Source organism: Glycomyces salinus (assembly GCF_016428645.1).
Classification (GTDB): domain Bacteria; phylum Actinomycetota; class Actinomycetes; order Mycobacteriales; family Micromonosporaceae; genus Glycomyces; species Glycomyces salinus.
Genome location: NZ_JAELXW010000048.1, coordinates 1 through 46,592, shown reverse-complemented (window position 1 = coordinate 46,592; position 46,592 = coordinate 1). Strand labels below are relative to the sequence as shown.

General features: G+C 63.2%; 48 protein-coding genes and 1 pseudogene. 23 read left to right on the top strand and 26 right to left on the bottom strand.

The window, feature by feature from the left end; translation table 11 throughout:
* Window positions 1-22 precede the first annotated feature (22 nt).
* Window positions 23-973, bottom strand: coding sequence for a recombinase family protein (locus tag JFB92_RS14530; protein WP_199040089.1), 951 nt, complete (start codon window positions 971-973; stop codon window positions 23-25).
* Between the two features lie 298 nt (window positions 974-1,271).
* Between JFB92_RS14530 and JFB92_RS14525 the strand changes: the two genes are divergently transcribed.
* A complete protein-coding gene (locus JFB92_RS14525; RefSeq protein WP_199040086.1) occupies window positions 1,272-1,673 on the top strand; it encodes a DUF4234 domain-containing protein in 402 nt (133 codons plus the stop codon).
* Between the two features lie 105 nt (window positions 1,674-1,778).
* On the opposite strand, the gene JFB92_RS14520 is transcribed toward JFB92_RS14525, so the two are convergent.
* The 9 genes from JFB92_RS14520 to JFB92_RS14480 form a co-directional block, all read right to left on the bottom strand.
* On the bottom strand, window positions 1,779-2,090 hold the full coding sequence (locus JFB92_RS14520; protein ID WP_199040083.1) for a hypothetical protein: 312 nt from the start codon (window positions 2,088-2,090) through the stop codon (window positions 1,779-1,781).
* Between the two features lie 88 nt (window positions 2,091-2,178).
* Window positions 2,179-3,228, bottom strand: a complete 1,050-nt coding sequence (locus JFB92_RS14515) for a DNA-methyltransferase (protein WP_199040080.1) — start codon at window positions 3,226-3,228, stop codon at window positions 2,179-2,181.
* Window positions 3,225-4,001, bottom strand: a complete 777-nt coding sequence (locus JFB92_RS14510; protein WP_372451649.1) for a replication-relaxation family protein — start codon at window positions 3,999-4,001, stop codon at window positions 3,225-3,227. Before JFB92_RS14510 ends, JFB92_RS14515 begins: the two co-directional genes overlap by 4 nt.
* Window positions 4,002-4,171: 170 nt before the next feature.
* A complete protein-coding gene (locus tag JFB92_RS14505; protein WP_199040075.1) occupies window positions 4,172-6,358 on the bottom strand; it encodes a type IV secretory system conjugative DNA transfer family protein in 2,187 nt (728 codons plus the stop codon).
* 489 nt (window positions 6,359-6,847) lie between these two features.
* Entirely contained in the window at window positions 6,848-7,030 is a 183-nt protein-coding gene (locus JFB92_RS14500; protein ID WP_199040072.1) for a hypothetical protein, read from the bottom strand.
* Between the two features lie 99 nt (window positions 7,031-7,129).
* Complete coding sequence (locus JFB92_RS14495; RefSeq protein ID WP_199040069.1) at window positions 7,130-7,303, bottom strand: hypothetical protein; 174 nt, start codon at window positions 7,301-7,303, stop codon at window positions 7,130-7,132.
* An 82-nt stretch (window positions 7,304-7,385) separates the two neighbouring features.
* Complete coding sequence (locus JFB92_RS14490) at window positions 7,386-7,634, bottom strand: hypothetical protein (RefSeq protein WP_199040066.1); 249 nt, start codon at window positions 7,632-7,634, stop codon at window positions 7,386-7,388.
* Complete coding sequence (locus JFB92_RS14485) at window positions 7,631-7,930, bottom strand: hypothetical protein (protein WP_199040063.1); 300 nt, start codon at window positions 7,928-7,930, stop codon at window positions 7,631-7,633. Before JFB92_RS14485 ends, JFB92_RS14490 begins: the two co-directional genes overlap by 4 nt.
* 82 nt (window positions 7,931-8,012) lie before the next feature.
* Window positions 8,013-8,312 carry a hypothetical protein gene (locus JFB92_RS14480; protein ID WP_199040060.1) on the bottom strand — a complete coding sequence of 100 codons (300 nt, stop codon included), beginning with the start codon at window positions 8,310-8,312 and terminating at the stop codon, window positions 8,013-8,015.
* A 68-nt stretch (window positions 8,313-8,380) separates the two neighbouring features.
* Here JFB92_RS14480 and JFB92_RS14475 point away from each other — a divergent pair, with 68 nt between their 5' ends.
* The 3 genes from JFB92_RS14475 (at window position 8,381) to JFB92_RS14465 (ending at window position 12,952) form a co-directional block, all read left to right on the top strand.
* Complete coding sequence (locus tag JFB92_RS14475; RefSeq protein ID WP_199040057.1) at window positions 8,381-8,941, top strand: hypothetical protein; 561 nt, start codon at window positions 8,381-8,383, stop codon at window positions 8,939-8,941.
* A 48-nt stretch (window positions 8,942-8,989) separates the two neighbouring features.
* A complete protein-coding gene (locus JFB92_RS14470; RefSeq protein ID WP_199040054.1) occupies window positions 8,990-12,025 on the top strand; it encodes an NACHT domain-containing protein in 3,036 nt (1,011 codons plus the stop codon).
* 372 nt (window positions 12,026-12,397) lie between these two features.
* A complete protein-coding gene (locus tag JFB92_RS14465; RefSeq protein ID WP_199040051.1) occupies window positions 12,398-12,952 on the top strand; it encodes an NUDIX hydrolase in 555 nt (184 codons plus the stop codon).
* On the opposite strand, the gene JFB92_RS14460 is transcribed toward JFB92_RS14465, so the two are convergent.
* Window positions 12,887-14,131, bottom strand: a complete 1,245-nt coding sequence (locus JFB92_RS14460; protein ID WP_199040048.1) for a helix-turn-helix domain-containing protein — start codon at window positions 14,129-14,131, stop codon at window positions 12,887-12,889. The two genes, JFB92_RS14465 and JFB92_RS14460, sit on opposite strands and share 66 nt — an antisense overlap.
* Window positions 14,132-14,473: 342 nt before the next feature.
* Here JFB92_RS14460 and JFB92_RS14455 point away from each other — a divergent pair, with 342 nt between their 5' ends.
* The 3 genes from JFB92_RS14455 to JFB92_RS14445 all read left to right on the top strand — a co-directional run bounded on the left by JFB92_RS14455 (window position 14,474) and on the right by JFB92_RS14445 (window position 16,815).
* Window positions 14,474-14,797: a hypothetical protein gene (locus tag JFB92_RS14455; protein ID WP_199040045.1), complete on the top strand. Its 324-nt coding sequence runs from the start codon at window positions 14,474-14,476 to the stop codon at window positions 14,795-14,797.
* Window positions 14,794-15,087 (top strand): hypothetical protein, encoded by a 294-nt coding sequence (locus JFB92_RS14450; protein ID WP_199040042.1) that lies wholly within the window; start codon window positions 14,794-14,796, stop codon window positions 15,085-15,087. The genes JFB92_RS14455 and JFB92_RS14450 overlap by 4 nt, the downstream gene beginning before the upstream one ends.
* Window positions 15,088-15,861: 774 nt before the next feature.
* Window positions 15,862-16,815, top strand: a complete 954-nt coding sequence (locus JFB92_RS14445; RefSeq protein ID WP_199040039.1) for a hypothetical protein — start codon at window positions 15,862-15,864, stop codon at window positions 16,813-16,815.
* A gap of 322 nt (window positions 16,816-17,137) precedes the next feature.
* Here JFB92_RS14445 and JFB92_RS14440 read toward each other — a convergent pair whose 3' ends face one another.
* The 4 genes from JFB92_RS14440 to JFB92_RS14425 form a co-directional block, all read right to left on the bottom strand.
* Window positions 17,138-17,527 carry a hypothetical protein gene (locus tag JFB92_RS14440; RefSeq protein WP_199040036.1) on the bottom strand — a complete coding sequence of 130 codons (390 nt, stop codon included), beginning with the start codon at window positions 17,525-17,527 and terminating at the stop codon, window positions 17,138-17,140.
* Between the two features lie 3 nt (window positions 17,528-17,530).
* Window positions 17,531-18,109 carry a hypothetical protein gene (locus tag JFB92_RS14435; protein ID WP_199040033.1) on the bottom strand — a complete coding sequence of 193 codons (579 nt, stop codon included), beginning with the start codon at window positions 18,107-18,109 and terminating at the stop codon, window positions 17,531-17,533.
* Window positions 18,110-18,196: 87 nt separating this feature from the next.
* The gene (locus tag JFB92_RS14430; RefSeq protein WP_199040030.1) at window positions 18,197-19,684 is read right to left on the bottom strand and encodes a serine/threonine-protein kinase; all 1,488 of its coding nucleotides are present in this window, start codon (window positions 19,682-19,684) and stop codon (window positions 18,197-18,199) included.
* A gap of 284 nt (window positions 19,685-19,968) precedes the next feature.
* On the bottom strand, window positions 19,969-21,477 hold the full coding sequence (locus JFB92_RS14425; RefSeq protein WP_199040027.1) for a recombinase family protein: 1,509 nt from the start codon (window positions 21,475-21,477) through the stop codon (window positions 19,969-19,971).
* Between JFB92_RS14425 and JFB92_RS14420 the strand changes: the two genes are divergently transcribed.
* Entirely contained in the window at window positions 21,471-21,737 is a 267-nt protein-coding gene (locus JFB92_RS14420; RefSeq protein WP_199040024.1) for a hypothetical protein, read from the top strand. The two genes, JFB92_RS14425 and JFB92_RS14420, sit on opposite strands and share 7 nt — an antisense overlap.
* Window positions 21,738-22,755: 1,018 nt before the next feature.
* Here JFB92_RS14420 and JFB92_RS14415 read toward each other — a convergent pair.
* The 3 genes from JFB92_RS14415 to JFB92_RS14405 all read right to left on the bottom strand — a co-directional run bounded on the left by JFB92_RS14415 (window position 22,756) and on the right by JFB92_RS14405 (window position 24,911).
* Window positions 22,756-23,547: a protein kinase family protein gene (locus JFB92_RS14415; RefSeq protein WP_199040021.1), complete on the bottom strand. Its 792-nt coding sequence runs from the start codon at window positions 23,545-23,547 to the stop codon at window positions 22,756-22,758.
* Window positions 23,548-23,660: 113 nt separating this feature from the next.
* Window positions 23,661-24,122 carry a glycine-rich domain-containing protein gene (locus JFB92_RS14410; RefSeq protein ID WP_199040007.1) on the bottom strand — a complete coding sequence of 154 codons (462 nt, stop codon included), beginning with the start codon at window positions 24,120-24,122 and terminating at the stop codon, window positions 23,661-23,663.
* A gap of 198 nt (window positions 24,123-24,320) precedes the next feature.
* Complete coding sequence (locus JFB92_RS14405) at window positions 24,321-24,911, bottom strand: hypothetical protein (RefSeq protein ID WP_199040003.1); 591 nt, start codon at window positions 24,909-24,911, stop codon at window positions 24,321-24,323.
* Between the two features lie 167 nt (window positions 24,912-25,078).
* On the opposite strand from JFB92_RS14405, the gene JFB92_RS14400 reads away from it, so the two are divergent.
* The 3 genes from JFB92_RS14400 (at window position 25,079) to JFB92_RS14390 (ending at window position 29,427) form a co-directional block, all read left to right on the top strand.
* Window positions 25,079-25,918: a helix-turn-helix domain-containing protein gene (locus tag JFB92_RS14400; protein WP_199040000.1), complete on the top strand. Its 840-nt coding sequence runs from the start codon at window positions 25,079-25,081 to the stop codon at window positions 25,916-25,918.
* 13 nt (window positions 25,919-25,931) lie between these two features.
* Complete coding sequence (locus JFB92_RS14395) at window positions 25,932-26,495, top strand: class IV adenylate cyclase (RefSeq protein ID WP_199039997.1); 564 nt, start codon at window positions 25,932-25,934, stop codon at window positions 26,493-26,495.
* Between the two features lie 115 nt (window positions 26,496-26,610).
* Window positions 26,611-29,427: an NACHT domain-containing protein gene (locus JFB92_RS14390; RefSeq protein ID WP_199039984.1), complete on the top strand. Its 2,817-nt coding sequence runs from the start codon at window positions 26,611-26,613 to the stop codon at window positions 29,425-29,427.
* A gap of 106 nt (window positions 29,428-29,533) precedes the next feature.
* On the opposite strand, the gene JFB92_RS14385 is transcribed toward JFB92_RS14390, so the two are convergent.
* Both JFB92_RS14385 and JFB92_RS14380 read right to left on the bottom strand, forming a co-directional pair.
* Window positions 29,534-30,031, bottom strand: a complete 498-nt coding sequence (locus tag JFB92_RS14385; RefSeq protein WP_199039981.1) for an HAD domain-containing protein — start codon at window positions 30,029-30,031, stop codon at window positions 29,534-29,536.
* Window positions 30,032-30,257: 226 nt separating this feature from the next.
* Window positions 30,258-30,782, bottom strand: coding sequence for a hypothetical protein (locus JFB92_RS14380; RefSeq protein ID WP_199039977.1), 525 nt, complete (start codon window positions 30,780-30,782; stop codon window positions 30,258-30,260).
* A gap of 235 nt (window positions 30,783-31,017) precedes the next feature.
* On the opposite strand from JFB92_RS14380, the gene JFB92_RS14375 reads away from it, so the two are divergent.
* From JFB92_RS14375 to JFB92_RS14365, 3 genes are all read left to right on the top strand, one after another.
* Complete coding sequence (locus JFB92_RS14375) at window positions 31,018-32,406, top strand: ATP-binding protein (protein WP_199039974.1); 1,389 nt, start codon at window positions 31,018-31,020, stop codon at window positions 32,404-32,406.
* 426 nt (window positions 32,407-32,832) lie between these two features.
* A complete protein-coding gene (locus tag JFB92_RS14370) occupies window positions 32,833-33,534 on the top strand; it encodes a hypothetical protein (RefSeq protein ID WP_199039971.1) in 702 nt (233 codons plus the stop codon).
* 4 nt (window positions 33,535-33,538) lie between these two features.
* The gene (locus tag JFB92_RS14365) at window positions 33,539-34,003 is read left to right on the top strand and encodes a helix-turn-helix domain-containing protein (RefSeq protein WP_199039968.1); all 465 of its coding nucleotides are present in this window, start codon (window positions 33,539-33,541) and stop codon (window positions 34,001-34,003) included.
* A gap of 159 nt (window positions 34,004-34,162) precedes the next feature.
* Here JFB92_RS14365 and JFB92_RS14360 read toward each other — a convergent pair whose 3' ends face one another.
* Both JFB92_RS14360 and JFB92_RS14355 read right to left on the bottom strand, forming a co-directional pair.
* Window positions 34,163-34,957 carry a GNAT family N-acetyltransferase gene (locus JFB92_RS14360; protein WP_199039966.1) on the bottom strand — a complete coding sequence of 265 codons (795 nt, stop codon included), beginning with the start codon at window positions 34,955-34,957 and terminating at the stop codon, window positions 34,163-34,165.
* A gap of 280 nt (window positions 34,958-35,237) precedes the next feature.
* A complete protein-coding gene (locus tag JFB92_RS14355) occupies window positions 35,238-35,822 on the bottom strand; it encodes a TetR/AcrR family transcriptional regulator (protein ID WP_199039963.1) in 585 nt (194 codons plus the stop codon).
* Window positions 35,823-35,936: 114 nt separating this feature from the next.
* Between JFB92_RS14355 and JFB92_RS14350 the strand changes: the two genes are divergently transcribed.
* Both JFB92_RS14350 and JFB92_RS14345 read left to right on the top strand, forming a co-directional pair.
* Window positions 35,937-36,323: a DUF1304 domain-containing protein gene (locus JFB92_RS14350; protein ID WP_199039960.1), complete on the top strand. Its 387-nt coding sequence runs from the start codon at window positions 35,937-35,939 to the stop codon at window positions 36,321-36,323.
* Between the two features lie 64 nt (window positions 36,324-36,387).
* Window positions 36,388-37,401, top strand: a complete 1,014-nt coding sequence (locus JFB92_RS14345) for an NADP-dependent oxidoreductase (protein ID WP_199039957.1) — start codon at window positions 36,388-36,390, stop codon at window positions 37,399-37,401.
* Window positions 37,402-37,479: 78 nt separating this feature from the next.
* Here the strand turns inward: JFB92_RS14345 and JFB92_RS14340 are convergent, their stop codons facing one another.
* Complete coding sequence (locus JFB92_RS14340; RefSeq protein ID WP_199039954.1) at window positions 37,480-38,091, bottom strand: DUF6928 family protein; 612 nt, start codon at window positions 38,089-38,091, stop codon at window positions 37,480-37,482.
* A 241-nt stretch (window positions 38,092-38,332) separates the two neighbouring features.
* Here JFB92_RS14340 and JFB92_RS14335 point away from each other — a divergent pair.
* Window positions 38,333-38,647: pseudogene (locus tag JFB92_RS14335) on the top strand (winged helix-turn-helix domain-containing protein); the annotation flags it as partial.
* 36 nt (window positions 38,648-38,683) lie between these two features.
* Here JFB92_RS14335 and bcp read toward each other — a convergent pair.
* Window positions 38,684-39,157, bottom strand: a complete 474-nt coding sequence (bcp, locus tag JFB92_RS14330; RefSeq protein ID WP_199039948.1) for a thioredoxin-dependent thiol peroxidase — start codon at window positions 39,155-39,157, stop codon at window positions 38,684-38,686.
* A gap of 178 nt (window positions 39,158-39,335) precedes the next feature.
* Here bcp and JFB92_RS14325 point away from each other — a divergent pair, with 178 nt between their 5' ends.
* The 4 genes from JFB92_RS14325 to JFB92_RS14310 are packed head-to-tail and all read left to right on the top strand — an operon-like array spanning window position 39,336 to window position 41,907.
* Window positions 39,336-40,043, top strand: a complete 708-nt coding sequence (locus tag JFB92_RS14325; RefSeq protein WP_199039945.1) for an energy-coupling factor ABC transporter permease — start codon at window positions 39,336-39,338, stop codon at window positions 40,041-40,043.
* Entirely contained in the window at window positions 40,044-40,403 is a 360-nt protein-coding gene (locus JFB92_RS14320) for a PDGLE domain-containing protein (RefSeq protein WP_199039942.1), read from the top strand. It begins immediately after the preceding gene.
* Window positions 40,400-41,161, top strand: a complete 762-nt coding sequence (cbiQ, locus tag JFB92_RS14315; RefSeq protein WP_199039939.1) for a cobalt ECF transporter T component CbiQ — start codon at window positions 40,400-40,402, stop codon at window positions 41,159-41,161. The genes JFB92_RS14320 and cbiQ overlap by 4 nt, the downstream gene beginning before the upstream one ends.
* A complete protein-coding gene (locus tag JFB92_RS14310; RefSeq protein WP_199039936.1) occupies window positions 41,140-41,907 on the top strand; it encodes an energy-coupling factor ABC transporter ATP-binding protein in 768 nt (255 codons plus the stop codon). The genes cbiQ and JFB92_RS14310 overlap by 22 nt, the downstream gene beginning before the upstream one ends.
* Here JFB92_RS14310 and JFB92_RS14305 read toward each other — a convergent pair.
* Window positions 41,904-42,629 (bottom strand): DsbA family protein, encoded by a 726-nt coding sequence (locus JFB92_RS14305; RefSeq protein WP_199039933.1) that lies wholly within the window; start codon window positions 42,627-42,629, stop codon window positions 41,904-41,906. The two genes, JFB92_RS14310 and JFB92_RS14305, sit on opposite strands and share 4 nt — an antisense overlap.
* Window positions 42,630-42,693: 64 nt before the next feature.
* On the opposite strand from JFB92_RS14305, the gene JFB92_RS14300 reads away from it, so the two are divergent.
* On the top strand, window positions 42,694-44,349 hold the full coding sequence (locus JFB92_RS14300; RefSeq protein WP_199039931.1) for a copper resistance CopC/CopD family protein: 1,656 nt from the start codon (window positions 42,694-42,696) through the stop codon (window positions 44,347-44,349).
* On the opposite strand, the gene JFB92_RS14295 is transcribed toward JFB92_RS14300, so the two are convergent.
* The gene (locus JFB92_RS14295; RefSeq protein WP_199039928.1) at window positions 44,346-45,209 is read right to left on the bottom strand and encodes a TatD family hydrolase; all 864 of its coding nucleotides are present in this window, start codon (window positions 45,207-45,209) and stop codon (window positions 44,346-44,348) included. The two genes, JFB92_RS14300 and JFB92_RS14295, sit on opposite strands and share 4 nt — an antisense overlap.
* A 130-nt stretch (window positions 45,210-45,339) precedes the next feature.
* Here JFB92_RS14295 and JFB92_RS14290 point away from each other — a divergent pair, with 130 nt between their 5' ends.
* Window positions 45,340-46,455 (top strand): hypothetical protein, encoded by a 1,116-nt coding sequence (locus JFB92_RS14290; RefSeq protein WP_199039925.1) that lies wholly within the window; start codon window positions 45,340-45,342, stop codon window positions 46,453-46,455.
* The last annotated feature ends 137 nt before the right edge of the window (window positions 46,456-46,592 follow it).

The window sequence follows — 46,592 nt, the reverse complement described above, 5'->3', positions numbered from 1 at the left end:
TCACCACGTAATCAACCCTCTATCACAGCCGGGGCGATTCATTGCGCAGCATCTTGTGGACGCCGTTGATGCTCATCGGCTTGGCCGTCCACTTCCGCGTCGCGCGGGTCTGCAGCCCTCGGGCGTTGAGCGCGTCGACCAGTTGGCGGATTGCCCAGTCGCCGAGGGCGTACTGCTCGAACGCCCACTTCACCAGCGATGCGCGTTCGGGGTCGATGATGACCGTGCGGATGTCCGCGCCGTCCTTGAGCTCGCGGTGGTTGAGGTAGCCGATCGGTGCCCGGTACGGCGTGCCACCAGCTTTCGCCTTGGTGGTCATGCCCTTGAGGACTTCGACGGCCAGGTTGTCCGAGTGGTATTGGGCCACGTCAGCCATCATGTTGTAGAGCAGGCGCCCGGCGGGTGTCTCGTCGACCGGTTCGGAGACCGAGATGAGCTTGGCGCCCGCCCGGGCGATGGCGGCGTTGATCTCGACGTCATCAGCTCGGTTGCGCGCGAGCCGGTCGATCTTGTGCACGACCACGTAGTCGATCTTGCGAGATTTCAACTCGCGCAGCATCTTTTGCAGCTCAGGGCGGTTGGCGGACTTGGCTGATTCGCCCGCGTCCACGTACTCCTCGACCAGGATGCCGCCGAGCTGGCGCACCTTGATGAGGCAGGCTTCGCGCTGGGCCGGGATCGAGTAGCCTTCCAACTCGCCCCCGACACGGGCTTGCTCTTCGGTGCTTACCCGCAGATAGATCACGACACGTCGCAGGCGGTCACTCGTCTCCTGTTCCTTGCCCTGCAACTCGCGGAGCATCGAGCCCAGCCCGCTTGAGGGGTCGTTGAGGCGCCCGATCAGCTGCTCGCGCTTGCCCTCGTAGCGAGCGGTCCTGGCGTACCGAATGCTGGTGCTCTCTGCGGGTTTAGTGAGATCAAGATCCATTCCTTGATCCTCGGCCGTGTATTCCGTTGAATCGTCTTTCCGCATGCCGTTCCTCCTTTCGTCCGTGCGGACGCGCCCACGCGCGTCTCAGCGCAGGCAGGGTACACCTGGGAAAACGTCCCCGCCAATCCGATCACGTCTTATATAAATGCATTCCCATATATTTATTATTTCAGCTTTTTCAACCTCTGGGAGCTGCGGAATTTTCAGCATTTGGCGAGCCTGTTAGAGTTACTGAGTTTGGGATGAATCGAGCGGGCATTCTACATGGAGATCTGCTCTCCGCAAGTCGGATTGCTGAGAATCAGTTCGTCTCGCTCATCGGACAGGTTTGATGCCATGTATGACGGGTTCTGCAGGCAAGAGACGCAACGTCGTGCTGATCTGGCTGGTGTGGCCGCTGATTACGCTCGGCATCTACTCCTTCGTCTTCTGGTACAAAATCAACCGTGAGGCGCGCGATTTCGACAAACGCATCGAAGTCGATCCGGTCGTCTCGCTCATGGCGGTCCTGTTCGGGCCGCTCATCATCGTCCCGCCGTTTGTCTCCATCTACAACACAGGCAAACGCATTGCCCGAATGCAAGATGCGGCAGGACTCAACTCGAGCTGTAACCCTTGGATCGGGTTCATCCTGATCTTCTTGTTCGGACTTCACACTCTCTACTATCAGATGGAACTCAATCGGATCTGGGACCACTATGACAACCCGACCGAAGGTAGCCTCGTCACCCTCGCCAGGTGACAGCTTCGAGACGGGCCAGAACGGTCAAATGGGAATGAGGGTGAAGAGCGGCAGTAAAGCCTGCTCTTCACCCCGTGAGGCAACCGAGCCAGTCGTCTTCGACGTTCAGCTCTGGTTGCTCTTGCGACGAGGCGTCGCCTTCGCCGTCTTAGCGTCCGCTTGAGCGTCGCTGCCGAACAGCGCTTGGATGGCGTCGCGTCGAGCCGCCGCTTCGCGCTCGATCTCTTCGAGTGCGGCAGCGGCACGGTTGGCGAAGTCGCCCTCCTCGCGCTTGCGGGCCACGTACTCCTCGACCGCCCTCCTGAGCGCATCGGCCAGGGACAGGCCGTCCAACTGCGCCACCAGGGTGAACTGCGCGTGCAGCTCGTCCGGCAACTTGATACCTAGCGTCTTTACGCCCGAATTCTTGGGCTCCATAACGCCCCTCCTCGGTGTGGTGCGGCTGGCCATCTCCGTATGAGATGACGATCGTCAGCCGCAGTCCACCGGCGAGCCCGGCCGTAGTTCATGGGCTCCGGCTCTCCCTCGCGCTCGATGGGCGGTGCTCCGCTCGCCACTCGGCCAGGCGGCTTCGAGCCAGCGCCACATACACCGGGTTCAACTCGCAGCCGATCCAGTCCCGCCCGTGCATCTCAGCTGCCAGTGCTACCGTGCCCGAGCTCATAAACGGATCGAGGACAACGCCCGGCACCGTCCCGGCGTCGCAGGTGCAGGCTGGGCGCAGCTGGCCGAGTCGCGGCGGGTGCTGGCTGCGGTCTACCTTTTCCCGTACCCACGGTGTGCCGCATTCCGCGCACGCCTTCTCGGGGCAGGTGGCGAGTAGCGGTGTCTCGACCAGCCCCAGTGGGAAGGTGGCGAAATGTTCACCCCGATAAGCCGCAGTAGACAGCTGCCAGACGTCGGTCGGGTTCTTCCCTAGGGGGTGTGCCACCTTGCCCGAGCCCTTCATGCGGTTGAGCCCGCGGTTGTCGTCGACGCCGCCACCTTCCGGCAAAGCGTCGTCTGGCAGGTAGCGATACCCCTCTACGTCGGTTCTCCGGCCGGCCATGGAGCGTGGTGGGACTCGGACGGCGTCAAGGTCGAAGAAGTAGCGCCGTGAGCGTACTAGGAGGAACAGCACCTCGTGGCCGCAGCTGAAGCGGTCGGCCACGCTCGAAGGTATGGGGTTGGTCTTGGCCCAGATGATCTGGTTGCGCATGATCCACCCGTCCTCATTCAAGGCCAGCGCTAGCCGCTGCGGCCCGAGTAGGAGCCCTTTCGGCGGTACGCCTTGCCTGATGTGGTTGCTGTAGCCGTCACCGACGTTCAACCACAGGGCGCCACCCGGCTTGAGAACGCGGGCGAGCTGGCGGCAGATGCCCACGAGTGCGCGCACCCAACCGTCCACGTCGCTCTCCAGGCCGAGCTGCCCGGGATGGCCGTAGTCGCGCAGGGCGAAGTACGGCGGGCTGGTGATGACGCAGTCCACACTTGAGTCCGGCAGCTCAGACAGACGCTCGCGGGCGTCGCCTTGGAGAATCTGCCCGAGCGGCAAGCGATCGCGTCGGGTGCTCATCGCTCGCCCTCCTCGGTAGAGAGGAGTTGTATAGCGTCGCCGAGCAGCGCCACCCGAAACAGCGCTTGAGCATCGTGCGGCAGGTGACGAATCACGTCCGCGAGCTGTTCGGCACGACGCGTGGCCTCGACCAACCACAGCACCGCTGGAAAGACGTCGTGCGCCTGCTGCTCGATGCCGCTGCGCCAGTATGAAATGTAGGTGTGGCATTTCTTGGCGATGGTCGGCGCGCTCTCGGTGCCCATGTCCACCTCGACGAACGCCACCAGTTCGACGGCGCGCACGCCAAGGCGGATATACGCATCGGGTTTGAGTGTGACTGTCTGCCCGCTGATACCAGCGAACCGACGCCAGCAGGCCGGTTCGGCATCGAAGGCGAGTAGTTCAACGTCACCACCTCGACTCGCCTCGACCACCTGCACGTATAGCTCGGCCACCGCCAGGACATGCCGCTGGTGCGGCGGGCTGGTCTCCCACACCCGCCGTCGTCGCTTGCCAGTCGGGCCGTCGACCTCGAGGACGGCTTGCCCGTAGCCGGAGAGCCCGTAGACGAATCCGGCTGAGCCAGCCCGTACGCCGCCGACTCTTCGGCCGAGACGCACCACGACCTTCAGCTCACTCAGGCGCTGAAGCAACGCCCGTGCCCGTCGCGCTCTGGTAGCGGTCGAACCGTCCGCGACGTGAAGCCGAGCGAGTTGGACACCGGTCAGGAGGCGCAGCTTATGGAGGGAGCGCAGAACCGCGAAGTCCCGCTCGCTGAGTTTCTGTCGCAGTCGTTCTACACGGCCGCGCGCGGGGCGAGTCGTCGGTGAGTGCTCACCAGACGGCTCAAGAGTCGTTGCGTCCTGCGAGCTGATTTCGCACGTCGGGGTTGACCCTTGCTCAGCTCGATCGGTAGGCCGACCGGCAGCCTCAGTTTCACCCCTGTTGGTAGGCCAGCCGCTCATGCCGACCTCCTTGGCTTCGTCCCGATGGGACCGACAGGCGGCAGGTCACCGCCTTCCCAGCGGGCGAGTTGCGCTTTGTCCAGCTCGGCACCGTCGACGCCGTAACGGCGCTCGCTCTCTCGGCGCAGCTCGTTCGGGTCGCTGGTCCACGGCGGCAGCGGCTGAGTCTGTACGGAGAACGGCATGGTTGGACGACGATCGAGGAGAAGTTGCGCGCAGGCCTGGAACGCGCGCAGTCGCAGGAGATCGTCGCCGGTGAGGTCACCACCGAGGCTGGAAGCTAGCGGTTTGGCATCGTCCGTCGCTGGTCGAAAGACCACCCGAGAGCGGGCATTGGCGAGGACTGCGGCCCGCTGGTTCGCGTTGAGTTGGCCGAGGTGTTGATGTGCCAGCGTCCACCCGACGCCAAGGCCCCGGGACTGCGCCAAGGCTTCGCCGAAGTCGAGGCCGCCGGAGAGGCGTAGGTAATCCTGGAACTCGTCGACGACCATCATCACGGGATGGCGCTTCTCGTCCGGAACTGCCGCGCGGCGCTGGGCCGCCGACCACACCTGACTCAGCAGCAGCGCGCCCAGCAAGTTTGCCGCTGGCGCTCCGAGGAGCCCGCGGTTGAGGTTCACCAGCACGATCCGCCGCTTGGTGAACAGCTCCTCGAGGTCGAACTTCGGTGTGGCCTGGCCGAGCATTCGGCGGGTGGTCTCGCGGCTGGTCAGGGCTCGAAGCTTGTTCAGCAGCGGCGCGATGACCTGAGCGCGTTCGCCCTCAGAAAGGCCGTCGAACCAGGCGAAGAACGGTGCGAGGGTGAGCGGGTCGCCGACCTCCCTCAATACCCGCCGCCTGAAGCTTGGATTCGTGAGCAGCATGGGGACATCGCAGATAGTCCCGTCCTTGAGACGGCTCGCGGCGATAAGTGCATGTAGCGCCACGTCAGTGGTGCGCGGCCCGAAATTCGTCCCGTGCATTTCTGAGAGTAGGTGCACGATCTGGTCCGCTCGCCGCTCGGCCTGTCCTCGGTCTCCGCCGAGCACGTTGATGCCCACACTGCGCTCGCTCGCTGGGTCGATCACCACCACGTCTTTACGGCTCTTAGCAGGAATCCGAGCGAGGATGTCTCGCACCAGATCGCCGCGCGGATCCACAACAAGGACCGAGCGCCCTGCTGCGATATCCGCAAGCGAAAGCCCACACAGGAGTGTGGACTTACCTGAACCTGTCGGCCCGATGAGGTGCAGGTGATGCAAGCTCGTTCCGGGCGGCACCGTCACCAGTCGGCCGCGCTGGACTGGGTGCAGGCTCTCACCGAGCACCCTCTGCTTCGACGTCGCAGCCTCACGCTCGTCCACCAGCAGCTTCGCCGGGACCTCGTTGATGTGCCCACCGGTAACCGGCAGCGACTCTGAAGGCGTGTCCTGAACAGGCCAGCCCAGCAGTGCGGCCAACTCATCGGCATTGAGCAGGCAGGACCAGCGCAGCGCTGACCCGGTTGGCTTGTTGATCCGCCGGGCTCGCGCTTCGCTCGCACGGCTCATCATCAGCGCGGCGTGCTGGCTGTTCGCCAGCTTCACGGCGCTCCCGATCCTCTGGATAATCCCGCGTGCCCGCTGCGGACTCTCCGCACTTGCCCCGATCCGACCTTGCACGGCGAACAGCGCCTCAGCGGCCTTGAGTTGCCATGAACGCGATTCCCGCGAGTCGCCAACGGACGGCGCCCGAAAACCCATCGCTTCAGCCAGACTCAACGGCGAAGGTGGACGCTCGGAGGGTTGTGCGGGGCCGAGCACCCATTGCAGAGAAGCGGCCTCACCCTTACTGAGATGAGAAAGCACCTCACCGAGCTGCGTGCCGATCGCTCCCGCGGTATCTGATCTGAGCGTCGCCGCCAAGGTGGAAAGCCGAACGTCCGCCGCGAGGTGCAGTGACTGCCGATGCGAGGTCGAGGCCGCCATACCCAGACGCGGCAGGTGGGCGTGGAAAGCTTCGGCTATCTGCCCGACGATGCGGGCGTCTACCCCAAGCCGCCAGCCGACTCGGCCGTTCTCACCCCAAAGTTCGAAGACCACGAGCGGAGTCGAATACGTCCAGCCGACTTTCGGGCGATGGGCGAGCGGGCGGAGGAGTGTGGTCACGTCCGCGAGGTCGATGTCCCGCGGCGGCGTGAGGTCGAACCAGCGCAGCTCACGCATCGCCGGGCTCCTCGTCCTCGGGACCGGAGGGCGGCCGGACGCCTGGCTCGCTTGGCGGTTGCTCTTGATGGTGCCGTGCTTCGAGCTCCACCCTTGCCAGCTCCAAGCACGCTCGCGCCAGCTTCCGTATTTCAGGGCGCTCGCGCTCCTCTCCAGTGACGTGAACCGATTCTGACGACGTTTCGCTCATACCCACCCTCCTTTCTGAGATGACGTTGACCTTGGACTTGCCAGGCGATTCGAGGCACCACGAAACCACCCCGCATACAAGGCATGGCCTATCGCTGAACCCAGGAAACGACCGACAATCGATGACGCGGGGATGATCCGGCGCGCTCATATCCAGGCGAATTGGCCTGTGGCGCTTTGTCTTCCCGCTACTTTCATTGTGGGGGAAAGTGATTGACTGGTAAACGGCTTTGCCTTCTTTGACAACACCGACCGGCAGGCGCTCACCGCTGGCGTTGCCACAACCGAAAGTCCAGCCCTTCACCGCGACCAGCCCCGCGTGATGAAGAAGTACACGACACCCATCACCACGATCGCGACCAGCAGCGGCACGAGCGGCCGCAGCAGCTCCCATACCAGCCGCGCACCGTACGCCAGTGCCACAACCACGACGATCCAGCCGACGATCCGGCCGGCTGCGGGGACTCTTGGCCGATCACTCATGAAAGCACCGCCGCTTGAGCGACCTTGTACCAGCTCACCTGGCATTCCTCCTCTCACGAAGTGGTGGGCAGGCACGAGACCGCACCTGCCCACCGGCTACTACCTGTTGTCCTCGTCCACTGCAGAATCGCGCTGCTTCAATCCGTCCCAGGCCGCGTTCAGCTCCTGGTCACGGTGAAGCTCGACCTCGAGATCGCTAAGCTGCGCTTCACGCTCGAGCTGCTCGTGGTCCTCGCGCTTGCCGACGATCTGCTTCCGAGTCCGCCTCGGCACATGAGTCCTCCTTGGTTAGTAGTTGATTCCTTGGGACCGGCCGCCTCCGCACGCGGGGCGGCCGGAAGGGTGAGACGACGGGCTACGTGGCGTCCCCGTGCATGTCTCGACGGGCCTTGATGGCCTCGTCTCGCATCAGGTTGCGCGCCCGCCAGAACGCGAGATGAATCCGCTGCGACTGCTCCAGCGCCTGCCACCGTTCCTCGAGGACGGCTTCACGGGCACCGAGCTCGCGTTCTCGCTCTTCGTGCCAGTACTGGTGCAGGATCCATCCGCCGACGACACCGCCGACGATGAGGAGAAGGACGAGCACCACGATGAAGGTGGTCACGGGCGACCGACCTCGTTCGCGGCGTAGAGGGCGTAGGCATCGGCGATTGCTTTGTACCGGGCCTCGCCTAGCGGTGCGGCCTGAAGGTACAGAGCCTCCTCGTTGCTGAGAGCGGCGGCGTTGGACAGCGCCACGTGTGCGACGAGAGCACGGCCCTCAACCCGAGCGGCCTGGACCACGGCATTGCCGCGCTCCCGCTCGACGGCCTTGGTGACCTCGCGCGGAACGCGGCTCACGGGCCGGTCTCCGCGCAGGGATTCGAGCGCGTCGCTGAGACGCGGGGTGAGTTCTGACATGATGGTTTCTCCTCTCTTGGAGTTGGTGGAAATGAGACCTGGATCCGCCGGGCCGAGCTGTAATGCCCGGCGGATTCGGGAGCTACTTGACGTTGCGCCAGTGCCCTTGTTGCCAGAGGACTTCGATCTCGAGCTCGACGTCCGACTTGTTCTTGCCGTCGCGGATCAGGTGCTCTGCATCCTTGGCCCACTTAGAGCGGCGCGGCCTTTTCGGCTCTCTGCGGTTGTCCCTCGGTTGTTTGGCGATGCGCTTTGGCATGTTTTCTCGGCTCCCGTTGATTGGGAGGTCGAGAACCCGGGTTTCGAGCTGTAATGCGATGTCAGAAGCGACGCTAATAGCTGACGATCGAAACATGAACGCTTCACCCTCAGAATTGACCATCAATTCCCACCTCATTCCACCCTCACGGCTGATGGTGGAATGAGGGTGAGGCTGGACAGCATGATGCAATGCATATTGCAATGTGTGCAGATTCATGCTTAACTGTTAAGCAGAGAAATGCTATGGAAAGAACACCTAGAGAACCCGGCAAGCACGACTTTCAGCGGCCGTATGGCGTCGCAAACATGTCAGTTCAGGAGCTACTTCGACTCAGCCAAGAAGTAGGCAGAAAATACCAAGAATCACGAGAGCAGCTTCACCCAGATAATCTCGAACGGCATGGAGCATTAGACAACCTAAATGCCCTCACTGAAGAGTTGCGACTGCTTCCACAAGACAATCCGGAAAGATCTATCGAGTTTTTTGTTAAGCTCTCAGAGAGCAAGAATTCGTTCGACCGGGAACATGTGGCTGCTGCAATTGATGAGATTGCTAAAGTCAACCCGGAACTTGGAACATCACTGTGGGTGAAATTGATACGCGATTCGGAAGGAACCGTTTATGAATATGCACACGGGGCTATAGAGCGCGCCGCCGAGGATAGCCATTTCCCAAAGGAGATTCTGGGAGTCCTGGCAGCCGATCTAGCTAACGCTCTTTGGGCTTCTCAAGATCGCTACGGCGAATAACCTGAACCTGCGGCATGGTCTCCACGTCTGATGTCGTATATTCGTCCTGTGACGGACGAGCAGGAACAGGAGCAGGCAGAAACGCTAGCGCAAGGACTCTTGAGGCTCGCACAGCTCGGCCTAGTCGGCGCCCTCAAGGAAAGCAATGAGCGCGGGCGAAAGGCTGACTCCGGCGGACTAGGTCGTCTCTTCAGAGTTGTCCAGACGCTTCATCCGGACAAATGGAACGATTCGGAAATAAGTCGAGTTCAAGCAATCAGGGCTGTCTTGCACCAAGCCATTTCGGGCAGCGAATTTGATGTGCGGGTGAGGCCCAACAGTACTGTCACTTTTCGCGACGCAGTCAGTTTGCTCTATGGGCTGACCTCAGCAAGCGAAGATGAACTCAACGCATATCCACGAAAGCAGTATTACTCGACCCTGATAGCAATTCTTCAGTCGAGAATGTCCTATCAGGGCGACAAGAATTTTTACAGAATAACTAATGAGGTAAGAAATCGCCTCGCATTTGCATTGAAAGACCTCATTGACGCTTCCAAAACTGAGGTATCTCCTCGTTCAAATCTATCACCGCTGGGCGAATTCCATCCGCAATATCAAAATGACAACGACAGTGAACACTATTTCGAGCCTTACTTTCGGCGCAACAATAGAACATCGCTCGATACGACGGCCAAAGAAGTTACTGAGAAAATTGCTGACAAGATGCGCCAGGAGCTGCGCGCCGAGGAACGACTCCGACGTCTCCAGGATCCATTTCCGCTTCCCGTAACTGTAAAAGGGTCTGATAATCTGATTATCGATCACTGGGCCAACATTAGGATGCAACCTAACCACGACGCTCCCATTGAACTTTCGGGGAAAGCCGCTAATCTCAAGCAGATCTTCGACCGAATACCTTCAGGTCGGATGGTCGTATTGGGTGAAGCTGGGTCGGGAAAAAGCATACTCGCGAATCAATTTGCACTTGCCATACTGGAAGATCGAGAAAGGAATCCTAAAGGCACATCAATCCCGATAGTGTTTCAGCTGTGGTCATGGAACCCCATGAATGAAAATCTGCGTGACTGGATGGCAGATACGATTGTTCGAGATTACTTCGGCAGAGCTGAATCCCGACGACGGAAGCGCGCAATTAAGTTTGCCTCGACATTGATAAGCAGCGGCTGCGTATTCCCCATACTCGACGGGCTTGATGAAATAGCTCCATCTTCACGACAGGACGCAATTGCAGACATCAATAGGTCCTTCAGTTCTGACGAAGGTTACTTGCTCACGAGTAGGCCGGAGGAGTATAAGGCCGCAGTGCAGGATGATGTGCTAACTGCGGCTGCTGTTGTTGAGGTTCAAGAGCTCTCCTTCGATGAAATTGCCGCCTATCTTCCGCTCACAGCCAAGTCGCTCGATACTGAGACCCGTCTCACTAAGTGGGATCCGGTGCTTGACTATATGAGAAGCAATCCGAATGACGCTCATTGCAAGCTTCTGCTTGAAGCTCTATCCACACCACTGATTGTGTCACTTGCGCGTGCTAATTACAGTGAAACGGACAAGGATCCCGGGGAAATGCTGGACTCCACGACCTTCCGTAGTGTAAGCGAACTTAAGAATCACTTGCTGGATATACTTGTCGATTCATTGTACTCACAATTGCGAAATGACAATAGTCGGGTGACATATGGGAGCCGGCCACACAAGCCCAACGATGCCCGAAAATGGTTCTCCTACCAAGCCGCTCAGCTCCATTTTCGCCAGACGCGCACATTGCACTTGTGGGACCTCGGCGCTGGATCTGCAACTCCCTTCGTACTCTTGGCGATCGCTTCAGCAGTAGTGGTTGCCTCGCTATCGAGTACATTCATTGCAATTGCCATGATCATGCTCCTACTGCCGCATTTGTTTATAAAGCCAGAAGCCTTTGCTAGTCGACTACGAACTGGATTGATTCCCAATTACAAGACTGTGCCACCGGCCACTCGACATCGAGACTCTCTTCGCCGAACCCTTGATAGGCCTCCATCCATATACTTGATTTTCGCTTCTATGTATGTAGTTGCCTACACCCTCATCATAATCATAAATTCCCTCGAGCCATCGCCAGCAGGTACTATCTATGTCCAGCAATTGGGTGGTGTGATAATTGTTGGTTTCATTTTTCTCACGACTCTTTCTAAGTTGGCTACCGAAAGTATCCATAACTCGCCATTCCGAAGTATGCAGAGATTTCGGATCTATCAAGCTGTCTCCGGTGTACTTGCCGTCATACCTCTAATCGCTGTGACGGCCATCGAAGTCCGCAGCTTCGAGCCTATGTTGATCGCCTCTGTAATTGTTACCGCATATTGCATTATTCGCCTCATAATTTTTGACATTGTAGGTCAGTGCTGGCTCGCTCTTACGAGGCGAGGGCCGCTCCCTTGGAATACTAATAAGTTCGTGTCTGGTGCTCATCGGATGGGAATCTTTCGGGTATCTGCGGGATCCTACCAATTCCGCCATAGTCTTCTTCAGGACCGACTGGCGCGATGGCACCTAGCTAGAGAGCGAAGGTTTCTGAAATATGGTTCTTGGCACTTCATTGCCTGTGTGAATCTTTGTGTCGAGCTTATAGGTTCCGGAAGATCAGAACTTGCCGGACTTGTGATCGAGCCATTGCGAAGTTCCAAAATTCCGAGATTCGTCTCGCGTCAAACGAAGTTCGACTACATCCTTGTGTTGCGAGCCTGTGGAAAGGAAACTCAAGCCGAAAGTGAATTGCGACGTTTCATAAAGAAGCTACATTCTCCAATTTTTACTTGGCGTCTTTCGTACCCAGGAGTTTCTCTGGATCTACAAGTGCAGATCGTGCTAGACACACTAATTCCAAAGAAAGAACTTGCCGATCTATTTCTCCAAACCGATAGGCATGGAGAGGCGCTCGCGACTTACAGAGGGCTCATACGTGAGATTCGTGTGGCAAGCCGCAGGTTGAGATGGGTAGGGCGCTCGAGGAGGATACAGGTAAGGCAACTCCTTGACGCGGAGCGAATTGAGGTATCCCGGCTAATTGGCTCTGCACGGAAAAGGCAGAAGCCTCGCTGTTGATATGATGGGACCGCGGATGTCTCCCATCAGTTCCCGTATTATTAGTGCATTGCTTCCCTCAATTGTGGTTCAGTGAGCTGATTGTTTGCGTAACTTTCGGTGTCGAATGTCGACGATTTCCTTCACAGTCGCCTCCGGGTTGCCTGAAGCCTCTTCGAGGGCCTGGAGGTCCACGACCTGCGCCCCGCGTGCGTCGTGATGACGTGGCAGGCCCAGCCCTCGGCCTTCGCGGCCGTGATGAACTCCGTCGCGTACTGCGCGGACCCAGCTCCGCAAACGGTGAGGGAAACGACTCGCTCATTCTGTTGGAGAGTACTTTGACCAGCCCGTGACAACTGAGATGTGGCCGTGCCCAAGAACTACACTCTCCTCATGACCTCCACCCGCTGGACCATCCACGGCGAACGCATCGTAGACGACTCTCGCCGAGCCACCTGGTCGATCGCAGACGTTGAACTCCCAGACGGCGTGCGCTTCGAGCAGTACGTTTATCGTGCGCCCAAGGCTGCCATGACTTTGCTCGTCGAGGGTGGCGCTGTGCTGCTCATGCGCCGCCACCGCTTCGTCATCGACCAGTGGGTGTGGGAGCTGCCCGGCGGCTACTGCGACGACGGCGAAGATATCGCTAGTTGTGCCGCCCGCGAGGTCGAAGAAGAGACCGGCTGGCGCCCGACCACCCTCGAGCCGCTCGTGACCTTCCAACCGTGGGTGGCTACAGCTGACGCCGAGAACCACCTCTTCGTCTCGTACGGCGCTGAACAAGTCGCCGAGACTCCGTCAGACATCAATGAGGCCCAGGAGTTGCGCTGGATTCCGCTGGAGGAGGTGCCCAAGATGATCGCTGCCGGCGAGATCATCGGTTCAGCCTCGATCATCGGACTCCAGGCTGTCATGTTGCAGCGGAGTCAAACGCACTCCGATCGCTGAGACCAGCTCGCCCGCCTGCTGGTGGTCGCGGTACGGCAGCAGGCGCAGTGCGATCCGCCGCAAGTATTCGTCGGCTCGTGCTGAGCTGATCCCTTCGGCCAGCGACAGAGCCTCTCGCCCTACTCCGCACCCTTCGTCCAACTGGCCCGCGTCCAGCAACGCGGTGCTGAGCAGGGCCAGGTTGAACATCTTGCCGCGTACGTAGTTCGGGTCCATGTTCAGCGAGCTTCGAGCGTTCTCGACGGCGTTCACCAGGTCGCCACTGGCGAGGAGACTGTGTCCGGTGCGCGCGTCGAGATACGCCGTACTGAGGAATCCGGCCCAGCCGGGATCGTTGCGCTGGTCGGCGCTGTCGAGGTCGCGGGCCGCTCTACCCAGCAACCGGGCCGTCATGCGGGCGTCGCCCTCCAGAGCGGCACCGTGTGCGGCAGACATGTGGGCTTCAGCCATCAGCGCGGGCATGCCGCTCCGGACCGCTGAGGACAGCGCCATATCGGCGAGCTGGATCGCTTCGCCACCTCGGCCGAGGAGGGCCGCTTGGTGACTCATGGCGGCCAGTACTTCGCCGGTCAGGGCGTGGTCTGAGCTGTCCGTCGCAAGACTCTGTGCTTGCCGGAAGTAGGAAGCGGCGCTGGCGTGCTCACCCCCGTCGTAGGCGGTCCAGCCGGTGAGCAGCATCAGTTCAGCTACGGCCGTTCGAAGATCGTTGCCGCCCTTGCCGTCGCTGCTCGTGCGCAACAGCGGAATACAGACGTTGTGGAGGTAGCCAGAGATGCTGTGGTGAGCTTGCAGGCCGCCATGCAGGTTGTCGAGCTGTCGCAAGCTCGCAGTCATTGAGCGAATGGTGGTTGCTTGGGGAGTATCAGTGCGCGCAGGCGTGACCGGCACCAGGCCAGGCACGCTGGCGCCCATCAGCGCCAGGCTCTGCAATATGGTTCGTCGGCGCACGTCGTCATCTCCACAAGCGATCAAGTCCTTGAGCAGTCCGCCAGTGCCAAGGACTTCTTCCAACCGGTCGAGGTCGCGAGTGTTGGGCAGCCGGTGGCCGTTCTCGATGTTCTTGAGCTGAGACAGCGAGATATGGCACTGATCGGCCAACCAGGGCCGCTGATGCCCGGCACGCTCGCGGAGGGAGCGGACTATGCGGCCAACGGTAGGTCGCGACTCGGCCGGTGTCATCCCTTGATCCCCATTTGAATCGATCTGAATCGGTCGGGTGGTGGAAACGGATCGTGCCGTGTCCCACACTACAGACATGGCCGCCGGTCCTCAAAGGCCCACAACGTGGGCAAACGAGACCGTCCGGCCGTGTTCTCACCGCGTCTCCCAGAGCGGTGGGACGGACGCACGGGACGTCTCCGACTGATCCGCCGATGTCACGGACCGGATTCTCTTCGGGATTCGGGACGGACACGGCGAGACGGTCTCGCGCGTCCGTACAACCGAAACGCGGGCCGCCGCCTCAGTGTGAGAGCTAGCGGCGGCGGCCCGCCCTTACCGACACCCGAAGGCGAGCAACTGATGCCAGATACCAGCCTACGAGTCGAGATTTCCGCCGATGCAGACCAACCTGATTCGCCCGAGGTCATCGGTGAGTGGATCACCGAGAGCGGCTCCACGCTGTCGCTGGTCGGCAAGCCGCACGGCCAGTACGCCTCAATCTGGATGCAGCGAGGCGGCGGCGACCCGCGGAAGATCGGCAGAGCCGAACACGCCGGAGGTGTCCTCCGTTCAGTCAGCTGGGACGAGCCGTGGCGTGAGCAGACCGACGCCTGGAAGGAGATCCAGCGCCGGAAGGTCTCAGCCGTTCTGGCTGAGCGGTACGCCGAGCAGGCAGCACCATGACCATGACCGTGGCGAACGTCGAGGTCGAGATCAGTGCGAGCGCGCAACGCACACTCGCTTTCGCCGTCGAATTCGACGAGACGACGGCAGTGGTGCGCTACCGCTCGAGCTTTGTGGTGAGCGAGACCGACGAGGTGCTCACGATCCAGCATGAGCGCGGCCAGCTGCGCCAGGTGACCTGGAACGAACACTGGCGTCGGTATCTAGTAGCCACCATCCGCACCAAGCTTGTGGGCCGGGTGCTGGAGCTGCTCAAGTCGCATCACCGAAAGTCCACTCCGGATAGCTGATCCTGTCCCGAGCAGCGCCGCGTGGTTTCCTCGGCGCTGCAATCCTCCTGGCCGGAGTTCTGGTGCTGCGGTGGGGTAGCCCTCCGGCCAGGAGAAGGCCCGCTACGTCTCACGCGCTGGCGGGCGCGCCCGGTCGCACTCCCGATGCGGCCGGGCATCTCTCAGCTCTCACCCACACGACACCCCGGAAACGTATGAATCTTCTCGAACTCCTCAAGCGTGCCGCTGCGCAGGCCGTGCAAGCATTTCGTGATCCCGGCGGTCTGCTCGCAATGGGCGATCTGTGGTGGGTTGCCTTGACGCTGGCCGGCCTCGGGTTGTATCACGTGATCCATTCGTTGGCATACCCGTGGCGACGGTGCCTGCGGTGCAAGGGCTCGGGCAAGAAGCACGCGGGAATCTGGCCGAGGCGGGTGTGGCGGATTTGCCGGTGTTGTGGTGGGTCGGGGCGGCATGCGCGGGTGGTGCGGAAAGTCCTTAAGACCGACCGAGAATAGGCCAGTAGCCGTCTAACTTTACACGTTCCATGTTTTCTGCTATTAATTAGTCAGATCGATGGGTGTTTTTCGCCTGGACATGGCGAAGCTACGATTTGCCGATCAGATCACCTTCTTAGGTAAACAGCGCCAGCCTAGCAAACAGTATTGTGCTGAACGGATCGTACCGATACTTCGACTAGAATGACATCGCACTGCCGTGCCACATAGGAATGTGCATAAATGTCCGCTTTATTCCGAAATATCACTAGCAGGGCAGTTGACGAGAGGTACCCAGATGACAGATATATCTATGACGGTCGGAATCGTTCTCGCGGGCCTGATACTCTTGCGAATTTTCTATAAGGCGATTGAGATCAATTGGCCTATAAATTACATTACTCTGAACGATTCAATCGACTTGATCGCGAGTCGATCAATTTGGAAGTATTTTGGGTTCACCCTCGTGCCTGTGTATCTAGTTGCATTGCTATTGGCAGTGAACGCTGGCCGCATAGGGCTCCCTAGCCTGGTGGTAGGAATATCGATCGCCACGATTCATGCCCTAACTCACCAGGGACGTGGACTGCTAGGAACAATTAGAAGGTTTCAGGGAAGGATCGCAGAGGCACAATCATTCTGGGTCTATATCACACTAATCCCGGCCATGATTTTTTCTGGCTTTGCCGCAGGCAGTTGGGGCGTTCCCACTCGTCTTGATTTTATGATTCCGGAGCCAGATGAATTCTTCAAGGCGCTCTGGACAACGGCACTCATTGCAGTATTTGGCGCATATCTCGTTAAGAAGTACAAACGCGCCCAGAAGATAGATGATGTTGCTTTGATTTCGATGAGAGAGGTCTCTGAAAATCTTTCCAATTTGGCATACGAGAGGGCAGCGGAGTATAGGACCGAACATAGACTCGTGCAAGCGATTCTTTATACAGAGAACCTGCAGCGCCCTCGATGGTTTCGAAGGATTGAACACATTAAGGGATGGTTCTTCAAGTCTGGCACCTACGGAATAATGCAAGTGAAGGCTCCGGGGCCAATCTCTGATGAAGAGTCGATCGAGATTGCGATCAGAGACCATTTGGCGGGTGCGAACGTTCGTACTGTGGACGGGTTTCCCGATCGAGAACAGCTCCGTGAAATACTGCATGCATATAATTCAAACCCAAAATTCGTGGATGCCGCCGAAGCAATGTACGACTTCCTTTGGCAGCAAGAACGAGAGCTTTACTCAATGTAGTAGAGAGTTGGGCAAAGGATTACAGTCGTGCTGTTCTTGACAGAAGCCGACAAGCAGCCTTTGCAATGATCGCGAGATCAAAGGGTGTTGGGCGTTCAGGTTGGGCCCTAGAGACCTCATCAGGTAGCGAGGTTCTCCCCTGGCGATGTGGAGCCGCCCACCTTGCATCTCGCTGCGATGTTCTCGGTCCGCAATGCTCCGAGATCGCAAGGTTCTCCGAAGGCTCCTCGAGCGCTTCGGCATCGTCTCGATTGCAAGAGGCGTTTCGACAAGCCTTCTCTGACGAGCTCGCCTAGCCGAACTCGGGATGCGGCCAGGCGAGCTATTTGACCAATGAGTAATCGAAGGCAATCCCGTCGGAGACAATCTCGCCCGCTCGGTTATCGTCTGGAGCAAAAACCCAGCAGGCAAGCTCACTATACTGCTCCTGCTGCTGGGACGCGCGAACAGTCACTTCGGAACGCCTTCGTCTTCCGAACACCGCCCAAGGCTGTGGTTCCCCGGACCCAACTGCAATCTGACAATTCCAGTACGGATCGTAATATGCCTCAGATCCATCAACGTAGGTTGCACGGCACTTGAAGAGGACTTCGCCGACCTGCAACTTGAAGGGGTTCGAAACTGCCTCGCCGTTCGCATCGACGATTGTCAGGCGAGTGATCAGAACATGGGTCTTCTGAAGGGGCTTAATCGGGTTATCTGAATCCGGCATTTCTTATCCGATCATTCCGAGATTTGCCCAAGTGGCAGTGAAGCCCTTCACTGTAACTCGGATGGTGAGTTGAACGTTCTTGGAATCAAGCCCGGGCGTGAGCAGACGATCCGTCTCTACGTTGACTCGTGTAATCAGCTTGTCGTCTTCAAGAAGACAGTGCAAGGGCTCCTCGTTCTCGTCTGGTGTCCAGCCTCGCGGAACCTCGTTTACATCCGCGGGCCGCCGGAGAGCGTCGAATAGTGTTTTGATCTGATTGTCGATGTCGCCTGCATGGGTAATCAAGGCACCGGGAGGCTCAGGGCGCAGAACAAATATGTCAAGTTCCGCATGCAACCTCAGGTATGGATGCACCAATGAGGCAAAATCATTCCCATCGATCGACGTCAGCAGTCTTCCAACATCGCTGTCGGGGTCGCTACGATCTGGGCCGGATTCTATGAAGGTACTATGGCCCACGAGGGCCGGATGGGTTCGCCACAGTTCCTTCACCTGAGGGTGAAGCTCTCTTCGAATATGATGTTTCGTCTTGGCGTTGCTGGTAGCGGGTAGGCGGCCGTTGTAGGTAAGTGTGAATCTCATATATTATCCCAAATAACAACAGATTTTGAGGAATCCTGGAAATAAGACAAATGCCGTTAGCGACTTAGCGGGAACGGACATTCGTCCTTACCGCCGTCTCCAGCTCCCCTGCGGCGAGCGTTCCGGCATGATACTCGGAGATCCAAGCCGGTTCTGAGACGCGTCTGCAAACCAACCAGCCCATCGACTGATGAACTCGTCCAGATCTTCTATTTCCAAGACCTCAAAGGGCCAAGCCAACTGAGTTGTAGCCGTTCCGGGCGCCAATGCCTCCGCAGCCTTTTGGCTTGGATTAAGGGCAAAGGGGGCACGACTCGATCCCTTCTGGAGAAGTGGCGTGAACATGAACGCGCTCTCGAACCAGTGATACTCATCTTCGACCTGTGCATCACAGAACCAGAGAGAATGACTTCTCCCAGAATATCCACGCCGATCCCGAGGAAACTCAAGGGCTATACCTGTATGTGCTATCACTCTGAAGGCGGGAGGAGGCACAGACCCCCACAGCCCAATCTCGGTTTGGGTTGGAGGACTGAACATTAGGGTGGCATCTCCCAGGTGAAGTTTCCAACCTACATCTCCCAGTTCTCGAGCCTCAACGCTGGGAGCATTCTCCAGGATCTGTTCGCTAACGAAACGAGAAATATGCAGCCATTTACCTTGTGCAGCCTTGAACAGCCCTGCTCGGAGTTCCGCTTCCGAACGGGCTCGAGACTCCTCACGCGCCATCTCCGAGCGGCGTTTGGTTTCGGCATGGTTAGCTTCCTCAAGCCGGGCCAGGCCACCGGCAGGCGCGGATTTGGATATCTTCTCAAGTCGGGCAACAATGTTCGCCGCTTGAGGTCGTGCTTCTGGCTGCTTATTAAGGCAATCTTCGATCATCACCGTCATTTGGAGACGCACCCCCACAAGAGGCTCGGGATCATCATGGAGATGCTGATCTCGAAAATCTGGTCCGGGAAACGGTAGTGCGCCAGCAAAAAACTCGTAGGCAATCACACCGAACGAATAGACGTCGGTAGATTCTGTCGCATGCTGAAAGCGCCACCGCTCCGGTGCAGCGTAAGGCTGAGACATAGAGAACTTATGAGTCTCCGCAGCTGTAGCTGCTTCCGCATAGCGAGAGATCCCAAAGTCTGCCAGACACCATCGTCCCTGATGATGCAAAATGTTCTCAGGTTTAAGGTCTCGGTGCACGACCCGACCTTCGAGGTCCAGCAGCGCAGTCGCGATATCCGAGAGTATCGGGAGCGATGCCTCAAGATCGAAGGGAGCCTCGGTATCCATGAGTTCCCGGAGAGACCTCTCGGCTCGGGGCATTACGAGAACCCAGCTCTCTTCTGTCTCCCCGCTGTCGAGAATCGGCATAACGTTTCGAACATCTTCGAGTTCTACGAACAAGAGTTCACGCTCGGCACCGGGCTCCTTCGGCACAAACTTAACTGCCGCCTGTACACCCGCTTCGGACTGAGCAGCGAAGACCTGTCCGAAGCCTCCGCCCCCGATCCGGTCGCCGAGAATCCACTTCTTACCCAACACGAGCTCGCGTGGAGAGGGTTGGCCGTTGGTCGTCATCCGCTCACGATACAGAGAGCTACCGACAGAACTGAGGCTGCTTCAACCGTTGCACTATTTATCCGGATTTATTCTGTTTCGCTCGGTGTCCAAGAGGCGACGGGCGGCCGGAGCGGGCCTCGAAAGACCCCCGATTAGGTGCACGTAGAGGTTCTTATCCGAACCCGGATATTTTTGAACATCGTTTTCAATGGCGTTACCTGTAGGGGTAGCGCCATTCGTGTCTCTACGATCGCACACCCATCGGACCAGTGGCTTGACTGTCTCGGCGTGTTCGGTCCGTTTCACGGTAGGTCCGTGGTCGCCTCGGTCGAGGAAGAGCCTGTCGAAGCAGACCCGGTTGAGCATCCGCCGGACATCATCGGCAGCGTCACGATAGAACCGCTTCGGATCACTGAGCAACTGCAACAGCAGCTCAACGGTCTCCCAGCCTTGTCAAGCCGCTGCGCATGGACATCAGCGAGCCGGGCATTGATCGCCTCGCGCTGGTCGCGGAGGCGGCGGATCTTCGTGGTGAGCTTGTCGGCGGGCCAGTCGGGATGGCCGATGAGGTCGACACACTGATCCTCGGCGGTCTCGAGGCGCCGCAGTTCGCGCTCCAGTTCCCGCCGCATCGCCTCGGTCACTGAGCCTTCGGCTTCCAGTGCATCGGCAAGTCCGGAGCGGATCTCATCAGCCTCGCTGTGACTTATCGTGACGGTGGCCCAGTGGGTGACCACATGATCCTCGACGGCATCGACGGCCATCCGGGGAAGGTCGCACTCGCCGCTGGCTCTTCCGAGGCACAGGAAGTAGAAGTAGTAGCGGTCGGTCTTGGACTTGGCGCGCTCCAGGGTGAGCCGTCGCTTGCATCGGGCGCAGTGCACCAGTCCTTTGAGGTAGTGGTCCCACTTACGGTCCCGCACCCCGGCGTTGCGCTGCACGTACAGCACCTGCTGGACCTGCTCGAACAGTACGGGCGTCACGAGCGGTTCGTGGCGGCCGTCGTACTCGCGTCCTTTGTAGGGGACCTTGCCGAGGTAGTAGCGGTCCTTGAGGATCTTCCCGATGGCGTGAATCGACAGCTCGCATCCGGCCGGGTAGCGCTTCGTCGGCCGGGTCCGCAGTCCGGCGGCGGTGACCGTCTCGCGGAGCTGTTTGAAGGTGTACTGGCCCGTGGCGTAATGCTCGAACAGCATCCGTACCAGCGGCGCGCGTTCGGGATCAGGGATCACGGTGCGCACCGGGCGGCCTTCGACCGATTCGGTGGCGTTCAGGTATCCCAGCCGCGCCCGGTTGGGTGTGCCGCCGCGCTGGGCCTTTGCTTCCATCTTGTAGGCGATGTCGTCGCCAGCGGCACGTGATTGGTACTCGTTGACCACGTCGAGGATTCCGGCGAGCATGTCGCCGGAGATCGAGTCGGTGGTGGGGTCCTTGACCGACAGCAGCGAGACACCAAGCAGTTTGAGTTCGCGGCGAGTCATGGCGGCGTCGGCGGCATTGCGGAAGATCCGCGAGCGCGTGTAGATGATGATCGCGTCGACATCCCGGTCCCGGCGCACCCGCTCCATCATCGCGTTGAAGCGCGGCCTGCGGTCGATCGTCTTCGCCGAGCGTCCTGGTTCGACGTACTCCTCGACGACCGTCAAACCGAGCTGGCCGGCCAGCTCGGTGCACGCCTTCCGTTGCGCGGGGATGGAGTTGCCCTCGGGGTCGTAGTCGGTGTTGACCTGCTTGGGGTCCGAGACCCGCAGATACAACACCGCGCGTCCGCTACGGAGCGGCTTATCGCCCTTGCCTTTGCTGGATGTCATTCCTCGAACTCGCCTTCGTCCTCAACGTCGATTCGCCTGACGCCCTCGCGCGGGGCTGGCTCGGCACCGTCGCGCTGGCGGCGGGCCATGCGAACGAGCAGGTGAGCGAGCTGGCGGGTATTGAGCGTTTCGCATCGTTTCCCGGTGACCCGGATCGAGTCATCACGGCGGCTCACCAGGGCCACCACCCTGTAAAACCCCAGGCCATGGCATCAATAGCAACGCTAGAGGAACTCCGTGACGGCGTCGAGCGGCCGTGAAGCTCAGGCGTCGTAGGGCTTGTGAACTGCTGGGCCGAAGACCCGCAGCCCAAAACGGCGATACTGGAGCGGAAGCTGAAGGTCAGCGAGTTCAAGCTAACTTCGAAGAAGACCGACCGTTCGCGGGCAGCCACTGGAGCAGTGGGCGGTGGTAGATACGGCACGATGCGCGTCCCACCGGACATCGAACAATCCAGGCTCGCCTCCATCGTACGGGATTCGGCCAGATCGGGTCTTGATGCGGAACCGGGACACCGTGCAGGTGGTTACTACGCAGGTCAGGGGCGGTTACCCTCACTGGGACGCGGCGGGGGAAATTCGGGACGGTGACGGCGTGATCGTGGCCGACCATCAGAGGGTAACCAGGGTAGTCAGGAGCCCAGTGCAGCTCAGGCAGGGTAATCAGGGCAGGAGACCGAAGCTTCGGCGCTCTGGACGGAGGCACTGCACGCCGAACTCGCCGCCGAATCGATAAAGACGGCCCACACGCATCCCTCAAGCTGGCCCCCAGTGGCTGGTCCCCACGGATGCGTTCCCAGCATGGGCCTGAACGAAGCGAGTCCCGGTTACCCGCCGTCTGTGCAGGTAGCGCGTGAGGATCTTCCGAGGCCCTCAAGCCCGACAATATATCTTCCCCGGGGACGCTGGGGTACGCAGCGCTGGTCAGGCCACGAGTTCGACCCGGGGCGGTTGCCGCGATCCTGGTCGGGTACGCCCGGTCCAAGTCCGGCAGTTTGGTCCAGGTCCTCGGTCCCGCTGCATCGCGCCGAATTGCATCGGCCGCGCTGGTCGGTGTTGCGTGCGGCTGGACTGGTGGGAGCGGCGGACAGGTGTCCGGACAGCTGGATCCCGCAAGCTGGGTCCCGCACGGTGTCCGGCACATAGGCCCCGCACGTCTCAGTAGCGGACTACCTACCGTTGTTGCAGGTCAAGGGCGGTTATTCGGAGGATTGCGAACCCCGACAATATATTCTGCCGTGGGCGCCTTGGGGCAGGTGCGAACTGATAGTCCGGCCTGTCATGCGTGGGCCAGGTGATCGAGAAGGCGGCAGGCGTCGTCGGCGATCGCCTTCAGATGGGGCCTGCTCTGGTCCCGCTGGCCGAGCCAGGCCCACATCCCGGTGGCCTCGATCAGGACCGCCGCTGCGGTCGTAGTGTCAAGAGATCGGCCCGGCCTGGTGCTTTCGAGCCAGGCGAGCGCGTCGGCGGGGGAGTGCCCGGCATCGACCAGGCGGACGGTGAACAGAAGCGCGTCGAACCAAGGTGGAGCGGCCCTGGCCCACGCCCAGTCCACGATCCGAACCCGATCGCCGCCGATGAGGATATTGAGCGCGTGCAGATCGGTGTGGGCGAGCGTCTCGGCCTCCAGCACCGACAAGCGGCCCTGTTCGCCCGCTGCGGCCCACTCGAGCCGCGAGGCTATCCCTGGTGGCAGTTCAGTGTGTGGCAGGGCTTGAAGGCGCCGCCACGGACTCGCCCGCCGCCACTGGTCAACGAGTCGCGGCAGCGAGTCGACTCGGAGCCCGGCGGCAGTCGCATGGAGCTGATCGACCATCGCGGCCAGTAGCTCCAGGTCGGGGCTGCCTGGGCTGAGGTCGGCGTGACGACCGGGAACATGCTCGGACAGCAACACACGCCACCCGCGCGCCTCGACGTGCGCTACCAGCTCCGGAGCAAGCGAACCGAGCAGCGCGGCCACCCGCGCCTCATCGGCGAGCATGCGCGAAAGTCGTGCATCTGCCATCGGTGTGGCCTTGCAGAACCACACCTGCCCGGCCGCTTCAACAGTGCCGGTGAAGGCCGCGTGCACGCCCTCCTCGATCGGGCGCGCCTCGACCCCGCTCCCGAACCGGTCGACGAGGACAGCCCGGAGAGCGGGATCGAGGAGGTCATCGGCAGTTGCGCTCAAAGTCGCCTACCAGTTCAGGCTCGGTCGGGTGGCGGGTCGTCGGCGCAGCCATTGTGACACTGGGAGCACTTGACGCCAACGTCGACGCGCCACAGCTCCTCGTCCACCCACATCCCGGCCGCGCGGATCGCGGCCATGGTCTGATCGAGCACCGCCTGGACTGTCGCTTTATCTTCCTCGGCGGTGGGTTCCTCGTGCGGGACGTGGTGGATGAACCCGCCTGCGACCGTCTCGCAGAAGGCGGCGTAGTCGCGGGTGTGCAGGATGAAGGCGTGCCAGCCCAGGTCCACGGCCGCCGAGGGCGCCAGCGGTGCGCTGGTGGCCGCGCACGCGGCGAGGAAGGCCGCCGCTTGATCGACCACGCGCTCGGCGGTGTTGGAGTCGAGTTCGTGATCGCCCGTCAGTCGGCCGGTGAGCCGGTCGAAGGTCTCCGGCGCGATCAGGTCGCGCCCGTGTCTGGTTCGGATGGAGTGCATGGGTATCGGATTCCTGTTCTGCCGGGACGATCGTTGCGAGTGCCGTCCCCCGGCTGGACGGCACCTGGATCAGGACGGACGTGGTTCGGATGCGGGCGCGGCGGGTTGGGAGGAAAGCGGGTCAGCTGCCCGCCGCGCCCGAGCCGTGGAGGGTGCGGGGCGCGCCGCCCACCCGGCGGCCCCGCCAGAGGGGTCTATTCAGACTCGCCCGTGCTCGGCCGCTCGGGTCAAGATCGCCTCGGCCTCGCGCCGCCAGCGGCGCTTGCGATCGTCGGGGGTCGACTGCCAGCCCGGCCGGGTGACCATCCCGCAGATGCCCCCGGCATCGTGGAGCAGGTCGGCGACCGGCGTCAGGCCGCCCGCGACGTTCAGGACACTGAGCAGTGCCTGATCAGCGGCGACCTGCGGCTCGACGGCGAACCGGAATCCATCGACGTCGAACGTTCCGACCACCGAGGCCGGCAGTGGATCGGGCTCGGTCGGGAGCGGTTGTTCGGCATACCAGGCGGCGATGAGTGAGGCGATCTGGCGGCGCTGTTCGGCCTTCCATGCCTCGGTCTGGTCGCGCCAGGGCTCCTCCCAACTGACCGAGCGGACGACGCCGCCGGAGTGCAGGGCGTAGCCGATCTTGACCGGCTGCCCGCGATAGTTCAGCCAGGTCGAGGCGTAGCCGGTGCCCTTGCGGGCCATGAGCGTGAGCCGGTTGCCGGTGCCGGTCGTCCACTCCCCGAGGACTTCCGGTGAGGTCTTGCCGCCGGACTCGGCGGCTCGTAGGCTTGCGGTCGTCACCAGGACGCTCCTTTCAACGAGTTCTGGTGAAGCGGGCCGCCGCGCGTGTGGAATCGGGACGGCGGCCCGTTGTGCAATGCCCATCGTCACGAACCGCCTACCCGGCCCGCTAGCCCCAAGTGGGTATCTCACGATGAGATGTATTGTAGATGGCTATGGACACACCGATGTTCGTTCCCGTGGACCTGCCCGACGACCTCTGGGGCCGCGACACCATGCGGCAGGCGCTCGCCGCCAGAGACATGACCGCCGTCTTCCGCCTGGTCCAGCAATACGGCGGCCTGACCCAGTCCCGCATCGGCATCGCCACCGGACTCGGCCAGGGCCGCACCAACGAAATCTTCAACGGCAAACGCAAGATCGCCAGCATCGAAGTCCTCGAACGCATCGCCGACGGCCTCGGCATGCCCGACCGAGCCCGCCACCTCCTCGGCCTCGCCCCAGCCATCGGCGAACCAGAAGACTCCCAAGCTCAAGCGGCGCGCATTGGCATCACGAGAGTCTTCGCCTCCCAAGCCTCCGCCGCCAAAGAAATCCGCGACGCCGCCTGGCAAGCGAGCAAGGTCGACCTCCTGGCCGTCCGCGCCCTCGGCCTGATCGGCCTCAACGACTCCCTCCTGCGCGAACCCCTGACGGCCGACCGCCCCGAGCCAGTCAAAGCCCGAGTCCTGCTCCTCGACCCCGACAGCCCAGCCGCAGCCCACCGAGCCCAGGAGATCGGCGAGTCAACAGAATCCTTCACCGCCGGCATCCGCCTGTCCATCACCCGCCTCCGCGAGCTCACCGACCACCAACACCTCGACCTGAACGTCGCGCTCTACTCGACCCTCCCGACCTGGCGAATCATCCGACTCGACGACCTCATCTACCTATCGATGTTCAACAGCACCACCGAAGGCCACCAATCCAGCATCTACCGCCTCACCGCCGCGCAGTACAACATGCTCCACGTCGGCTTCACCCGCCAGTACGACGACCTCTGGACCACCGCCGACCGCCTGATCTGAGAAGCTGATACCCGTGATCGAAGCCGAGCTCAAAGCCCGAGTCCGCAACGTCGAAGCCGTCCAACACTGGCTCCGCAAACGCGCCACCGAAGAACCCGCCACCTACCACGACACCTACTACGACTGGCCCGACCACCGCCTCGACCATGAAGGCCGCGAAATCCGCCTCCGCACTATCACCACTCTGACCGGCACGAAGCACCTGCTGACCTATAAACAACCCCCACTCGACCCGGAAAGCGGCTCCAAACCGGAACACGAAACTGTTATCTCCGACCGTAATCCAGTTGAGGTGATGCTCAGAGATCTGGGCCTAGTTGAATTGGTTAGCCTCACCAAGCAATGCCGGAACTTTCGCTTCAATTACCGAGGGCGGCGCATCCTGGCAACCCTCGTGACTGTGCCAGAACTTGATGGAACGTTTCTTGAGGTCGAAACGGCAAGTGACCAAATCGATATTGAAGATGCTCTTACGGTTGTTCGGCACATTCTGGTTGATCTCGATGTAATCACCGATCTTGATTCGAGCAGCTACACTGGGTCAGTCTTGGCTGCGCGGACAGAAAGGCCAGGATAGACGCTGAACGGTCTACCCCATTTGACTTGCTTTGAGATGATTGTATACGTGGAGCTGAAAGTTGATTCCTTGATTATGTACGAATACTGGATCTGCACAAGATTTGGAGAGACCTATGGCAAGTGACTTCTGTCTTGAAGAACTGGGACCGCGAGCTTTTGAGCAATTGACGATGGCACTTGCTATGGCGGAATTTGGACCCGGAGTGCAGGTGTATGGCTCGGGCAAAGATGGCGGTCGAGAAGGTACCTTTGACGGTACAATCAATTGGGCACGCACTTCCGAAGGGTCGCAAGATAGTTGGAATGGGTACACAGTCATCCAGGCTAAACAATGTGAGCACCCATCCAGTCCAAGCTCTAATCTTACTTGGCTGGCGGGTCAAATACGATCGGAGTTCGCAAAGTGGATGGTTCCGGATAGCAAGCGGGCTCGCTTTCCTCAGTACATTGTTTTCGTGACAAATGTTCGGCTCTCGGCGGCGGACCCAGGGGGAGGGATCGACAAAATAGACCACTTTATAAGTGAGCAGCTCGATCACAATTTCGGTGACCCGGAAAAGCCTGACACCCTACGTCGCCGAGGACTCCGCGATGCCAAGGTATGGCATCGAGACTATCTAAATAGCCTCATTTCGAATCAAGATGCAGTCCGTAAGGCGTTTCCGGCGATTCTCACGGTGGGAGATATCCTCGAGCGTCTGGAATCCCTCGATGGATCCCTCGACGCCGATCGGTTGGCGCCGATTCTTAAGGCACATGCCCAGAGCACACTTCACCATGACCGCTGGGTCAAGTTCGGCGAGGCAGGCGGATCAGCTAGGCAGTCACTAGAGTTGGCCATTATTGACGTGCGGGCGTTGGACCACGATCGTGTGCGGCGGCCAGTTCTCGAGACCTGTCTCTCGCAAGGTGAATCCGCGATGCGACGATCGCTATGGGAGCGAGGGGGGCCGCGTCATCTTGTGATTACTGGGGCGCCAGGAAATGGAAAAAGTACTTTGACGCGATACCTGACTCAGGTGTATCGATCCCATTTTGCGAAGGCTGAACAGAATACACCGACGGTCTCGGAGGTGATTGAGGGTACGTCGAAATCGCTGGAGCGACTGGATCTTGGTAGCTTGAAGAGCCCTCGTTGGCCACTCTGGGTCAATCTCGCTTCGATGGCTACTGCGCTGGGGCCAAGCGGCGGCCCGTCGCTAATGAAATGGCTTTCGAGCGTTGTATCTGAAAGGGCGGATATTGAACTCGCTCCTGCCGACCTGAAGAAATGGCTTAAAGTGTGGCCATCGGTCATCTTCTTCGATGGGCTCGATGAAGTGACATCTCCGGAGCTTCGAAATCGAGTACTTGATGAGATTACTGAACTAGTGGAACAGGCTGACGAGCTTGATGCCGATTTGCTAATCGTAGTGACAACTCGACCAACAGGGTATAATGAGCGTATTCTCCCAGAACACTTTGCGCAATACGACCTGGACTATTTCACTAATGAAGAAGCTCTCAGATATGGTCGCCATATTACGAGCCAACGACTTCATGACGATGAGGAGCAATGCAAATCCCTCCTTGGTCGATTTGCTAATGCGGCGGCAGATCCACGATCGGATCGCCTACTTAAGACGCCTCTGCAGGTGCTGATTCTGACCTTTATCTTGGAAGAAGCAGGAACTCTGCCAGTCAACCGCTTTCATCTCTTTTCAGAATATTACAAGACTGTGTTTAAGCGCGAAGCAGCCAAAGAAACAACTCTTCGAGATTTCTTCGCAACGCATAGTGACGAGATCACTGAGCTTCACGAGCGTGTAGGACTGTTCCTGCAAGTCCAATGCGAAGCTAGTGGCGAAGTGCGTGCCAGATTGCCTAGGGATAAACTAAAGGACCTGGCGCTTGAGCGAATGATTGAAATTGGCTATGAAGCTGGTGGTGAAGCTGCGAATGTGGCGACTCGTATGCTAGAGGTAGCTACAAAGCGCTTGGTCCTTCTGACTCCGGATCAAGGAGATACTGTTTCATTTGAGGTTCGAAGTCTTCAGGAGCTTATGGCGGATCGGGAGCTCGTGAAAGGTAACGATGATGCGATTCGTAGGCGCCTTAGTCTTGCTGCTCGAAGCCCTCATTGGCGTAATGTGTGGCTATTCGCGGCGGGAAGTCTTTTTACAAATGATGACCATCGCCGGAAGTTGGTAGTGGAGCTTATTGAAGAGTATGACAATTCTGCCGACTGGCCTGGATGGCTCTATCCTGTTGCGCCTGAGCTTGCCTCGCATCTGCTAGATGACGGTCTCGCTTCGTCCAAACCAATTTGGCAGAAGCGCCTCGTGGATTGCGCGCTTCGCATTACAGCTGGACCTATGCCAGAAGAGCCTCGTGCGGTAGCACTAGGGCTCAGTCTGGCAGCAGCTCACCAACTTCACTCTCGCCGAATTCGAAATGCGCTGAAGAATGCGTTTGCGGGAACCCCCGAAGCTTGTGCGATCGCTTCGGTGATTTGCATAGAAGGCGACTTTGGATCTCGGATTCCCGGGCAACCTTCCGATATGCAACGATATTTGGAAATGTGGGTGTCTCCACTTGGCAAGGGCAATTCCGTTTCGGTTGGAGAGCTGCTGCGGCCGCGCGTTGAATCATTCCTGGAGGGAGATAGTGGGGCGGATGCCCAGTTGCTTTCTCATGCACTCGAGGAATGCGACGAGCTCACTCTTCGAGTGGCGCCCGAGGAAGACCTATGGCCTGAGCAGATTCCGAAAGACTTCGACTGCGGTCATGTAATTCGAGTCTTGCAGAATCCTGATCTCGCTGAGATCCTCGAAGTATGTCTCGGTGACCTGGCTCCGAAGCAATGGGCTGCACGGTCGCTCGTCGCGCGTGCAGTCTGGTCGGTACTTTCGCGGCAGCCGGTAGGCGACCAACTAAAAGTACGTCAGTGATGTGCGCTATAAGTGCGGTGACCTGGGGCGATGGGTTCAGGTAGGCGGTCGCTAGGTGCACAGATTTTCTTATCCGGACCCGATGGGCTTGCCCACCGCGTCCGTTTCATGTCCCTCGTAGCCAGGAGCCGAGAACTTCGAGATCGTTGTCGGTGAGTCCTTGAGAGGCGTCAACTGGGAGGAGGAAGGCGCGGCCGTGGTAGTTGGCGGCTGCCCACTCGATGTCAGCTTCGGTGATTTCGTCGTCGACCCAGGCGAACGAACGTCCGGCGGCCCATTCCACCAACGCGCGCGTCTTCCAGTGCAGGTTGAACCATTGGTCTTCGAGTTCGCCCTCGGTCGAGGGTTCCGGCCAGTACACCACCGGCAGCGATGGTAGATCCAGCCGAGGAGCCACCTCGGTGTTTGCTTCATCTTCCCAGGTTGAAGCCCAGACCAGTTGGCATGGCAGTACTGCCAGGCGCGGTCCTAGCTGCGGATTGAGTCGTGCGACGTACGAGTTGTTTATGGCATCTTCCGGTACTCGCGGTTTCCGTTGGCCGAACGGGATGAGGGTCCCGTCGACGTCGAGGAACAGCAGCTGTTGCTCGCCGTGATCGATCATGCCGCGGCCAACGTCTGTCGGTCGCTGAGGACTTCGCGCTCAAAGTGGGTTCGGCAGAGGACAGTCGTGGTCGGGTGTCTAGTTGCTCTGACCAAATGCGGACCTGAGCGGACTCGATTCGTATCCGACATGCCTGAGTGCGCATGAACTCCCATCCGGGCCCGGCCGAGGTACCTGGCCATGTGGCCCAGGGCTTTGGTTGTCGAAGTGGATATGGTGTCCCTGGTCAGCCTTTCCACCTCTTTATTACGGCTAGTTGGCGGTTGGGGCAGCGCCAGACTTGTATCCGGAGCTTCTCCATGGTTTCCACGTCATCGTCCGAGAGGTGTCCCGCTCGGGCGGCATTGCGCAGGTTCCAGCGAGAGACGCGGACGCGGACCCATCCTGGTTCGACTGGGATGCGCTGCGCTTCGGGAAAGTAGTCGGTGCAGCCGAGGACCACGAGTCTGCCTGACGCTGCATTGACGCTCGCCTCCACCACGTTGTCGAACTGATCGGCGTCGGGTCCGGGCGCTCGGGTATGGAGTTCGACGGTGACGGCCACATTCACGTTGACCTCTGTACCGATGGCAAGCCCATCGTCTCCGACGGCCATCGAGTCCTGCGTGGCCGTTGCACTCCAAAGATCGCCGAAATCCGCCTCAGAGTGTTCGTCCAGAAGGAGAATCTGGTGATAGTCGGCGAACAGCTCCAGCTGCATCTGCGATGTCAGGCTGGAACGGTCGCTGTCGGAAGCTGAACCGAGGGTCACCCGATCACCGTACCGAGCCGGTTCACAAGTGCTGTGACCTGGAGTGTTGGGTTCAAGGCGGTCGCTAGGTGCACAGAATTGCTCGTCAACCCCGGCAGATCGTCCTGTCGGGCTCGTGGGTATCAGCGTTCGGGTGTGGGGAGTGCGGTCCAGGAGTCCCAGGGTCTGCAAACTGACGCGGATCGTTGGTGATGTCTTACGTCAGTGACGTTCTGCGTCGGTTACGATTCTGGCTATGGCATTCGTGAACCGCCGCAGTGAACTGGCCGAGCTTGAGAACTGGTGGGCCCGGATGCACCCCCGCCCTGCCATGGTCTGGGGGCGCAGGCGGGTCGGCAAGACCGCGCTGGTGCAGCGCTTTGCTTCCGACAAACGTTCGATCTTCCACCTCGGCACCGGGCGCCCTGAACGCGGAGAGGTGGCGCAGCTGTCCCGCAAGGTCCACCAGATCGCGCCCAGCCGAGTCCGGAACCTGGCCGAATCGCCGTTCCAAAGCTGGGAGGAAGCCCTCGAATATCTCGATTCGGCTGCCCGAAAGACGCCGCTGCTGCTGGTCCTCGACGAGTTTCCCGAGATGATGTCCAAATCCCCGGAGCTTCCGGGGATTCTGCGGTCCTTCGTAGATACCACTGGTTCGGAGAGCGGCCTGCGGGTCCTGCTGTGCGGTTCCGCGATGCGCACTATGGAGGCGATCCAGGAGTACCGGGCGCCGCTCTATGGGCGTTTCGACCTCTCGATGCAACTGCACCCGTTCCGCCCGCATGAGGCTGCCGAGATGCTGTCCGACTTGCGCCCGGCCGACCGCGCGCTGGCCTACGGGCTGCTGGGCGGGATGCCGCTCTACCTTTCGTTGTGGGATGCAGGGGCATCAGCACGTGAGAACATATCCAGGCTCGCGTGCCGGCCGACAACCCCAATGCTGGTCGAGGGGGACTACCTCCTCGCGACTGAGACGCGGCACGGTGAGCAGTTGGCCGATGTGCTGCGCGCCATCGCGGAAGGCCGGACCAAGCACCAGGAGATCGCCGACGCCATCGGGGCGGACCCCAGCAGAACGCTTCGGGAACTGCAACGATTGCGACTGATCGAGCGGCTCATGCCCGTGACGGAGACGGAGAGGAGCCGTCGGCGGATCTACCGGATCACCGACAACTTCCTGGCCTTCTACCTGCGGGTACTGGGCCGCTATCGCTCGGAGATCGATCGCGGGCTCGGCGAAACGGTGCTGAACGCCGTCACCGATGGCATCGACGACCATATGGGCCCGGTCTGGGAGGCGGCGTTCAGGGACTACCTGCGCAGACACGCTGCTCAGATCCACGCAGAGACGGTCGCTGTGGGACCGTGGTGGCGCGAAGGGCGCCAAGACGAGATCGACGCGGTGGTGCTGGCGGGGCGATCACGGACCCCTGTCATGGTCGGAGAAGCGAAATGGGCGCGCAAGGTCGACGCCCGACGGCTGCTCCCGAAATTGGCGCAGAAGGCCACCGCGCTCAGAGTAGAAGCCGATACGTTGCGGTTCGCGATCTGCGCGCGGGAGACGGTGGTAGGGGCATCCGAAGGAACGCTCGCGGTGACGGCGGCCGATATCTTCACCCAGGCCGCCGACCCGGCTAGTTCGTGAGACCCTCCAACCCGGCGTTCGCGCTGGACATGATCGCGCATGGCCTTCGTGGTGCGCTTCTCGCCTTCCAGACTTCACGGTCCTCCTCGCGGACGCCAAACAGGGAGACATCGACCGGTAGCGGACTTCGCCAGGCGTTCCTCCGGGTCGTCGCCGGTATCCTGGAGCCCGCGACTGATCTCAGACGCGACCGGCGCCTCGCGGGCGGCCGGGGCCGCCGAAAGGGCCGTCAGGCGCGAAGCCAGGGCAGTGGCCCGGGGTGATGGGTTCAGGTAGGCGATCGCTAGGTGCACAGGTTTTCGTATCAGGACCCGGCAGGTGACTGCCGGGTTTCGTGTTGTGTCGGCGGGTCGTCACGGATACCCGTAACACCTCCGCTCGCGGCTTGCCGCCTTGCTTGATTATCAGAAGTGATAATATTGGTTTATGGATGGGCTCGGGCACGCTTATAACGAAGCCAGCGCAGATCTGCGGGCGGTGTTGGACTCGGCCGCTAGGTTGCAGGAGCTGGTTCCGGACGCGGTCCTGGTCGGTGGCTCCGCTGCTGCGCTCTATGCCGGGCATCGGGATTCCTACGACCACGACCATGTGGTGGCCGATCTCCGCGACCGGTTCGATGTCGTGCTCGAGGCGCTCGAGTCCGAAGGGGAGTGGGTCACCAATCGGGTGCGTCCGGGCAAGATCATCCTCGGCAGTCTTGGTGACATCGAGACCGGTGTGCGGCAACTGATCCGCAGTCGGCCATTGGAGACCGCCGAGATCGAGTTGGATGATGGCCGCGTGCTTCGGGTGCCCACGCCCGCGGAGACCTTGCGGGTGAAGGCGTTCTTGATCGTGCGGCGGAACCAGACTCGGGATTATCTCGACGTCGCGGCCTTGAGTGATCGCTACGGCCTCGAGTGCGCGGCGGCCGTGCTGTCCGGAATCGACGAGTACTACGCCGATCAGGGCAGCGAGGAGGAAGGGGTCCGTTCGCAACTGATCCGGCAGCTCAGTGAGCCGCGTCCGGCGGACTTCGCGGTCACTGCCGAGCTCGGCGCCTATCGGAATCTGAGCGAACGGTGGACCGACTGGTCGGACGTGGTCGCCGCCTGTGGGGCGCTGGCCGAGCAGATCGCAAGAGGTTGATTCGATGGCATTGCGGTTTCGCAATCTGAACGTCTCTCCAGACGACCCGGTGGAGTGGTGGCCGGTCGAGGCGGTCCAGACCGCGCTGGAGCGCGGCTCGGTACGGGACTGGCGGCGGCTGATCGAGGTCATCGACCGCGATCCCTGGGGCAAGACCGCCCGCCAAGTCGAGCACGTTCTGACCTACAGCCGCCCCTACGGCGTCGCGAACCTGATGGAGCGGGTGCTCCAGAGCGCCCGTACAGGGGCCGAACGCGCCGAGCGTGAAGTCGTGGCCGGGAGGATCACGCAGGCCATCGTCGACTCGGGACTGACACGCGCCGAGTTCGCCTCGCGTATCGGGACCTCGGTCTCCCGCCTGTCGACCTATGCCACCGGCAAGGTCGTGCCTTCGGCCGCGCTCATGGTGCGCATCGAACGAGTCGCCGCAGAGACAGTTCGTCAGAAAGTCGCGAAACCAGCGCCGTGAACAGGGGTGATGGGTTCAGATAGGCGGTCGCCAGGTGCACAGAACAAAGTCCCAGTGGGTGCCTCTTGAGTCTTGTAGGTGCCTGTGGCCTCTGGCAGGTGCCGCCGGAGAGCCGGGCAGCCCTTGGGGACCCTATGGCTCGTCGAAGATTTCAGCACCCTACGTGATGACCGGCCGGAAATAGCTGCGTTGGACCGCGACTGGGCGGAAGCCGAACTTGCGGTACAGGTGCTTCGGGGTGTCGTCGGTCTCGGCACCGATCAGGATCGAGTCCGCGCTTCGGCCGCGGGCGTGAGCGACGGCGTGGCGCAGCATCTGTGTGGCGACCCCGGTTCCCCGGGCATCGGGATGGACGAACACGTCCTCGATGATGCCGATGCCGTTGTCGCCGACCCACACCGCGATCGTCCCGATGACTGCGCGCTCCCGTTCGGCCAGTAGGTAGTTCACCTGCGGGCCGAGGGAGCGACGGAGCGCGATCGCGGCGTGCGTCTGTTCGGGTGGTCGCGGGGGCGCCCCGTGGCGGTCGTCCTCTTCGAGATGGTCGATGCGGAACAGTCGCTCGATCTCCCGCCAGCCTTCCTCGTCGTCGACCGAGCGTATGTCGAGGCCCTGCGGTTCGGGAACGGACATGGCAGCCGGCAGTTCGAGCAGGAGGAGCGACTCGGGTGCCCAGTCGTTCAGGGCTAGGATCGCTTCGACCGCGCGAGGGGTCTCAGCGTCGATGACCATGCGCGCTGGCAAGGGCGGTGCCTCCGGTCGGCGGGCGACGATGTCGTTCGCGGCAGAGACGTCGTGGACTCTGCGTATGAAGTCGCCGAGCGGGTGGCCCGGCGCTGCCGGGTGACGCACGACCTCGTATCCGTCGTGGGCGGTCACCTTCGCGCCGAGCGACCAGAAGTCCGTTACGGCGGCTTCGATCAGCGCTTGAGAGGCGGCGACACGATTGCTCATGAGCACCATGGTAATCCCGGCAAGGCCGTGCCCTCCGCTGCCCTCACAGTGCGCATCGAGCGAGTCGCCGCAGCGGCGGCTCGCCAGAAAGCCGTGCGGCCTGGGCCCTGCCCTGGGAGGATGGGTTTCGTGTGCAGGACCTCGTATCCGGACCCGATGGTCAGCTCGTCGGGTCCGCTTCATTTTCTCGTAGCGGTGGCGACGCCGGAGACAGGCCGTCGCCGAGCAGGTGGAGGCGTTCGCCCGCCGGCGGTGTGGAGCGTTGGCGGGGCCGTGTTGGTCATTCGGCGGCGGTTATCAGGTTGAGGGCCGTGTCCAGGCTGTTCAGGGCGCTGGGGTTGTCTACTCGGGTCAGGGCGAAGGCCGAGACTACGAGGCCGGTGCAGGTGTCCGCGAGCCGGTTCCGTCGGTCGGTCGGGGGGCCCGGGAGGTGGGCGCGGAGGCCGGCGGTGATGGCGCGGTGCAGTTCGGCGCGGTAGTCGGCGACGGTCTCGCGGACGGTCTCGTCGTGGGCGATGGGCGCGCCCGCGGTGTTGATGAGCAGGCACCCGTTCTCGGACGCGAAGGAGCCCGCCCGCTCCAGCGCACTGTGCAGGCCGCGCAGATAGTCGAGGATCGCGCCGGGCTCGACCCGTTCGGCGGTGAGGGGCCGCAGCCGCGGGCGGACGACCTCGTCGAGATAGCTTTCCACGGCGGCGTCGAACAGCCCTCGCTTGCTGCCGAATGCGTGGTAGATGCTCGACCGGCGCAGCCCGGTGGCGGCCTCCAGCGCGGGGATCGAGGCGTCCTCGTATCCGTGCTCCCAGAACACCGCGCGGGCGGCGCGGACGACTTCAGCGGTGTCGAACGTCTGCATTCGTCCCATTGCCGAGCCCTCCATTTTGCGAAACGATCGTTCCAGTATATAGTTCTGGAACGATCGTTTCAATAAAGTCGGTGTCGCGGGGGCCGACCCCCGCTCGGCTGGGAAGAGGATTCCATGGTCATCGCAGGTCTCGTGCTCGTTGGGGCGGCCGCGCTCGTGCACGTCTTCATCTTCTATCTGGAGTCGTTCGCCTGGACGAGCGAGCGGGCGCGCTCGACGTTCGGCACCACCGTCGCCGAAGCCGAGGCGACCGCGAGCCTGGCGTTCAACCAGGGCTTCTACAACCTGTTCCTCGCCGTCGTCGCCGCCGTCGGCATCGGGGCCACCGCCGCGGGCCAGACCGCGGTGGGGGCGGCGCTCGTGTTCGCCGGCGCCGGTTCGATGGCCGCCGCGGCGATCGTCCTCGGCCTGTCCGACCCGACCAGGCGCCGCGCGGCCCTCAAGCAGGGGCTGATTCCGCTGCTGGGCGTGATCGCGCTCGCCATCGGCCTGGCGCTGTAGGCCGCACCGCCGTCCATCCACACATCAACGGGGCCCACGGGGCCCGAAGAGGAGCACAGTCAGCATGTCGCAAGCAGTCAGCACGCAGATCCAGCTCGTCCGCCGTCCGCACGGCTGGCCCACCCACGAGGACTTCCGGATCGAGAAGGTCGCCTACGACGAGCTCGAGCCGGGCCAGGTGCGGGTCGCCAACGAGTTCATCTCGGTCGACCCGTACATGCGCGGGCGGATGAACGACGTCAAAAGCTACGTGGCGCCCTTCGCGCTCGGGGAGACGATGACCGGCGGAGCAGTCGGACGGGTGGTGGAGTCCGCTTCCGACGAGCTGCCGGTCGGCAGCGTCGTGCTGCACCAGCACGGCTGGCGCGACCTCGTCCAGGAGGACGCCGCCACGTTCCGCGTCGTGCCGGAACTGCCCGGCGCGCCGCTGTCGCTGTACCTGGGGATCCTCGGCATGACCGGTCTGACCGGCTACGTGGGCCTGACCGCGATCGCCGGCCTGCGGAGCGGCGAGACGGTCTTCGTCTCCGGCGCCGCCGGAGCCGTGGGGACCGCCGCGGGCCAGATCGCGAAGCTGCTCGGCGCCGAACGCGTCATCGGCTCGGCGGGCTCCGCCGAGAAGGTGGCGCTGCTGACCGACAAGTACGGCTACGACGCGGCGTTCAACTACAAGGACGCGCCCGTGCGCGAGCAGCTCCCGGCGCTCGCCCCCGACGGGCTGGACGTCTTCTTCGACAACGTCGGGGGCGACCACCTCGAGGCCGCGCTCGACGTCATGAACGACGGCGGCCGCATCGCCCTGTGCGGAGCTATCGCCGTCTACAACGCCACCGAGAAGGCCCCGGGGCCGGACAACCTCGCCAACGTCATCACTCGGAGTCTCCGCCTCCAGGGATTCACCCTCGGCGGCTACCTCCACCTCGCGCCGGAGTTCAACCAGCGAATGACCGAGTGGTTCACCGCCGGGAAGATCGCCTACGACGAGACCGTCGTCGACGGCATCGACCACGCCGTCGACGCCTTCCTCGACATGATGCGCGGGGCGAACACCGGCAAGATGGTCGTCCGCACCGCATAGGCGGGACGCGGCGTCCATCGCGGCGCGCACGGAACCAGGACCGTGGCGATCTTCTGATGCCGGGCCGGCCGCTTCGGTTCAATCCGCCGGGCGGAATGCGGGGATCGCGTACCGGTGCGGGTCGATCTCGTATTCAGGCGGGAATCCCTCGATGCCGAAACCGAAGAACGCCAGCAGTGCCGCCTCGCCGAACTCGAGCGGGTGGAACGGCAGCGGGTATCCGTCCTCCATCGCGCGGTCGCCGCTCCAGAACGGCGTCTCGAACTGGCAGCGATCGCCCAGGTCCTCCATGACGCCGGGATCGGAAGCGAGACTGATGGAGCGGCGCACCCGGCCGTCCTCCCAGATCGCGAAGGCGCCGTAGTCGATCACGCTGTGCATGAACACGCCGCAGGCGCCGCCGCTCGGTGAGACCGCATTGATCCACTCGGTGATCTCGCTCGGCCGGTCCGGGCCGATCTCCCGGTAGCCGATCAGCGCGAAGTCGTCGTAGGCGGCCGCGCAGATCGTTCCCGGCTCGGGCCAGAGGCCGTCTTCACCGAGAACCCGGGTGCCGGCGTTCGCGACGTAGTCGCCGAGCACGGTGTCGGCGAGTGCGGCCGAACGCTCCTCGTCAGGCGCGGGCGCCGCCTTGAGGGCGTCCACGGGGAGCCCCTCACCCAGGTAGACCAGCCCGGCTTTCGCTCCCACAGTAGACCCTCCTGGATTCGCCCGAGTATCTCCGGAAACGATAGCGGGACCCTGCGACAGCGTCACGATTCGGAGAGGACGGCCGATGCGCTGACCGCCGCCCGGCGGCGATTCTCAAGGTTTCCTGATGTTCCTCCCAGAGCGGTCTCGGCCGTGCTCGATACTCCTGAGGGGACCTCAAGGAGGACCTCCGGTGAACGAATCGCCCGAAGCCGCAGACCGCGTCCCGGCCGTCGGCGACGACGAGTCGGTGCTGCGCTACGCCGACCTCGAACTCGACGAGTCCGTGCACGAGGTGCGCCGGGCCGGCAAGCCGATCAGCCTCTCGCCCACCGAGTTCAAGCTGCTGCGCTACCTGATGGTGAACGCCGGGAAGGTCGTCAGCAAGGACCAGATCCTCGACCGCGTCTGGAACTACGACTTCGGCGGCAACGGGCGGATCGTGGAGTCCTATGTGTACTATCTGCGGCGGAAGGTCGACGTGATCGAACCGCCGCTGATCCAGACCGTCCGCGGCTTCGGCTACTCCCTCCGGGCGCCCCGATCGGCGACGTGAGGACGCGGCGCCCGCGGCTTCGGACCGTCCGGTGGATCAGTCCTCTAGGCCGAGCTGCTTCTTCAGCCGGGCGACGTGGCCGGTGGCCTTGACGTTGTACTGAGCGAGGGCGATCTTGCCCTCCTCGTCGATCACGAACGTCGAACGGATCACGCCCAGGACGGTGCGCCCGTAGTTCTTCTTCTCGCCCCACGCCCCGTACTCCTCGAGCACTTTGTGCTCGGGGTCGGACAGCAGCGGGAAGGTCAGGCCGTCGCGGTCGACGAACTTGGCCAGCGCCTCCGGCTCGTCCGGGCTGATCCCCAGCACCGCGTACCCCGCGGCCTGGAGCGAGGCCAGGCTGTCGCGGAAGTCGCAGGCCTCCTTTGTGCAGCCGGGCGTCATCGCCCGCGGATAGGCGTAGAGGATGACCTTGCGCCCTTGCAGGCTCGACAGGGTCACCGGGTCGCCGTTGTCGCTCGCCAGCGTGAAGTCAGGTGCCGCGTCACCAGGCTCAAGTCTCACGTTCACAGATCAAGACACTACCCTCTGTCCCTGACAATCGCCTGTGAGCTCGCTTGGCAGATCCTGCGCGGCCGCGGGTGGACAAGCACCGGGTTGCTCTTGCAAAATAATTGCAATAGCCCAATGGCGGGCCCGCCCATCCGGCGCGCCGCGCCGACCGCCACCCTGGGGAAAGGCATCTCCCGTGTCCGATCAAGCGCTCCATATTCCCAACGGGATCATCGGCATCCCGACCTCGCTGGTGTTCGCTCTCATCGCCGCCCTCATCGTCGGCGCCTGCATCGTCGCCGCTCGCCGGGGCCTCGACGACCGGCTCGTCCCGCTCGCAGGGCTCGCCACCGCGTTCATCTTCGCCGCCCAGATGCTCAACTTCCCGGTCGCCGCGGGCGTCTCGGGGCACCTCCTCGGCGGCGCGCTCGCCGCCGCGCTCCTCGGCCCGGCCCTCGGTGTGCTATGTGTCACCGTCGTGATCGCCGTCCAGGCCCTCCTGTTCGCCGACGGGGGCGTCACCGCCCTGGGCCTGAACGTGATCAACATGGCCGTCATCTCGACCTTCGTCGCCTGGGCCGTGATCGTCCTGGCCCTCAAGGTCCTCCCGTCCACCCGGTTCGGGGTCACCGTCGCCGTCTTCGCCGGCTCGGTCGTCAGCGTCGTGGCCGCCTCGGCCGGATTCCTGGTCCAGTTCGCCATCGGCGGCGAGCCGATCGGCCAGTCCCTCGGCTCGGTCACCGCCGCGATCCTCGGCACCCACGTCCTCATCGGCATCGGCGAGGGCGTCATCACCGCGGCCGCCGTCACCGCCGTCGCACTCACCCGCCCCGACCTGGTCCGCGCCCTGCGCGGCGCCAGGATCGCCGACCCGGAGTCCCGACTCGCCGAGGAGCGCGCCTAGATGCAGACCCCCACGATCAAGACCTCCAGGTTCATCATCGCCGGCGTCATCGTCGCCCTCCTCATGGCCGGAGGCGTCGCCCTGTTCGCCTCCTCCTCGCCGGACGGACTCGAGTCGGTCATGCTCGAAGGCTGCACCACCACCGAAGAAGGCGACATCGACGGCGACTGCGTCGCCCAGCAGGCCGGCGAGCACGAGATCGGCGGACCGCTGGCCGACTACGGGCTGTCCTTCGTCGACAACGCATCGGTCGGCGGCTCGCTGGCCGGGATCTTCGGAGTCCTGCTCGTCCTCGCCCTCGCCACCGGGCTGTTCTGGCTGCTGGCCAGGGGCAGGCGGGGCCGGAGCGAAGGCGCATGAGCGGCGGTGACGGGCTCTACCTGCCGGGGGCGAGCCCGATCCACCGGCTCGCCCCGCAGGCCAAACTCGTCGCCCTGGTCGCCTTCACGTTCGCCGTCGTGGCCACCGAACGCGAGGCGGTCTGGGCCTTCGGCGTCTACGCGGCCGTCCTGCTCGCCCTGTTCGCCCTCGCCCGCGTGCCCGCGCTCTGGGTGGCCTCCCGCAGCCTGATCGAAGCCCCGTTCCTGCTGCTGGCCGTCGCCTTCCCGTTCCTGGCCGGCGGCCAGACCGTCTCATGGGGGCCGCTGGAGCTGTCGCTCGACGGCCTGTGGGCCGGTTGGAACCTCGTCGCCAAGGCCACCCTCGGGGTGTGGGCCGCGCTCCTGCTGGCCGCCACCACCCCCGTGGCCGACCTGCTCGCCGGGCTCTCGCGCCTGCGCTGCCCCGAGATCCTGCTCCAGATCACCGCGTTCGCGATCCGGTACGCGCACCTGACGGCCGCCGAGGTCGCCCAGATGCGGCGGGCGCGGCTCGCCCGCTGCGACGATCCCCGCTTCCTGTGGCAGGCCGGTGCCCTGGCCCGGAGCCTGGGCACTGTCTTCATCCGCTCGTACGAACGCGGCGAACGGGTCTGGCAGGCCATGGCAGCCCGGGGCTACATCGGGCGCCTGCCGATCGAGGTCAGCCCCAGGAGCGCGAGCCTGAGCCAGTGGGGCGCGGCCATGGCCGCGCCGGCGCTGGCCGCGGGCCTGGCCGCATGGACGGCGGTGGGGGCGTGACCGCACTGAAGGTGGCGGGCCTGCGCCACGACTACCCCGACGGCCACCGCGCCCTCGACGGCGTGGACATCGATGTCCAGTCGGGGGAGCGGGTCGCGATCCTCGGACCCAACGGCGCCGGCAAGACCACGCTGATGCTGCACCTGGCCGGACTCCTGGAGGCGTCCGAGGGCACCGTCGACGTCGGCGACCTGACCGTGGAGAAGAAGAACCTGCCCGAGATCCGCCGCCGCGTCGGCATCGTCTTCCAGAGCCCCGACGACCAGCTGTTCATGCCGACCGTCGCCGACGACGTCGGCTTCGGCCCGGCCAACCTCGGCCTCAAGGGCGCCGAACTGCGCGAACGAGTCGACGCGGCCCTGGCCGACGTCGGCCTGAGCGACCTGGCCGGGCGACCCCCGCACCACCTCTCGGTCGGGCAGCAGCGGCGCGCCGCCCTCGCCGGGGTGCTGGCGATGCGCCCGGACATCGTCGTCCTCGACGAACCGAGCGCCAACCTCGACCCGGCCAGCAGGCGCGAACTGGCCGCGATCCTGCGTCGCACCGCCCCGACCCTGCTGCTGGTCACCCACGACCTGCCGTACGCGCTGCAACTGTGCGAACGGGCCGTGGTCCTCGACGGCGGCCGGATCGTCGCCGACGGCCCGACCGCAGACCTGCTGGCCGATGCCGCCCTGCTGGAGCGGCACCGGCTGGAGCTGCCGTTCGGCTTCAGCCTCGAAGCCGCACTGGCCGCGCTCGGCTAAGCGGCCGACTCGATCGCGGCGTTGACCTCGTCGGCGAAGGCCGCGTTGTCGACGACCTCGCCGTCGACCTTGGCCGTCGGCGTGCCCTCCACGCCCTGGTCGCCGGTGGCGCTGTCGGTGCCCTCCTGCGCCCAGCCCCGGTAGGTCTCATCGTCCACGCACCGCTCCCAGTCGGAGCCGAGCCCCAGATCGGAGCCGATGTCCTTGAGCTGGGCGTCGGTCAGGCCCGTGGTGTTCTCCGCCGGCTGGCTCTCGTACAGCGCCAGTGCGTAGTCGAGGAAGTCCTGCTCGCCGACGTCGGCCGCGCACACCGCCGCCGCGGCCGCCCGGGTCGAGTACTCGGTGCCCTGGCTGAGCCGGTCCAGGATGGTGATGGGGTGGTAGTCGAGCGTGATCGAGCCGTCGTCGACCCAGCCCTGGATGTCCGCGGAGTAGGCCGCCTCGAACTGCTTGCACGCCGGGCACATGAAGTCGACGTAGAGGTCGACCACGACCGGCCCGTCTCCGACCCGCACCGCGAAGTCCTCGGTGGTGGACGCCTCCGGGGCCTGCACCTCGCGCTCGGTGTCGCGGTTGATCCAGATGCCCACCGCCAGGAGCCCTCCGATGAGGACCACGGCCGACGCGATGGCCGTCCCGAACACGATCTTGCGGCGCCTGGTCTCGGCCGCCTGCTGCCTGCGCAGGGCCTCGGCGGCCTGCTTGCGCTCAGACTTACCCATCTCGCTCAATGCCTCTTTCAACCGTCGTTCGTTCGCGAGGCGGACTCCAGTAGTCTCGGCCGGGATGTCACGTCGATTCCACGCCCGCCTCGCCTGCGCCTCACTCGCGGCGGCGACGGTGGGCGCCCTCTGGGCCTCGGGGGCTTGGGCGCACGCCCTCGCCACGGGGACCGAACCCGCCGCCGACGAAGTCCTCGACACCCCTCCGGCCGAGGTCGTCATCCAGTTCAACGAGCCAGTCGAGCCGGTGGACGCGGCCACCGGGGTTGTGGCTCCCAATGGTGACCGAGTAGACACCGACATCACCGAGGGTGAGGACTCCTCGGTCATGGTCATCGCGATCGACGCCGACCAGGAAGGCACCTACCTGGTCGGATACCGCGTCGTATCCGACGACGGCCACCCGGTCTCGGGCAACTTCGACTTCTCGGTCGGCGCAGAGACCGAGCCCCCCGGCGCCGAGGCGCTCGTGGCAGAGACCGACCCGCTCGTCCAGGGGCTCCTCTACACCAACCGGGGCATCGGCTACGCCGGGCTCGCGCTGGCCCTCGGCGGCGGCGTCCTCATGGCCGCCGGCCTGGGAACCGGCAGTCCCGCGAGCGGGGGCGCGCCCGCCCGGATGATCGCTGCCCGACTGGTCGGCGCCGGACTCAGCGCCGTCGCCGTCACCGCCGTGACCGGCATCGTCCTCCAAGCCGCCTACGAGGTCGGCACGTCACTGAGCGGGCTCGACAGCACGTCTCTCCAGGTGGTCATGGAGTCCAACACCGGCCTGGCCGGGCTGCTACGGCTGCTGCTGGTCCTCCTGGCGCTGCCCCTGCTGCGGACCCTGGTCGTCACCGACCGCCCCGGCGCCCCCGCGCTGGCCGGGCTGGGCGCGACCGCGCTGGCGCTCTGCGCGACCTGGCCGCTGGCCGGTCACCCGATGGCCACCGAGCCCGTGCCGGTCGCCTTCGCCGCCGACGGCGTCCACCTCGCCGCCGCGCTCACCTGGATCGGCGGGCTCGCGGTGCTGCTGGTGCTGGTGTCCAAACGCGACATCGACATTCCCGAGCCGACGCGCCGCAACTGGATGGGCCTGGTCCCGTGGCTGGTCGGTTGCGCCGTCGTCGCCGGTATCGCCAGCGCCCTGCTGCACATCGACTCGATCGCCGCGCTCACCGACACCGACTACGGCCGCCTGGTCGCGCTCAAGGCAGGCCTGCTGATCGTCATCGTCGTCGTGGGGCTGTTCACCCGCAAGGCGATCGTGCGCGACGGCGATGGCGGCAGGCGCGCCCTGCGGCGACTGGTCGGCGTCGAGGTGGCACTGGCCGCGGCCGTCCTGGCGGCGGTCGTGGTGCTGGTGCAGGCGATCCCGGCCAAGACCGCGCTGCTGGAGACCGACGCGGCCGAGGCCGCCTCCACCGAGGTCTCGGTGTGGGCCAACACGGACCTGTACTCGGCGCAGCTGGTGCTCGAACCGGGCCGCCCGGGGCCGAACTCGGTGCGCGTCCTCGTCTCCGACCTCGACGGCGAGCCGTTCGAGGCCACCGAGTGGGAGGCGACCTGGGGCCTGGAGGACGCCGAGCCCGAGTCCCTGCGGCTGATCGAGCTGCGCACCGGCATCCTCGGCGGCGAAGTGAGCCTGCCCGAGGCCGGCCGGTACCTGTTCACCTTCACCCTCACCGACACCGAGGGGAACAGCGAGACCGCCGAAACGGCCGTGGACGTCACCTAGTCCTGCCAGGACTCGAAGGCTCGCCGGGCGTTCTCGGACAGCTGGAGGCAGAACTTCTCCAGGTCCCGGTCGAGGTGGGCCGCCAGGAAGCGGGCGGTGTAGCTCGTCAGCGCCGGGTGGTTGGCGTGCCCGCGCACCGGAACCGGGGCCATGAACGGCGCGTCGGTCTCGACCAGCAGCAGCTCGGCCGGGGCGACCGAGGCGGCCCCGCGCAGCCGCTCGGCGTTCTTGAATGTGACGTTCCCGGCGAAGCTCATGTAGAACCCGCGCCGCGCGCATTCGGTCGCGAACGCGAAGTCGCCCGAGAAGCAGTGCATCACCACCCGCTCGGGGGCGCCTTCCTGGTCGAGGATGGACAGGACGTCCTCGTGGGCGTCCCGGTCGTGGATGGCCAGGGCCTTCCCGTGCCGCTTGGCGAACTCGATGTGGGCCCGGAACGACCGCCGCTGGGCGTCCCTGCCGGGCTCGTCGGTGCGGAAGTAGTCCAGTCCGGTCTCGCCGAGCGCGGCCACGCGCGGACGCGCGGCCAAGACGTCGATCTCGGCCAGGGCCGAGTCCAGGTCGTCCAGCAGCGGGGCCTCGTTGGGGTGGAGCGCGGCCGCGGCCAGCACGCGTCCGTCGGTCTCGGCCAGCTCGGCGGCCCACCGGGACGAGGTCACGTCCGTGCCGACCTCCACCATCGTGCCGACGCCGACCGCCTCGGCGCCGTCGATCAACTCCCGGATAACGTTGTCTGTAGGTGCGGGGACGGGCCTGGCGTCCTCGCCGTATCCGGCGGTGACGATGTCCAGATGGGTGTGCGTGTCGGTGATCGGCGCCGGAAGCGGCTCCGGCAGCGGGGCTGGTCCTTTTCGGTTCACATTCCTACGATGCCACGGGCCGAGAGTGTCCGTAACACCGTATTCACGTGAGCGTCACATGCATCTGACACGAAAGTCCTAGTTTGACGCTGAGCGTATACCGGCCGTGGACACACGAATCGAGTCGTCTATGACACGTGACCTCGCGTCCCGTCGCAACCGAGCCGCGGCACTCCAGCAGCGCCGTCCGGCACCCCCGACCACCCCCGACCCGCCCGCGCTGGTCACCGTCGAGTGGCGCGGCGAGAAGTACCAGGCCGCGCCCATCGCCGACGGTGCCGCCTGGGAGCTGTTCTCCGCGCTGCCGCGCCCCGACTTCCTGGTCAATCCCCGCCCGGGAACCCAGTTCCCGCACCGGAGCTTCGTGCCCGCCGCCGAGGTGCTGCGCGAGGGCGTGCCGGTGAGTGCGACCGACGAGCGCTCCCTGACCGTCCCCCTCGCCCCCGGCCTGGACCTGGAGTACGTCCGGCGCCTGACCCAGACCCCGCACCTCGAACCGGCCGCCCGGCTGCTGCTGGAGCGGGTGCGCGCCTCCTCCGCGCCGGAGGCCGGGGAGGCGATGGAGCGGCCCCTGACCGCCGTCCAGGCCGCCAAGATATTCGAGACCGCGGCCGTGCCCGGCGGTTTCTGCTACCGGCGCAGGGACATCGCCCACCTGCGCACCCCGACCGCCCGCAGCGTCCTCGGCGGCGAGACCGAGCCGGGCGAGCCGTGGGTGTTCGCGCTGCGCTGGCCGCTGGCCGATCCGGGCGACTGCGAGGCCCCGATCGCCCCCGACTACGAGGGCCTGGTGTCGATGCCGTCCTCGGACCGGCGCGGCATGCCAGTGCTCGGCACCGGGTTCGCCCTCTCGTCCGGCCACCTGCTTCCCGAGTACGTCACCGCCGACCTGGTCGACCTGCCGCTGCCCGAGGGCGCCCAGATCCTGGCCTACATCCCCGACGGCACCGAGATCGAGCTGTTCTCGTACTCGTCGGGGGTCTGGATTCCGCTGACGGCCGAGCGCCGCGTCCAGATCCCCGGCGTCGAACTCGGCCGCGAAGTGCGGGTGCGGAGGGTGCTGCGCGAGTCGGCCCACGTGACGTGGAACGGCGTCTCGGGGTCCATGGTCGACACCGACGAGGAGTGGGGGCGCTTCCGGCTCGCCCGCCCCAGCTCGGACATCCTGGCGCGGACGGCCGCCGAGCCGGTGCGCCGCGGCGTCTACGAGAAGTGGATCGCCCGCGGCGAACTGGCCGCGAGCTGAACGATCGGAAGCGGCCCGGCGCCCTCGGGCGCCGGGCCGCTTCCGGTCCGGTCTAGGGAGCGTCCAGCCGCTCGATCTCCTCGTCGACGATCGACGGGTCGAGCTTGGCGAACACCGGCGTCGGCTTCTCCAGCGGC

Bases quoted from the DNA above. Each gene is read 5' to 3' on its own strand.
- JFB92_RS14355 (WP_199039963.1), bottom strand. From the start codon at position 35,822: ATGGGACGAATGCAGACGTTCGACACCGCTGAAGTCGTCCGCGCCGCC.
- JFB92_RS14445 (WP_199040039.1), top strand. From the start codon at position 15,862: ATGACAGATATATCTATGACGGTCGGAATCGTTCTCGCGGGCCTGATA.
- JFB92_RS14450 (WP_199040042.1), top strand. From the start codon at position 14,794: ATGACCATGACCGTGGCGAACGTCGAGGTCGAGATCAGTGCGAGCGCG.
- JFB92_RS14345 (WP_199039957.1), top strand. From the start codon at position 36,388: ATGTCGCAAGCAGTCAGCACGCAGATCCAGCTCGTCCGCCGTCCGCAC.
- JFB92_RS14305 (WP_199039933.1), bottom strand. From the start codon at position 42,629: ATGGGTAAGTCTGAGCGCAAGCAGGCCGCCGAGGCCCTGCGCAGGCAG.
- JFB92_RS14360 (WP_199039966.1), bottom strand. From the start codon at position 34,957: ATGAGCAATCGTGTCGCCGCCTCTCAAGCGCTGATCGAAGCCGCCGTA.
- JFB92_RS14350 (WP_199039960.1), top strand. From the start codon at position 35,937: ATGGTCATCGCAGGTCTCGTGCTCGTTGGGGCGGCCGCGCTCGTGCAC.
- JFB92_RS14365 (WP_199039968.1), top strand. From the start codon at position 33,539: ATGGCATTGCGGTTTCGCAATCTGAACGTCTCTCCAGACGACCCGGTG.
- JFB92_RS14515 (WP_199040080.1), bottom strand. From the start codon at position 3,228: ATGAGCACCCGACGCGATCGCTTGCCGCTCGGGCAGATTCTCCAAGGC.
- JFB92_RS14500 (WP_199040072.1), bottom strand. From the start codon at position 7,030: ATGAGTGATCGGCCAAGAGTCCCCGCAGCCGGCCGGATCGTCGGCTGG.
- JFB92_RS14440 (WP_199040036.1), bottom strand. From the start codon at position 17,527: ATGCCGGATTCAGATAACCCGATTAAGCCCCTTCAGAAGACCCATGTT.
- JFB92_RS14480 (WP_199040060.1), bottom strand. From the start codon at position 8,312: ATGGTCAATTCTGAGGGTGAAGCGTTCATGTTTCGATCGTCAGCTATT.
- JFB92_RS14420 (WP_199040024.1), top strand. From the start codon at position 21,471: ATGTCATTCCTCGAACTCGCCTTCGTCCTCAACGTCGATTCGCCTGAC.
- JFB92_RS14435 (WP_199040033.1), bottom strand. From the start codon at position 18,109: ATGAGATTCACACTTACCTACAACGGCCGCCTACCCGCTACCAGCAAC.
- JFB92_RS14455 (WP_199040045.1), top strand. From the start codon at position 14,474: ATGCCAGATACCAGCCTACGAGTCGAGATTTCCGCCGATGCAGACCAA.
- JFB92_RS14390 (WP_199039984.1), top strand. From the start codon at position 26,611: ATGGCAAGTGACTTCTGTCTTGAAGAACTGGGACCGCGAGCTTTTGAG.
- JFB92_RS14505 (WP_199040075.1), bottom strand. From the start codon at position 6,358: ATGCGTGAGCTGCGCTGGTTCGACCTCACGCCGCCGCGGGACATCGAC.
- JFB92_RS14385 (WP_199039981.1), bottom strand. From the start codon at position 30,031: ATGATCGATCACGGCGAGCAACAGCTGCTGTTCCTCGACGTCGACGGG.
- JFB92_RS14430 (WP_199040030.1), bottom strand. From the start codon at position 19,684: ATGACGACCAACGGCCAACCCTCTCCACGCGAGCTCGTGTTGGGTAAG.
- JFB92_RS14290 (WP_199039925.1), top strand. From the start codon at position 45,340: ATGACACGTGACCTCGCGTCCCGTCGCAACCGAGCCGCGGCACTCCAG.
- JFB92_RS14475 (WP_199040057.1), top strand. From the start codon at position 8,381: ATGCATATTGCAATGTGTGCAGATTCATGCTTAACTGTTAAGCAGAGA.
- JFB92_RS14410 (WP_199040007.1), bottom strand. From the start codon at position 24,122: ATGCACTCCATCCGAACCAGACACGGGCGCGACCTGATCGCGCCGGAG.
- JFB92_RS14400 (WP_199040000.1), top strand. From the start codon at position 25,079: ATGTTCGTTCCCGTGGACCTGCCCGACGACCTCTGGGGCCGCGACACC.
- JFB92_RS14525 (WP_199040086.1), top strand. From the start codon at position 1,272: ATGACGGGTTCTGCAGGCAAGAGACGCAACGTCGTGCTGATCTGGCTG.
- JFB92_RS14320 (WP_199039942.1), top strand. From the start codon at position 40,044: ATGCAGACCCCCACGATCAAGACCTCCAGGTTCATCATCGCCGGCGTC.
- JFB92_RS14425 (WP_199040027.1), bottom strand. From the start codon at position 21,477: ATGACATCCAGCAAAGGCAAGGGCGATAAGCCGCTCCGTAGCGGACGC.
- cbiQ (WP_199039939.1), top strand. From the start codon at position 40,400: ATGAGCGGCGGTGACGGGCTCTACCTGCCGGGGGCGAGCCCGATCCAC.
- JFB92_RS14530 (WP_199040089.1), bottom strand. From the start codon at position 973: ATGCGGAAAGACGATTCAACGGAATACACGGCCGAGGATCAAGGAATG.
- JFB92_RS14370 (WP_199039971.1), top strand. From the start codon at position 32,833: ATGGATGGGCTCGGGCACGCTTATAACGAAGCCAGCGCAGATCTGCGG.
- JFB92_RS14465 (WP_199040051.1), top strand. From the start codon at position 12,398: ATGACCTCCACCCGCTGGACCATCCACGGCGAACGCATCGTAGACGAC.
- JFB92_RS14310 (WP_199039936.1), top strand. From the start codon at position 41,140: ATGGACGGCGGTGGGGGCGTGACCGCACTGAAGGTGGCGGGCCTGCGC.
- JFB92_RS14520 (WP_199040083.1), bottom strand. From the start codon at position 2,090: ATGGAGCCCAAGAATTCGGGCGTAAAGACGCTAGGTATCAAGTTGCCG.
- JFB92_RS14300 (WP_199039931.1), top strand. From the start codon at position 42,694: ATGTCACGTCGATTCCACGCCCGCCTCGCCTGCGCCTCACTCGCGGCG.
- JFB92_RS14485 (WP_199040063.1), bottom strand. From the start codon at position 7,930: ATGTCAGAACTCACCCCGCGTCTCAGCGACGCGCTCGAATCCCTGCGC.
- JFB92_RS14460 (WP_199040048.1), bottom strand. From the start codon at position 14,131: ATGACACCGGCCGAGTCGCGACCTACCGTTGGCCGCATAGTCCGCTCC.
- JFB92_RS14375 (WP_199039974.1), top strand. From the start codon at position 31,018: ATGGCATTCGTGAACCGCCGCAGTGAACTGGCCGAGCTTGAGAACTGG.